52 protein-coding genes and 12 pseudogenes (1 of these 64 only partly in view) are annotated in these 56,751 nt (G+C 59.6%); 33 read left to right on the top strand and 31 right to left on the bottom strand.

Going from position 1 to position 56,751, the window contains the following annotated elements; all coding sequences use genetic code 11:
- Positions 1-155 (bottom strand): annotated as a pseudogene (locus GGD53_RS32255) (response regulator) (its annotated part extends 280 nt beyond the left edge of the window); the annotation flags it as partial.
- A 766-nt stretch (positions 156-921) separates the two neighbouring features.
- Between GGD53_RS32255 and GGD53_RS16460 the strand changes: the two are divergent.
- Positions 922-1,068, top strand: a pseudogene (locus GGD53_RS16460) (hypothetical protein); the annotation flags it as partial.
- A 220-nt stretch (positions 1,069-1,288) separates the two neighbouring features.
- Here GGD53_RS16460 and GGD53_RS16455 read toward each other — a convergent pair.
- The gene (locus GGD53_RS16455) at positions 1,289-2,341 is read right to left on the bottom strand and encodes a type III polyketide synthase (RefSeq protein WP_184457665.1); all 1,053 of its coding nucleotides are present in this window, start codon (positions 2,339-2,341) and stop codon (positions 1,289-1,291) included.
- A gap of 270 nt (positions 2,342-2,611) precedes the next feature.
- Between GGD53_RS16455 and GGD53_RS16450 the strand changes: the two genes are divergently transcribed.
- The 4 genes from GGD53_RS16450 to GGD53_RS31455 all read left to right on the top strand — a co-directional run bounded on the left by GGD53_RS16450 (position 2,612) and on the right by GGD53_RS31455 (position 4,058).
- Entirely contained in the window at positions 2,612-2,821 is a 210-nt protein-coding gene (locus GGD53_RS16450; RefSeq protein ID WP_008534154.1) for a CBS domain-containing protein, read from the top strand.
- 154 nt (positions 2,822-2,975) lie between these two features.
- Positions 2,976-3,233, top strand: coding sequence for a BON domain-containing protein (locus GGD53_RS16445; RefSeq protein WP_029875514.1), 258 nt, complete (start codon positions 2,976-2,978; stop codon positions 3,231-3,233).
- 39 nt (positions 3,234-3,272) lie between these two features.
- A complete protein-coding gene (locus GGD53_RS16440; RefSeq protein ID WP_164517822.1) occupies positions 3,273-3,416 on the top strand; it encodes a hypothetical protein in 144 nt (47 codons plus the stop codon).
- Between the two features lie 321 nt (positions 3,417-3,737).
- A complete protein-coding gene (locus GGD53_RS31455) occupies positions 3,738-4,058 on the top strand; it encodes a hypothetical protein (RefSeq protein WP_008534157.1) in 321 nt (106 codons plus the stop codon).
- Here the strand turns inward: GGD53_RS31455 and GGD53_RS16435 are convergent.
- From GGD53_RS16435 to GGD53_RS32395, 6 genes and pseudogenes are all read right to left on the bottom strand, one after another.
- Positions 4,009-4,397 (bottom strand): annotated as a pseudogene (locus GGD53_RS16435) (transposase); the annotation flags it as partial. The gene GGD53_RS31455 and the pseudogene GGD53_RS16435 sit on opposite strands and share 50 nt — an antisense overlap.
- Positions 4,398-4,545: 148 nt before the next feature.
- On the bottom strand, positions 4,546-4,788 hold the full coding sequence (locus GGD53_RS16430) for a hypothetical protein (RefSeq protein WP_244597457.1): 243 nt from the start codon (positions 4,786-4,788) through the stop codon (positions 4,546-4,548).
- 120 nt (positions 4,789-4,908) lie between these two features.
- The gene (locus GGD53_RS16425; protein ID WP_004674371.1) at positions 4,909-5,670 is read right to left on the bottom strand and encodes an N-acyl homoserine lactonase family protein; all 762 of its coding nucleotides are present in this window, start codon (positions 5,668-5,670) and stop codon (positions 4,909-4,911) included.
- Complete coding sequence (locus tag GGD53_RS32250; RefSeq protein ID WP_184457664.1) at positions 5,667-5,951, bottom strand: 2Fe-2S iron-sulfur cluster-binding protein; 285 nt, start codon at positions 5,949-5,951, stop codon at positions 5,667-5,669. The genes GGD53_RS16425 and GGD53_RS32250 overlap by 4 nt, the downstream gene beginning before the upstream one ends.
- 186 nt (positions 5,952-6,137) lie before the next feature.
- Entirely contained in the window at positions 6,138-6,743 is a 606-nt protein-coding gene (locus tag GGD53_RS16415) for an FAD binding domain-containing protein (RefSeq protein WP_237353339.1), read from the bottom strand.
- 242 nt (positions 6,744-6,985) lie between these two features.
- Positions 6,986-7,159 (bottom strand): annotated as a pseudogene (locus GGD53_RS32395) (transposase domain-containing protein); the annotation flags it as partial.
- A 195-nt stretch (positions 7,160-7,354) separates the two neighbouring features.
- Here GGD53_RS32395 and GGD53_RS16405 point away from each other — a divergent pair.
- The 4 genes and pseudogenes from GGD53_RS16405 to GGD53_RS16385 form a co-directional block, all read left to right on the top strand.
- Entirely contained in the window at positions 7,355-7,822 is a 468-nt protein-coding gene (locus GGD53_RS16405; RefSeq protein WP_004674376.1) for an avidin/streptavidin family protein, read from the top strand.
- A 224-nt stretch (positions 7,823-8,046) separates the two neighbouring features.
- Positions 8,047-8,274: pseudogene (tnpB, locus tag GGD53_RS32390) on the top strand (IS66 family insertion sequence element accessory protein TnpB); the annotation flags it as partial.
- 326 nt (positions 8,275-8,600) lie between these two features.
- On the top strand, positions 8,601-8,888 hold the full coding sequence (locus GGD53_RS16390) for a hypothetical protein (RefSeq protein ID WP_008534161.1): 288 nt from the start codon (positions 8,601-8,603) through the stop codon (positions 8,886-8,888).
- Between the two features lie 47 nt (positions 8,889-8,935).
- Positions 8,936-9,638 (top strand): annotated as a pseudogene (locus tag GGD53_RS16385) (IS66 family transposase zinc-finger binding domain-containing protein); the annotation flags it as partial.
- A 42-nt stretch (positions 9,639-9,680) separates the two neighbouring features.
- Here GGD53_RS16385 and GGD53_RS16380 read toward each other — a convergent pair.
- The 5 genes from GGD53_RS16380 to GGD53_RS16365 all read right to left on the bottom strand — a co-directional run bounded on the left by GGD53_RS16380 (position 9,681) and on the right by GGD53_RS16365 (position 14,259).
- Positions 9,681-10,073 (bottom strand): hypothetical protein, encoded by a 393-nt coding sequence (locus GGD53_RS16380; RefSeq protein WP_004674379.1) that lies wholly within the window; start codon positions 10,071-10,073, stop codon positions 9,681-9,683.
- 26 nt (positions 10,074-10,099) lie between these two features.
- On the bottom strand, positions 10,100-12,049 hold the full coding sequence (locus GGD53_RS16375) for a multicopper oxidase family protein (RefSeq protein WP_018446454.1): 1,950 nt from the start codon (positions 12,047-12,049) through the stop codon (positions 10,100-10,102).
- Positions 12,050-12,529: 480 nt separating this feature from the next.
- Positions 12,530-12,652 (bottom strand): hypothetical protein, encoded by a 123-nt coding sequence (locus tag GGD53_RS32145; protein ID WP_009982859.1) that lies wholly within the window; start codon positions 12,650-12,652, stop codon positions 12,530-12,532.
- Between the two features lie 22 nt (positions 12,653-12,674).
- A complete protein-coding gene (locus tag GGD53_RS16370; RefSeq protein WP_004674381.1) occupies positions 12,675-13,376 on the bottom strand; it encodes a RibD family protein in 702 nt (233 codons plus the stop codon).
- A 31-nt stretch (positions 13,377-13,407) separates the two neighbouring features.
- Entirely contained in the window at positions 13,408-14,259 is an 852-nt protein-coding gene (locus tag GGD53_RS16365; RefSeq protein WP_184457662.1) for an SDR family NAD(P)-dependent oxidoreductase, read from the bottom strand.
- Positions 14,260-14,726: 467 nt separating this feature from the next.
- Between GGD53_RS16365 and GGD53_RS16360 the strand changes: the two genes are divergently transcribed.
- The 5 genes and pseudogenes from GGD53_RS16360 (at position 14,727) to GGD53_RS16345 (ending at position 18,658) form a co-directional block, all read left to right on the top strand.
- Positions 14,727-15,509: an SDR family NAD(P)-dependent oxidoreductase gene (locus GGD53_RS16360; RefSeq protein ID WP_011053310.1), complete on the top strand. Its 783-nt coding sequence runs from the start codon at positions 14,727-14,729 to the stop codon at positions 15,507-15,509.
- An 11-nt stretch (positions 15,510-15,520) separates the two neighbouring features.
- The gene (locus GGD53_RS16355; RefSeq protein WP_004674385.1) at positions 15,521-16,468 is read left to right on the top strand and encodes an SDR family oxidoreductase; all 948 of its coding nucleotides are present in this window, start codon (positions 15,521-15,523) and stop codon (positions 16,466-16,468) included.
- A 131-nt stretch (positions 16,469-16,599) separates the two neighbouring features.
- A pseudogene (locus GGD53_RS31760) lies at positions 16,600-16,788 on the top strand (LysR family transcriptional regulator); the annotation flags it as partial.
- 12 nt (positions 16,789-16,800) lie between these two features.
- Positions 16,801-17,505, top strand: coding sequence for a LysR substrate-binding domain-containing protein (locus GGD53_RS16350; protein ID WP_244414416.1), 705 nt, complete (start codon positions 16,801-16,803; stop codon positions 17,503-17,505).
- 286 nt (positions 17,506-17,791) lie between these two features.
- Complete coding sequence (locus GGD53_RS16345) at positions 17,792-18,658, top strand: ISAs1 family transposase (RefSeq protein ID WP_237358368.1); 867 nt, start codon at positions 17,792-17,794, stop codon at positions 18,656-18,658.
- Between the two features lie 409 nt (positions 18,659-19,067).
- Here GGD53_RS16345 and GGD53_RS31755 read toward each other — a convergent pair.
- A pseudogene (locus GGD53_RS31755) lies at positions 19,068-19,248 on the bottom strand (hypothetical protein); the annotation flags it as partial.
- A gap of 468 nt (positions 19,249-19,716) precedes the next feature.
- On the opposite strand from GGD53_RS31755, the gene GGD53_RS16340 reads away from it, so the two are divergent.
- Positions 19,717-22,161, top strand: coding sequence for a beta-glucosidase (locus tag GGD53_RS16340; RefSeq protein WP_004674391.1), 2,445 nt, complete (start codon positions 19,717-19,719; stop codon positions 22,159-22,161).
- A gap of 297 nt (positions 22,162-22,458) precedes the next feature.
- Here the strand turns inward: GGD53_RS16340 and GGD53_RS16335 are convergent, their stop codons facing one another.
- The 7 genes and pseudogenes from GGD53_RS16335 to GGD53_RS16310 all read right to left on the bottom strand — a co-directional run bounded on the left by GGD53_RS16335 (position 22,459) and on the right by GGD53_RS16310 (position 30,042).
- On the bottom strand, positions 22,459-23,427 hold the full coding sequence (locus tag GGD53_RS16335; RefSeq protein WP_004673777.1) for an IS481-like element ISRel2 family transposase: 969 nt from the start codon (positions 23,425-23,427) through the stop codon (positions 22,459-22,461).
- Positions 23,428-24,020: 593 nt separating this feature from the next.
- Positions 24,021-24,914, bottom strand: coding sequence for an IS21-like element ISRel5 family helper ATPase IstB (gene istB / locus GGD53_RS16330; protein ID WP_004672573.1), 894 nt, complete (start codon positions 24,912-24,914; stop codon positions 24,021-24,023).
- Positions 24,911-26,416, bottom strand: a complete 1,506-nt coding sequence (gene istA / locus GGD53_RS16325) for an IS21-like element ISRel5 family transposase (RefSeq protein ID WP_040111705.1) — start codon at positions 26,414-26,416, stop codon at positions 24,911-24,913. The genes istB and istA overlap by 4 nt, the downstream gene beginning before the upstream one ends.
- 1,477 nt (positions 26,417-27,893) lie before the next feature.
- Positions 27,894-28,019 carry a hypothetical protein gene (locus GGD53_RS32140; protein WP_257784634.1) on the bottom strand — a complete coding sequence of 42 codons (126 nt, stop codon included), beginning with the start codon at positions 28,017-28,019 and terminating at the stop codon, positions 27,894-27,896.
- Between the two features lie 94 nt (positions 28,020-28,113).
- Positions 28,114-29,127 (bottom strand): annotated as a pseudogene (locus tag GGD53_RS16320) (nucleotidyl transferase AbiEii/AbiGii toxin family protein).
- Positions 29,120-29,687: pseudogene (locus tag GGD53_RS16315) on the bottom strand (DUF6088 family protein). Before GGD53_RS16315 ends, GGD53_RS16320 begins: the two co-directional pseudogenes overlap by 8 nt.
- Positions 29,688-29,832: 145 nt before the next feature.
- The gene (locus GGD53_RS16310) at positions 29,833-30,042 is read right to left on the bottom strand and encodes a hypothetical protein (protein ID WP_004672578.1); all 210 of its coding nucleotides are present in this window, start codon (positions 30,040-30,042) and stop codon (positions 29,833-29,835) included.
- A 323-nt stretch (positions 30,043-30,365) separates the two neighbouring features.
- Here GGD53_RS16310 and GGD53_RS16305 point away from each other — a divergent pair, with 323 nt between their 5' ends.
- Positions 30,366-32,975, top strand: a complete 2,610-nt coding sequence (locus GGD53_RS16305; protein ID WP_011053319.1) for a hypothetical protein — start codon at positions 30,366-30,368, stop codon at positions 32,973-32,975.
- Between the two features lie 207 nt (positions 32,976-33,182).
- Here the strand turns inward: GGD53_RS16305 and GGD53_RS31750 are convergent, their stop codons facing one another.
- On the bottom strand, positions 33,183-33,473 hold the full coding sequence (locus GGD53_RS31750; protein ID WP_004672580.1) for a hypothetical protein: 291 nt from the start codon (positions 33,471-33,473) through the stop codon (positions 33,183-33,185).
- A gap of 25 nt (positions 33,474-33,498) precedes the next feature.
- Here GGD53_RS31750 and GGD53_RS16300 point away from each other — a divergent pair, with 25 nt between their 5' ends.
- From GGD53_RS16300 to GGD53_RS16245, 12 genes are all read left to right on the top strand, one after another.
- The gene (locus tag GGD53_RS16300; protein WP_004672581.1) at positions 33,499-36,039 is read left to right on the top strand and encodes a hypothetical protein; all 2,541 of its coding nucleotides are present in this window, start codon (positions 33,499-33,501) and stop codon (positions 36,037-36,039) included.
- Between the two features lie 303 nt (positions 36,040-36,342).
- Entirely contained in the window at positions 36,343-36,600 is a 258-nt protein-coding gene (locus tag GGD53_RS16295; protein WP_004672582.1) for a hypothetical protein, read from the top strand.
- 50 nt (positions 36,601-36,650) lie between these two features.
- The gene (locus GGD53_RS16290; RefSeq protein WP_064823762.1) at positions 36,651-37,127 is read left to right on the top strand and encodes a hypothetical protein; all 477 of its coding nucleotides are present in this window, start codon (positions 36,651-36,653) and stop codon (positions 37,125-37,127) included.
- Positions 37,124-37,954 (top strand): type III secretion system inner membrane ring lipoprotein SctJ, encoded by an 831-nt coding sequence (gene sctJ / locus GGD53_RS16285; protein WP_008534240.1) that lies wholly within the window; start codon positions 37,124-37,126, stop codon positions 37,952-37,954. Before GGD53_RS16290 ends, sctJ begins: the two co-directional genes overlap by 4 nt.
- A 2-nt stretch (positions 37,955-37,956) precedes the next feature.
- Positions 37,957-38,586, top strand: coding sequence for a hypothetical protein (locus GGD53_RS16280; protein ID WP_008534242.1), 630 nt, complete (start codon positions 37,957-37,959; stop codon positions 38,584-38,586).
- Entirely contained in the window at positions 38,583-39,146 is a 564-nt protein-coding gene (gene sctL / locus GGD53_RS16275; RefSeq protein ID WP_004672586.1) for a type III secretion system stator protein SctL, read from the top strand. Before GGD53_RS16280 ends, sctL begins: the two co-directional genes overlap by 4 nt.
- Positions 39,139-40,458, top strand: coding sequence for a FliI/YscN family ATPase (locus tag GGD53_RS16270; RefSeq protein WP_029875511.1), 1,320 nt, complete (start codon positions 39,139-39,141; stop codon positions 40,456-40,458). Before sctL ends, GGD53_RS16270 begins: the two co-directional genes overlap by 8 nt.
- Positions 40,455-41,474 (top strand): FliM/FliN family flagellar motor switch protein, encoded by a 1,020-nt coding sequence (locus GGD53_RS16265; protein WP_008534260.1) that lies wholly within the window; start codon positions 40,455-40,457, stop codon positions 41,472-41,474. The genes GGD53_RS16270 and GGD53_RS16265 overlap by 4 nt, the downstream gene beginning before the upstream one ends.
- Positions 41,474-42,127: a type III secretion system export apparatus subunit SctR gene (sctR, locus tag GGD53_RS16260; protein ID WP_008534263.1), complete on the top strand. Its 654-nt coding sequence runs from the start codon at positions 41,474-41,476 to the stop codon at positions 42,125-42,127. The genes GGD53_RS16265 and sctR overlap by 1 nt, the downstream gene beginning before the upstream one ends.
- A 65-nt stretch (positions 42,128-42,192) precedes the next feature.
- A complete protein-coding gene (locus GGD53_RS16255) occupies positions 42,193-42,462 on the top strand; it encodes a flagellar biosynthetic protein FliQ (protein ID WP_004672590.1) in 270 nt (89 codons plus the stop codon).
- A gap of 10 nt (positions 42,463-42,472) precedes the next feature.
- Positions 42,473-43,282, top strand: coding sequence for an EscT/YscT/HrcT family type III secretion system export apparatus protein (locus GGD53_RS16250; protein ID WP_008534267.1), 810 nt, complete (start codon positions 42,473-42,475; stop codon positions 43,280-43,282).
- Entirely contained in the window at positions 43,269-44,066 is a 798-nt protein-coding gene (locus tag GGD53_RS16245; protein WP_064823763.1) for an EscU/YscU/HrcU family type III secretion system export apparatus switch protein, read from the top strand. The genes GGD53_RS16250 and GGD53_RS16245 overlap by 14 nt, the downstream gene beginning before the upstream one ends.
- A gap of 60 nt (positions 44,067-44,126) precedes the next feature.
- On the opposite strand, the gene GGD53_RS16240 is transcribed toward GGD53_RS16245, so the two are convergent.
- The 4 genes from GGD53_RS16240 to GGD53_RS16225 all read right to left on the bottom strand — a co-directional run bounded on the left by GGD53_RS16240 (position 44,127) and on the right by GGD53_RS16225 (position 48,254).
- A complete protein-coding gene (locus GGD53_RS16240) occupies positions 44,127-45,041 on the bottom strand; it encodes a pectate lyase (RefSeq protein ID WP_008534276.1) in 915 nt (304 codons plus the stop codon).
- Between the two features lie 42 nt (positions 45,042-45,083).
- A complete protein-coding gene (locus tag GGD53_RS16235; RefSeq protein WP_008534277.1) occupies positions 45,084-47,015 on the bottom strand; it encodes a flagellar biosynthesis protein FlhA in 1,932 nt (643 codons plus the stop codon).
- Positions 47,016-47,038: 23 nt separating this feature from the next.
- Positions 47,039-47,926: a SctD/MshK family protein gene (locus GGD53_RS16230; protein ID WP_246717805.1), complete on the bottom strand. Its 888-nt coding sequence runs from the start codon at positions 47,924-47,926 to the stop codon at positions 47,039-47,041.
- 169 nt (positions 47,927-48,095) lie between these two features.
- A complete protein-coding gene (locus GGD53_RS16225) occupies positions 48,096-48,254 on the bottom strand; it encodes a hypothetical protein (protein WP_004672595.1) in 159 nt (52 codons plus the stop codon).
- Between the two features lie 253 nt (positions 48,255-48,507).
- Between GGD53_RS16225 and GGD53_RS16220 the strand changes: the two genes are divergently transcribed.
- A complete protein-coding gene (locus GGD53_RS16220) occupies positions 48,508-49,056 on the top strand; it encodes a hypothetical protein (protein WP_008534289.1) in 549 nt (182 codons plus the stop codon).
- 9 nt (positions 49,057-49,065) lie between these two features.
- Positions 49,066-49,479, top strand: a complete 414-nt coding sequence (locus tag GGD53_RS16215; protein WP_008534291.1) for a hypothetical protein — start codon at positions 49,066-49,068, stop codon at positions 49,477-49,479.
- A 4-nt stretch (positions 49,480-49,483) separates the two neighbouring features.
- On the opposite strand, the gene GGD53_RS16210 is transcribed toward GGD53_RS16215, so the two are convergent.
- Positions 49,484-49,981 (bottom strand): helix-turn-helix domain-containing protein, encoded by a 498-nt coding sequence (locus tag GGD53_RS16210; RefSeq protein WP_064823764.1) that lies wholly within the window; start codon positions 49,979-49,981, stop codon positions 49,484-49,486.
- Positions 49,982-50,443: 462 nt separating this feature from the next.
- On the opposite strand from GGD53_RS16210, the gene GGD53_RS31450 reads away from it, so the two are divergent.
- Positions 50,444-50,827, top strand: a complete 384-nt coding sequence (locus GGD53_RS31450) for a hypothetical protein (protein ID WP_008534295.1) — start codon at positions 50,444-50,446, stop codon at positions 50,825-50,827.
- Between the two features lie 458 nt (positions 50,828-51,285).
- On the opposite strand, the pseudogene GGD53_RS31745 reads toward GGD53_RS31450, so the two are convergent.
- Positions 51,286-51,403, bottom strand: a pseudogene (locus tag GGD53_RS31745) (DNA polymerase IV); the annotation flags it as partial.
- Between the two features lie 5 nt (positions 51,404-51,408).
- On the opposite strand from GGD53_RS31745, the pseudogene GGD53_RS32245 reads away from it, so the two are divergent.
- Positions 51,409-51,756 (top strand): annotated as a pseudogene (locus GGD53_RS32245) (DUF4334 domain-containing protein); the annotation flags it as partial.
- 270 nt (positions 51,757-52,026) lie between these two features.
- Here GGD53_RS32245 and GGD53_RS16200 read toward each other — a convergent pair.
- The 3 genes from GGD53_RS16200 to GGD53_RS31740 all read right to left on the bottom strand — a co-directional run bounded on the left by GGD53_RS16200 (position 52,027) and on the right by GGD53_RS31740 (position 55,283).
- A complete protein-coding gene (locus tag GGD53_RS16200) occupies positions 52,027-52,776 on the bottom strand; it encodes a hypothetical protein (RefSeq protein WP_004675991.1) in 750 nt (249 codons plus the stop codon).
- 158 nt (positions 52,777-52,934) lie between these two features.
- Positions 52,935-54,035, bottom strand: coding sequence for a cysteine protease StiP domain-containing protein (locus GGD53_RS16195; protein WP_004675992.1), 1,101 nt, complete (start codon positions 54,033-54,035; stop codon positions 52,935-52,937).
- Positions 54,036-54,149: 114 nt separating this feature from the next.
- Positions 54,150-55,283, bottom strand: coding sequence for a phosphoribosyltransferase domain-containing protein (locus tag GGD53_RS31740; protein ID WP_011053330.1), 1,134 nt, complete (start codon positions 55,281-55,283; stop codon positions 54,150-54,152).
- Positions 55,284-56,536: 1,253 nt separating this feature from the next.
- Here GGD53_RS31740 and GGD53_RS16185 point away from each other — a divergent pair.
- Positions 56,537-56,751 (top strand): transposase (locus GGD53_RS16185; protein WP_184457658.1); only part of this gene is annotated, 215 nt, incomplete at its 3' end.

Raw genomic sequence — 56,751 nt, 5'->3', positions numbered from 1 at the left:
CCCCGAGGCGGGGCTTCCTCAGCCCGCTGCTCGTTCGGATGAGAATCCTTTCCGGCGTCGGCGCGTGGAAGAAAGAGGCGCACCGTCGTCCCTTCGCCAAGTTCGCTGTAGAGCTGCAGGTGCCCTGCGGATTGCTTTGCGAAACCGTAGACCATGCTCAGCCCAAGCCCCGTTCCCGAGCCCGTCGGTTTCGCGGTGAAGAACGGTCGAAAGCCCTCTCCATCACATCGGACGTCATTCCGGTGCCGGTGTCGGTCACGGAAATGAGGACGTAGCTGCCGGGGCGGATCGCCGGGGTACATCCCGACATAGTCGAAGTCGATCTTGCAACAGAGCCCTTGCAGGCGGGCACCTCAAAGCAGACAGGAGCTGCGATGGAGGACAAGGCTTCGCAGGTTCTATCGAGCACGAAATACAGCACTGCTATCAAGCAGTTGGCAGGATCCGTGCTCTCACAATCCAACAAAAAGCGCTGATGAACGAACAAAAACTTTCGAACCAGTTTCTGTTGTTTTTCCCGGGCTTCTCGTCAACCAGTCTTATTCCGTTTCCTGCCACCTTAACTCATCATCTTCCGGAAAAGCGGCAGTTGGTTGCGAACATCCAGTGCCTCGGTCGGTGGACTCCGCTGAAGCGCCTATTTGAAGTCACTCTGCCCCAGATACGCTTCAATGCAGCTAGGAATGGGAAGCGATGAGCAAAGTGCGTAGGAGATCAAAGTTTCCCACTCCTTGTGGCCTGCCGAGGTCGGCGATCGATGACAGGCGTAATCGAGAGACACTGGCCTCCGAGACATCAATGCCGCTTGGGGGAGACGTATCTGACAACGTTGGTTGTAAATCCGCTTTTGTTTGCCGATGCACATTCAGTGCCATGGCTGGATCGCATGGTTCAGATACACGCAGATAGACATCGCGACCGATCGCGCGCGTGCCCGGCCTCGCCGAAAAGGTGCCAGATGTGACGGCAGCCTTGCATGCAAAGCTCGACGAGCACCGGGCGTTCGTGCGGGAGCGTGGAGAAGACTTGCCGGAAATCCAGAATTGGCGCTGGGCACGCTCCTCCTAGTGCGACAGAGGACCGGATTGGGTAGCGACTACCACCAGCCATACTGCCGCAGCTACGCCGGCACGCAGGAGAAAGGATTCGAGTGCGAGGTGGCAACCTCGCCTTCGACTTGGGGTGTCCCACGGCAATCGCAGCCTTTGCAGCGTCAGCTACCTGTTTCGAGTCCTGTTCGTTCTGCAAACGATGCGATCTTAAAACGTCCTGGAGAATGATCGCCGGGTCATGCTGCAGCCGTCAACGAGAGGCAGCTAAGGGTGAAGCCCGGTCCCATCGCCGTCAGGACAGTTCTCCTGGGTAGTCCTTGCGCAAGAAGCTTCTCGAGTACGAACAGCGCGGTTGGCGAGGACATGTTCCCATAGTCCGAGAGAACCTCACGTTCCTGGTCGAGGGTTCCCTGGCTTAGTTTAAGCGCCGATTCCAAGGCGGTGATAACCTTTGATCCACCGGGGTGGCACGCAAACCGGTCAACGTCGGCAGGAGCAAGATCTGATCGGGCGAGTATGGACGTTACGCCCTTCAGCACATGAGTTTCGGCGAACGGTGGTATCGCACGATCGAAGATCACGCCCAGACCCTCCGGATCGACGCTCCATCCCATGATGTCTAGCGTGTCGGGCCACGTATGCTGGCCTGCAAGTTCGACCTCGGCCAGACCGGTCTCACTAGCACGCACCACGCAGGCGGCGGCCCCGTCGCCGAAGAGGGCGGTCGCCACGATGTTCGCCTTCGTAAGCTTGTCCATGCGAAATGCCAACGTGCAGGTCTCGACGGCGACCACCAGCACGACTGAGCCTGGCCGGGATGCCGCCAGCCGTGACCCGATTGAAAGCCCAGAGACTCCGCCGGCACAGCCGAGGCCAAACACGGGAACCCGTTCGACATCGTCCCGGAAGCCCAGTTCTCGGCTTACCCTCGCTTCCAGACTAGGTGTCGCAATACCAGTCGAGGAGACGGTTACGATCGTGTCGACATCGCCTGCTGCAATGCGCGCCGACACGAGAGCCTTGCTGGCGGCGGCGACGAACATTGCACCCGCGCCCTCGATATGAGCGAGGTTTCGTTCGGGCCATCCCGACGTCTCGAGATACCACTCGATCGGCCGGACGGCATAGCGGCGCCGAATTCCCGAGGTTTCGAACACCCTTGCCAGCTTTTCGAAATCGCCAAATCGCGATGAGAACGCGGTGTGCGAGGCTCGCGCCGCGTCACGCTGGTCGATGACATGTGGCGGAACGGCGGTGCCGACGGATACCAGCTTGACGGGTTGCTGCATAAGACTCCTTGCGACGGCGCGGGAAGAATTTGGTACGCCGCGCGAGGACGAGACCGAACCGTAACGCCTCGATCCTCAATAAGTTGCAATGCGGGCGAGCCTGACGCCGCACTTCGTCGGAAGGCTTCAGAGACGACGACGCGTGAAGAATGCCTCCCGCGGCTTCGTGTCTGCCTTGATCCACGTCAATGCGCTCAACAAGTTGGCTCCGTAATTGTCCGATCGAAAAGGAGACAGCGCGATGCTTGCTAGAGACATCATGACGACCCCGTGACGACGCTCGACGAGGGACACAACGTCAGGGAAGCCGTCGAGATCGTCAACGCCAGCAAGATCGGCGCGGTGCCCGTCATCGATGGCGAAGGGCGGCTCACCGGCATCGTCACCGGGGAGACCTGCTGCGCCGGGTGGCGTCATCCTGGGCGAGACGGGCGGTACCGCATACGCGCGACCGCGAAGATGCACTGGCGGACTATGTGAAGGCCCGAAGCTGGCGCGTCAAGGACGTGATGTCGACGCCCGTCGTCAGCGCCGCCCCGAGCGCAACCGCGAGCCAGCTCGCAGAACTCCTGCAGGCCCACGACATCAAACACCGAACGGCAGACTCGCCGGCATAATCAGCCGTCACGACTTGATGCGAGCGCTTCTCGATGTTCGACGGCAGTGTACTGCTTCCGGCGACGAGGCCCTAGGGACGGCCGTTCGTGGCCGCCTGGAAACCGAGTTCGAAATAAGGTTCCCCATCGTCAATGCGACCGTCTCCGACGGGGCAGTGACCCTGAGGGGAGAGGTCGAGACGGAGCTGGAATGCTCGGCGGCCAGGGTGGCGGCGGAAAGCATCCGCGGCGTCGGCGGCGTGGTAAACAACATCACCCTGGCTACCGCATGGTGAGCTCTCTCAAACTATGAAATCGTCCCTGGAGTTTCCGTCATGTTTGTCAGGGTCATCGCAGACGCCGTCGCGTCGAGGTTTCTCCTCGTCATCCTGATCCTCATGGTGGGGACGGTCGTGAGCGTCCTACTGGTGAGGCCATCCGACGACTCCCGAACCGGGCGCGTCGAGCGCTCTCTCTGACCCGTGAGTGCGCGATGAACATCTGGCCCTCCAGGATTTAATTGTCCGGCCGCGTCCCGCAAATGGCGCGACGGATTCGATGCTCTCCGAACTATTCGGCTTCATCTGGCTGATGGGAAGGCGTCATCAGGCGTTGGTCGCAGGGCTGTCCCTGGCTCTTTTCGTTATCGGCGCGGCGCCTCTCGAACTCCAGCGCCGGATCGTCAATGAGGCGACCGAGCAAGCGTCATACCGGTCTCTTCTCTTTCTCGTCTCCCTCTATCTCGCGGTCGCAGTGTTGAAGGGCGCGATAAATTCACCTCCAACCTCTAAAGAAGCTGGGTGGGCGAAAAAAGCACGCTTTGGCTCGGGGCGCGCGTTCTGCATCGGGCCGAGACGCCGCCATCGGAATCCACGCTCGAGGGGGTTGAGCTGTCGATCGTCTTTGCGGAAGCGGAACCGGTGGGCAGTTTCGTTGGGACCAGCATCTCCGAGCCGCTACTCCAGATCGGCATCCTTGTCACCGTGGGCGGTTATCTGATCTATCTCCAGCCGCTGATGAGGATGGCCGTCGCAGCCACCTTCGCCCCGCAGATTGCGTTCGTCCCGATGTTAGGCTGCTCACCTGGCTTTTGGAGATGCCGCTCATACCCATGGCCTTGACCAAGTCGTCGACAGAACGAGTCGAGATTCCCTGGATATACGCTTCCTGGATAACGGCCGTCAGAGCTTTCTCTGCCATGCGGCGCGGTTCAAGGAAGCTCGGAAAGTAGCTGCCTTTGCGCAGCTTCGGAATGCGAAGCTCGACGGTGCCAGCCCGCGTCTCCCGATGTCACGGTAGCCATTGCGTTGTGCGAGCCGCATCGAGTTCTTCACACCGAAGTCTGCACCCGTAGCCGAGCCTACTTCCAGCTCCATCAGCCGCTCGGCAGCAAGACCGATCATCTCACGCAACAAATCTGCATCGGCACTCTTCTCAACAAGGGAGCGCACGTTCATCATGTCATTGGTCCTCGGTGATCTTTCCGTCAGGTTGGTCTTGAACAACCCGACCCTAGCGGAAAAACACTGATGGCCGCCCGCAAAGCCGATCACCCGCTACAGCGCAACGAGAAGCGCGCGGGCGCTCGGCTTTACTCCCTACCGTCACCTACGCCACGTACTGGGACACGATCCGATAGAACGGCCACCTTTTCCCGCGTGCAAGTGGCCATATGGGGGTGGCGTAATAACCAGGCATACGCGAGGTCGGTATGGCAGGTTTGATCTCTCCTTCCAGGTCGCTCGCGTTATAGATCGCGACGACGCCGGGCACCGAGAACGCATCGCCGACATCGATGTTCAGGATTCGGGCATGTGGCTGGTCGGAGCGTCGCAATGCGATATGCAACATACCGCGGCGCCATGTCATCGACATACTGACCAACACCCGTCAGCAGACGTGGATCTTCGGTGCGCTTGTCCCGCTTGCCGACAAGTTTGAGCCGCAGCTCGACGGAATGGTCCTGCTGGCTCATTCGTAGAACTCCACACCCTTTCGCAACTCTTGCCATTGCGCGTCGTCGTGGCCGAAAATGATAGAAGCTCCCCGCTCCCGAAGAGCTTTCAGGCGAGCGAGTGCCTCTGCGGCGAGTTCGATGTTCCAAGTATTTCTCGGAGCGATACCGGTGTCGACGCTCGCCTGGAGCGGGGCAGCATCTGAAGCGAGTATAAATGAACCATCTTTTTCCAGCTCGACACGGGCGACGGTCATTCCGGGGGTATGACCCGGCATGGGCAGCAAGACGATGCGCCCGTCGCCAAAGACGTCATGCTCGGCATTGAAGGTCTGGAAACCCTGGGGCTGGTCCCATTCTCCTCGAAGATAGCCTTGATTTTCTGCACCGCTTGCCGTGGCGGCCTGCGCCTCCGCTTCGTGGCAGAGGATCGTTGCGCGCCGAAAGTACGCGTTGCAGCCGCAATGATCGGGATGCAGATGTGAACAGATCACAACATCTATGTCCTCGGGATCGAGAGCAAGAGTCTTCAACTGATGAACGACCGTCCGCTCTGGCGAAAAGATCGGGGTCATAACCTTGCTTAACCCACCCCATCGCGCGCCTGGATCGATGGCGGCCTCTGGATTGCATCCGCTATCGAACAGCGCGTTGCCTTGGGGATGGCGCATCAGGGTGGCGTGAACCGGCAATTCAATCGCTTCTTCCTTCAGCGCCCCAGGGACGTAGATGGACCGGCGCATACGAAGGCGGCCGGCCTCGAGAAAATGCATCTTCATCTTAAAGGTCCTCTCTTGCTAGCCAGTTCGCGGACGGCGTTGACGATGTTTTCATAGCCCGTACAACGACAGATGTTTCCTGAGAGCGCTTCCCTGATCTTATCATCGGTTTCCAGCGGATGGTGGCGAAGAAGGTCGATGATCGCCAACGATGAAACTGGGCCTACAAATTGGCATTGCAGGCCATGATGCTGGCGGAACGCTTCTTGGATTCGTCCGAGTATCGACGCTTCCCTGGCCATGGTTTCGATTTCGCTTCCGTCTGTCTGCACTGCAAGCATCAGACAGGAGCGTGCGCTCCTTCCATCGAGAATGACGGTGCAGGCACCGCAAACGCCATGTTCGCACCCGACATGGGTTCCGGTCAGGCAAAGGATCCTGGCGCAGGAAGTGGCTCAGCAGCGTTCGTGCTTCGATCGTGCGCGTCATATACGCTTCGTTGACGCTGACGGTGATCGTCTTCTCACTCATCTTGCTTGAAGCCTTTCGTGGTTCGCGCGGCTCCAGGCGGCGCGACGGGCCCGTTTGGCAAGGACGCCTGAGAGATGCCTGCGGTAATCTGCAGAGGCATGGATATCCGTGTTGGGCGTGAGGATTCCAGCCAGGCGATCCGCCACCGTATCGAGAGCCGGCTCGGAAACATCCGTCCCCTCGATGATGCCCTCGATCTCTTCAAGCCGCAGCGGGGTTTCACCAACGCCCATCATGCCAACGCGAACGTCAGACGCCCTGCCATCTACACAATGCAGCGTCGTCGCAAAGCAAGCGAGTGCGAAGTCCCCGTGGCGTTTTGCAAACTCCTCAAATCCCCATCCGGCATCCGGTCTCATCGCGTCGAGCTCGACGCGAATTACAAACTCGTCCGGTTCCAACGAGTTGACCAGCGATCCGACAAAAAAATCGGCTGCAGGTATTTCGCGTCTGCCGCGCTGAGAGGAGGCGATGACCGTCCCACCGAGGAACCGTGTCATCATCGGCATCTCGGTCGCTGGATCCGCATGCGCGACGCTGCCGCCGAAGGTGCCGCGGTTGCGCACGGTCATATGGGTGACGTGATGCATCGCCTCATGCACGATCGGCAAGTGTTGGCGGATGATCGGGTCTGTCGCGGTCAAGTGATGGCGTACCGTCGGCGCCGATTCTCACCCGATCTCCGTGCAGTTCGATCCGATCTCCATGAACCGACGTTACTACGCGCGGCGCCCAAAATCCCGCGGCCCTGCTCGGATGGATACGATCTCTCTGAGCAGTTCGAGGTTCTCGCCGGTCATGGTGGCCACGTCTTCGATCGTGCAGATATGCATCGAACGAGCCATCAGGCGGCCTTTTGCGCAGTGGAGACCGTCGGAAGCATATTCCACGGCAACAGGTCTTCAAGCCTATCTACCGGTTAATCTTTGATCTGGGTTAGGACGTCCGTGAGGTAGCTCTCGGGGTTGCGGCCATGCAGTTTGTCCGTTCCAATGATGGTCAAGATATTAGCGTTGCGCTATCCCGTTCGTAATTTGCATCGTGTAAGTCTTCACTCCTGATGCTCGTTCTCGGGCCGCGCCACGCAACGCGCGGCCCGTCTTTCGGTTTTCTCAACCCGGGAAATTGCTACTCGGATTGATTGATTATTACGAGTTTATATGCAACCTTCGGTACGATCGCCGACGGTCGGCGCACATCAGGAGGAAAAACCATGATCCGTACTAATGCAGTTGCAGCACTTGTGTTTGCTGTAGCAACCTCAGCTCTTGCTTTCGATGCAAGCAACTTCAAGGATTTTTCAAGCATCGCATCGGCTTCCAGCAGTTGGCAGAACCAGTCCGGCTCGACGATGATCATTCAAGTCGACTCGTTCGGAAATGTCTCCGGCCAATATGTAAACAGAGCCCAGGGCACCGGATGCCAGAACTCGCCCTATCCGCTAACAGGAAGGGTAAACGGGACGTTCATCGCATTTTCGGTCGGCTGGAACAATTCGACGGAGAACTGCAATTCCGCAACCGGATGGACCGGCTACGCACAGGTCAACGGCAACAACACTGAGATAGTCACGAGCTGGAACCTCGCTTACGAAGGCGGCTCCGGTCCGGCCATTGAGCAAGGACAAGACACTTTCCAGTACGTGCCGACGACTGAGAACAAAAGCCTCTTGAAGGATTAATCTCCTCTGCCCTGCCGGCGCTGGCCCGTCAGAGATTGTGGAGCAAGAATTCATCGAATATGGCCAAAGGCTTAGACGAAGCTGCTTTCCCTGCCGAATAAAAGCGCCGCGTGCTCGTCCGCGCGGCGCAAATCCTTATTTGATGAGTTCAATGCGGCCAAAACGGCAAGCTTTCCGGACAAAAGTAAGCATCCGAGGATGCGCCGCCTTGGGGCAAACGCGGCGATCTGATCAAGGTCGTTTGGCACGATGGCCAGGGGGCCTGCCTGTTCACGAAAAAATTGGAGCGAGGAAGGTTTATCTAGCGTGACGGCCAGGGCGCTTGTCTGTTCACGAAGAAGCTGGAGCGCGGCCGCTTCATCTGGCCGTCAGCCGCTGACGGCACGGTGGTGATCACACCGGCGCAGCTCGGTTATCTGCTCGAAGGTCTACAGAAATATCCCTGCTTGTGAGTCTGACGAATCATCACCGGACAAGATCGGGGTGCTGGATCCGAGCCATCCGTTATTTGGACGCTCCTTTAATGTGATGCGTGAGGTGGGACGTAGAGGCGGCAACTTCGCGCCGTCGTATGAGGTTGAACATCGTGGTGGATCGACCTTGCTGATACCCGTGTCTGCGACACAGGGATATGTCGAAGCCTGAAATACTGACGCGCGAAGGACACCATTCGCCCAATTGTGAGGAGAAGGTTTTGCCAATCACTGTGCAACGCCTCCGCCTTGCAGCGGGCATCTAGGTAAAGGCACAGCGCAACAGATGGACACACGAACCTAGTTTGCTCAGCGCCGTACAACTTGCCGCCAGGCTCGATATTCCCGTCAATTGGATTTACGTTCAAATCAGGCGGAAGCGCCTGCTCATCGACCAGCAATCAACCGGAGCATATTTGTTCCAAAATTCCCCAGCGGTCGTCAACGCGGTTCGCGACCTTCGCAACCGTACCATTCATCAACTCGATCTGAGAATCATTCAGCCTCACCAGGAGGGGCATCAACATGCGTTGTCGCTGGAGGGAATTGACTGGCGCGCACGGCAGGAAACCTGGCGCCCCAGCCGGGTTTGACTCAATTTTTGCATTGAGATTGTTGAGAAATCTGATTCAATGTCGTTATGACATTGCCGCCGCTTACCCTGCCATCGGACCTTGCCAGCGCTCATCCGGCGCTGCTGGCCGAACGTGTTGCGCGGCTGCAAGCTGAGGCGGACGCGGCCAACGCGAAGGCGCGGCTGTCGAGCATTGAGGCGCTCAACGTGCATTTGCAGTTGCTGATCGGCAAGCTGGAGCGCGAGAAGCACGGGCCGCGCCGCGAGCGCACGCAGCGGCTGATCGATCAGTTGGAATTTGCAGCTCGAAGAGCTCGTGGCGTAGGCCGCCGAGGACGAACTGAGCGTCCAAGAGGCCGCGGCCAGAACGCAGTCCGTGCGCGCCTTCGCCCGCAAGCGTCCAGTGCGCAAGGCGTCGCCCAAAGACGTCGAGCGCGCACGCATCGTCATCGAAGCGCCGACGGCATGTGCCTGCTGTGGCGGCTCGCGGCTGTCGAAGCTGGGCGAGGATGTGACGGAAACGCTGGAGGATATCCCGCGGCGATTCAAGGTGATCGAGACGGTGCGCGAGAAATTTACCTGCCGCGATTGCGAGGCGATCAGTCAGGCTCCCGCACCGTTCCATGCGACGCCCGCGCGGCTTCATCGGCCCTCAGTTGCTGGCGACGATCGTGTTCGACAAGTTCGGGCAGCACATCCCGCTGAACCGCCAGAGCACGCGGTTCAAATGTGAGGCATCGGTCCGTCGACCCAGACCCTGGCCGGTGAATGTTGATCCGAATGTCTTCGAGCTGCGGCAAATGCTGGAGCATCACTGTCGCACGGCATACCAGGAGGCAACGTAGCCGGCTGCGGCGACCCCATGCGAATGCGGGACGTCGCGGACGATGCTACCGACAATGGCGTCCCTTTGATCGACGCCATTCGGCCAGTTCGGCACGATGTAGCCGCGATAGCTGTAGATCCAGGTCTCGCCGGCCACATCGCCCTTTCCAGTGAATTGCAGCTCGACAGGGTCTCCCGGACGCACCGTACCGGTCAATTCCAGCGACCACCCGGGCCCACCAATGGTTCCGCCGACCTTGCGCCGAGCCAACTCGGTCAGCACCAGCGTTCCCTGGCCAAATTCCAGTGCATTGAAATCAACCGATAAATCGGGATTGTTGATCAGGCTGCGATAACTCCAAGTGCCAGTGAAGCTCATAGTTCCTCCCAATGGCGATCGACGCCCTAATGATGGCCGGAAACGGTGCCACCCTGGCCGTCCGGCAGGGTGATCCTGATGTTCTGCATCATGCCCTGGTCCTCATGATCGAGGATGTGGCAATGCAGAACGAACTCGCCGATATAGCGCTGGTAGTGCGTCCGCACGGTGATCGTGTAGCGCGCCGACGGATCGGTGCCGGGATTCTTGATCCACAGCGTGTCCTTCCAGACATTTTTCAAGCCTGGATATTGCGGATCGCCGTCGTCATCGGCGCCAAGCGCGCTGACATCGTTGCCGGCCGCATCGACAATTTTGATGATCTGAAACGGATTGACATGGATATGGAATGGGTGGCTGACGAAATCCGAGCGGAGCGTCCATTCGTCGACTCCGCTCAGCGGCAACGTCCGGTCGATGCGGTTGGGATCATAAGGTTTGCCGTCAACCTCGAAGAAGGTGGCACCCGGCTGTTTCACATCGATGTTAAACACCAGTTGCTGCTCGCCAGTGACCTCGCCCGCGTCGATGTCCGGATGGGGAATAAAGCTTGAGAGCGACATCTCGTTCTTGAGGTCATCGATAACCTTGCCGGCGACATTCTGTGACATCGTGCGCTCAGCCGCCGAAATCAGCCAATCCTGCAGATAGGTGCCGATCTCGCCATTGACGGCATGGCCGCCTACTGCAGTGACTATGCCGAGAAGCCGTCGGCTTGGAGCCTCCTGGTTGACGCTGGCCGCTGCCGGTGCGGCGCCATCGATGATGCAGTAGTCACCCGCTCCTGGCAACACCACCAGCGCGTCAACGCGGTAGCCCGGTTGCAGGATCGCTTGCTGCCGCATCTGCACCTGCGCCATTGTCAGCCCGTCCTGGGCCACCACCCCATACGGAATAGTATCCTTGCCGCAATTCTGATCGATCCATCTGTCGGTGTCCGCTGCCGCAAGCGTGCGGAACGCGGTCGTCCCGGTCTTGCGCCGGATTTCGAAATTGATGGTGTCGCGAACCCCGGCGTGTATCATCCGCCACCGCTCGACCGAGCCAGCCTCCGCTAATGCCAACTGACCAAGCACCTGGCCGTTGACGCTGGTGAAGCGGCCCGAAGCCGGCCAACTGCCAGGTCCGAACTGATCGTAGCTTTCGATGCCGCCCACCTGTCCTGGCTGGCAATCATAAGTGATGTCGCCATTGTTATCGGTGCAAGCATATTGAATCTGCTGTAGCACCAAAACCCGTTCGGCGATATCGGAGCCGCCCGGCTGCTTCAATAGGCGGTCGATATCGCCAGTCTCGGTCGGTGTCGGCATGCGATCGCCACGGATGATCAACGCCCCGGACATGCCACTCGACACCTGCAATGCGGTTGATCCGTGTAGGTGTGGGTGATACCAGAAGGTGCCGGCGGGATGCTCAACGGCGATGTTGTATTCATATTGGAACGAAACGCCGGGACGGATTGAGATCAGCACATTATCGCCATTGCCAGACGGATTTACCCAGAGACCGTGCGAATGCAGGTTGGTACCGTTGAAGCAATGGGGGGTATTGGCACTGCCACCGCCGATGCCGCAGGTGGAATCCTGAGGGAACAGGTTGTGAAGCGTTACCCGCACCGTCTGACCGGGCCGTAGATCGATGGTCGGTCCAACCAATGGCGTGTCGGCACCGGATAAGCCGGTCTGGCGGGCGTCTTGATAGCCGCGCAGTTTAACGTGGTCGTAGCGCGCCGTGGCCGGATTGTAGATCTGTCGGTCGAGATAGGTAGCGTTCATATCGAGCAGAACCTCGCCCGGAAATGTCTCCCGGCTTTGTTCGAAGGTTTTCAGCATCCCCTGGGATTTTGTGATAGGTTGCAGCATATAGGCCAGGGGGTTAGTCACGGCCCTGGCCTCTTGAGCGACTGCGAATAGCGCATGGGTGACCGAAAAAACGCTCGCCATACCGAAGATCGCAATTTTGTCAGACACAGACAAACAACCCTCCCAAACCTCTGCCCGGAGTTTTGTTCTCCCCGGGTCGAACCGCATCCACAAAGTTCTACTGCGTCACCATGCGTTCACCTGCAATTCGACTTTGACTCGCGCGCTTTCTCGGGAGAAGACAGCTGCCGCCGCGCGACGAGAAAGTTTCAAGACTCATGCCACTCTGGCCGGATCGAGCCTCAGAAGGAATCTTGTGCCTATGCTTCAAGGACTTCCACGAGAGCGCGGTAGGAAGTCGGGCGGAACAGCACCATGGCGCGCACCTGACAAACCTGACAGCAGGTGTAGTAGGCCCGACATTTTTGTGGGGAGCATCGTTACGTGCGGCAATACGCGTCTCACCTTGTTTGTTTGTCGAGCTGCACTCGAGCAACGCCTTGACGCTCATATCGCGGTCACCGCCGCGGGCATTAATGTCGGCGTCACATACCGTTCATCACACCGCCTAATCGGAGAGACACCACGGGCAGACTACGCCAGTTCTTCCGGCTCTCTGCGCTGCGCGATGATCTCGAAACAAGGTTGCTTGCTCAGGAGTATCGCGCCCTGCTCCTCGACGATCATTTCGACGACGGCAGGAGGGAGCCCTTCCACAATCTTCTCCTATGGACGTCTCTTATGGACGTCCAACGCGATATCTCAGATGCACGGAGCCGAGGCCAGCGGCTTCGGCGCTGATAAACGTGAGCCTCGCCCTGCCGGCAAGCCCATCCTCGCCGCCCTCGAATATGGCCGGTGTATTCGACTTGCCTCCGATCGCAGGGAAGATGACCAGGCTGACCTCGTCAACAAGACCCGCCTTCAAGAAATGGCCATTGGTTTGCGCCCCGCCTTCCAGCATCAAGCGCTTCACACCGAACTCGGTTCCAAGAAGGTCAAGCGCGTTTTTCAGATCGACGCCATCTTTCTCCGAGACGATATAGGAAACGCCAGCCTGGGTGAGGCCCGCCAGGTAAGCATCATCCACGTCAGATCCTGTCAGGACCACAAGGTGAGCTCCCTCAATGTCGCTCTTGTCCCAGCGTAGCCGACCGTCCTTATCCACGATGACAGCGAACTCGCCGGCGTCCGGGTTGGCGATATGGATCGGTCGCGCGGCTGTGCCGGTTGCTTGATAGGGGCGGTCGACGGCGTCCGCGAACTCTTCTCCCGTCGCTCTTCCCGAAAGCCAGGCGTCGGCACCGATCTTCTCATGCAGGCCGTCATAGATCTTCACGAGCTCATCGACCGAATGGCCGGTTGCCTCGGCCCAATCATTGACGATCAATCGGCCATCCAGCGGCGACATCATGTGACAGATTACATAGGGTCTGGGCATTGGATTACTCTCCTCTACAAACATTCCACCGTCAGTGACCTGACTTCAACCAGGCTGCGAATTTATCCATCCAGTCGGGGTGCCAGCGTGAAAACGCCGGCCGGTTCAGGATCATGTCGTCGGCCGCCCAGCGGATCCTTCTGGCATCGATCGCAGACGTAACCGCGTTATCCGGACAGATGATGTAAAAATTCTCGTCGAGCAGACGGACCAGGAAGTATTCCACCAGTTGCTCTGCGGTCCATGCCTCATCGGGTTTCGCAATGCCCTGCGGCTTGAGTGCGATGTTCATGGGTGTCCACGTGTAGCCAGGGACGAGGAGATGAGCCGAAACACGACCTCCCGTCTCCTTCAGAAGCTCGTGCGACAGCTGTTCGGTCAGGACTTTGACAGCTGCCTTTGCCACCGAATATGCGGCGTTACCTGGAGGAGTCGTAATACCTTCCTTGGAGCCGAGGTTGACAACGGCCGACTGGCGACCGGCTTCGATCATGTAGGGCACGAAGACGTGTTGCGCGGCCAGAACACCTCCGAAGTTTACATCGATCTGGCGTCGCCACTTTGCAGGATTGTCCCAAGGGCCGGCTCCTTGCGTTATGCCCGCGTTGTTTACTAGGACGGCCACGTCGCCAAACCGCGAAATCGTTTCGTCCCGCAACCTGGTCAGTGCCGACAAATCTGATACGTCGCCGCTCACGATCAGGATGTCCGTGTCGAGTGTCGAAGTAACATCCTCAAGTGCGTCGGCGTCGAGATCCAGCAGCGCGAGCTTCATGCCGCGGGCCGCGAGAGCCCTCGCGATTGCCAAGCCGATGCCCTTCGCAGCTCCCGTGATGACCGCAACGCGGCCAGGAGCAACGACGCTGTTCATTCTCTCGCTCATTTTTTGTCTTTCCCGTCATTGGACCGTCACCGCTGGAAGGTGTGCCGGACAAGCCGTCGCCGTGGAATTTTTCTCCGAGAAGCGTGCCGGCCGATGGCACCAGCGCAGAGAAGTCCATCAACGCTACTCGGGCGCTTGGGTCGTCGGATCATATCCGCGGGCTGCGAACGACCGTTCGATCGCACTATAAGAATAGGGTAGCGCGACGGCTACTTGAAGTGAGCGGGATCGCACGCACCGATGAGCCGTGTTCACTCAAGGGCCTTCGTGACGTAGGGAATGCCTGGCCAGTTCGACCGCGGACGGGACCAAAAAGGTAACGCACTCCTGGTCCCTGCCAGATCGGTGGATGATTTTCACTCGCCGCCCGGATCAATTTTGCTCATGTAACCAATCGGCTCCACGGGCATTTGGTCACCAGCGCCTCGAGACGATCGTGGTGCTGACCAAACCAAAGGAGTGAAATCATGACAGGGAATAAACCACTCGCAATGATCACGGGCGGCTCATCTGGAATAGGCTTCGAGCTTGCCAAACAATTCGCCAAGAATGGATTCGATGTCGCCATTTCAGGCTCAAGCGACAAGGTGAACGAGGCCGCCGATGCGCTACGAAGCCTTGATGCCGAAGCATATCCGTTCAAAGCGGATGCCTCGACGTACGATGGCGTCGAGAGGTTCTGGACCTTTACGCAGGGGCTGGGGCGCCCCTTGGAAGCCGCGGCTCTGAACGTCGGTATCGGTATTGGCGGCGCCTTTGTCGATAACGATCTCGAGGATGAGCTTCGCCTGCTTGCGATCAATGTAACCGGGACCGTCCATATGGCCAAACGCGTCGTCCAACATATGGTCAAGAACGGCCGCGGCAGGATTCTCATCACCTCCTCGGTTTCGGCGACCCTGCCCACGCCATACGAAACCGTTTACGGCCCGTCGAAGGCATTCGGTTACATGTTCGCGGAATCTCTGCGCGAGGAGTTGCGCTCGACCGGGGTCACGGTGACGGCACTCCTTCCGGGCGCCACCAACAGCGACTTCCACGCGAACGCTGGAATGGGCGGTACGAAGCTCGGTGGCCAACAAAAAAACGACAAGACGCTCGTCGCCAAGCAGGGCTTCGAGGCCCTCATGAACGGCATCGACCATATCGTCGGCGGAGATCAGAAAACCAAGCGGCAGGTGTTGGAAAACCGGACGACCCCCGAGCCCGTCAAAGCCGCGCGGCAAGCCGAATTGACCCAACCGCAGTGAAGGAGCACGTCATGTCACATCTGAAAAACAAGGTCGCCATCGTCACAGGGGCTTCCTCGGGCATTGGAGCGGCGACCGCCAGAGGATTGGCGGAAAAAGGTGCGCGCGTCGTCCTTGCCGGCCGCAATGAGGAACGCCTCAGTCAGATCGTCGAAGACATCACCGGTTCGGGAGGTATTGCCAGCTACAAGGTTGCTGATGCCACGGATTTTGAGAGTACCAAGGCCCTCGTCGCGTTCGCCACAACGACGTACGGCCCGGTCGATATATTGGTCAACAATGCCGGCCTCATGCTCTTTTCCTATTGGAAGGATGCCGCCGTCGGCGATTGGAACAAGATGATCGATACCAACCTGCGTGGCTATCTGCATGCGATCGCCGCGGTGCTGCCGTCGATGTTGGAGCGCCGGTCCGGCCGCATCCTGAATATGAGCTCTATCGCCGGCGTTCATGTCGGCGAGGCGGCAGGGGTTTACGGAGCCACGAAGTTCTTCATACGCGGTATTACCGAAAGCCTCAGGAAGGAGGTGGGCGTGGGTAGCGGGATCCAAGTGTCTATGATCAGCCCTGGCGTGATCGATACCGGCTGGGCCGACAAGGTTCATGACGAGACGGGCAGAAAGATCGCCGGAGAGCTCAACAAGCAGGGTATTCCGCCGTCGTCGGTGGCTGAAGCCGTGGTCTATGCACTAGACCAGCCCCCGGAGATCACGATCAACGACATTTCGTCCATCCAACCCGGCAGGACTGGTAGCCCGCGTTTTCGAGAGCTCAGAACTAGAACCTCCGGGACTGTTAGACCGCCTCGCGGAACCAACCGGTGCCGTCTCTCGTGGCTGTGGACACGAAGATCTTCATTGCATGACGATCTAATCCCGGACGTTTTCGTTTTTCAGCGACCGGGCCATCTCCGCCGTCCTTCGCAGGATCCAACATGGATCACTAGGTCAAATTTTTGACTGCTTCCTCGGCCATCACATACCAAATACAGGGCCAGTTAAATAAGGATTGAAGGTGCCGGCCGGCCTGAAGCAAGGTCGGCGCCGGCAAGGGCGATCTTTTTCAGTACAAGTGCGAGTATCCATAACTCATGGTATCAACGCGGGCCGATCTGGCCGACCTTGAAACTTTCGTCGCGATCGCGCGTGCGGGGGGGTTCCGAAAGGCCGCCGCGCTTCGCGGCGTTTCCGGGTCTGCCCTCAGCCACTCGATCAGGGGTTTGGAGGCCCGTCTGGGCGTCCGTCTGTTTCATCGGACAAGCAGGAGCATCAGTCTCACCGCCGCCGGCGAAGTGCTGCTTGCCGAACTGGAGCCCCGTTTCCTCGGCATTCAAGCTGCGATGGATCTCCTAGACAGTTTCAGGAGCGGGCCTACGGGCAGAGTGAGAGTGACCACCCTGCGTGACGCCGCCGAGCTGCTGATCGCTCCTCGACTGCACAGTTTTCGCAAGAGCTACCCAGATGTCGAGGTCGAAGTCAGCGTCGAGGATCGCTTCATCGATATGGTCGCCGAAGGTTTTGACGCGGGCATCCGTTATGGGGGAACGGTTCCCGAGGGGATGATCGCGTCGCGTCTGACATCCGAACTCGAATGGATCGTAGTCGGTTCTCCGGCCTATCTCAACGAACGAGGGCGGCCCGCGCGGCCGGAAGATCTCTTGACGCACGAGTGCATCCGGATCCGAACCGGTACGGATCACCTCTGCAAATGGGAACTTGGCGACGGCGATCGCATGGTTTCTCTCGACGTTCCGGGACTTCTCACGCTCGGAGATTCGGAACTATCTATCCGCATGGCGGAGGAGGGAGGCGGTCTCTTTTATTGCCTGCAGGCCCGGGTCGAGGACAAACTTGCGGCCGGTTCACTCGAAGTCGTGCTGCCGGACTGGACCTCTACCGGGCCGGGTTTTCATGCATACTACGTTTCGCATCGACAGGTGCCGTCCGCTCTCCGGACGTTTCTCGACTACCTTAAGGCGCCGGTTGCGGGCGATTGAAGTGACGGCCAGACGAGACAGCTTCACCAGGCAGGAGAATCGCATATGGATGGTAAGGAGTTGTTTTGCTGAGGCAAATCGACTCAAGAACTCTCCGATAATTTGGAGGTACGGATGAATCGATTTGCCACCTGTTTTAAAGATCTGCCCGACCCTCGGGGCGCAACACACGTCATCCGCTGATGTCGATCCTGTTCATTGCCATTGCCGCGATCGTTTGCGGCGCCGAAAGCTGCGCCGACATGGCCGATTCGGCGTTTCCAAAAAGAAGTGGCTCAAGACGATCGTGCCGCTGCCCTATGGCATCGCCGGCCATGGCACCTTCTCCACCGTTTTCCGCTGCCTCAATCAGGTTGCCTTCGAAGCCGCTTTACCGAAGCCTTTGCAAGGGGCATGGAAGGCGTGGTGGCGGTCGACGGCAAGGCGGTACGAGGCGACGCCGCTGCCCCTCGTCAAGGTCTGGGCTGCCGGTTGCGGCCTGGTCATCGGCCAACAGACCGCGCCGGGCCGCAACGAGGTCCAAGGGGCGCTCGATGCGCTTGCGCTTTTGTCGCTGGAAGGTGCCATCGTCACCGCCGATGCCCTGCATTGCCGCGCCGATACCGCTCATGCCATCCTTTCCGCCGGCGGCGACTATGCCCTGGCGTTGAAGGCCAATCAGCCCGGCCTCCTGGCACAGACGATTGCTCGTCTGGACGACGTCGAGCCACTCGGCGTCCAGACCGCCGCCGAGAATGACCATGACCGCTGCGAAAGACGCCGTGCCTGCATCGTCGCCGTCAATGACATCGACTTCCCCGGCCTGCAGGCCATCGGCTCCGTCGAGGCCACAAGCCGTCATGCCGATGGCCGTCTGACCAGCCATGTCCGCTACTTCCTGCTCTCCACCGTCATGTCGGCTGCCGCCCTGATCGAGGTAACCAGAACTCATTGGCAGATCGAAAACAAACTGCACTGGGTGCTCGACGTCCAGTTCCGCGAGGATGCCGCCAGAAACCGTAAGGATCACGGACCGGCAAACATTGCTCTGTTACGAAAGATTGCCCTCAACCTCATCCGGGCCCATCCAGATAAGGCCTCCATTCGTCGAAAGATCAAGAAGGCAGGGTGGGACGATCAGTTCCTCATCTCTATCATCGCTCATATGCGATAGCCCTGCTTCACCAGGGGAATTTGAGTGCCGGCAGAAAGCGGTCGCTCGCAGCCAGAAAAATAATTGGCAGCAAGATCGCCTGGCATCCTTTAACATGCCGAAAGCGGAAAAAAATACGTGACAGCCTCCGATCCCTCTCTGAGCCGAGGCCATCCATGATGGTAGAGAATCCGCAAGTCTTCGGCTGTCTGACACGACCAGCCGGTACGAATGCGGTACTGCCACGGCTCTCCTCCAGGCGCCCGTTTTTGATCTCTCGATATCTAAATTTGTGCAGACGAGCAGGCAAAGCTATAACGGCAGGATCAACGAATACTGGTAGCTCTCAGACAATCTGGATCGATATCAACCGGGAATGCCTGCATATGTAGGGAGGATTCAAGCACGGCGTGAGGGCGATGCAGACGGACGAGGCGGAGACGTCACGGAAACCCGAGAGCACCTGCATCACCTCGCTCGAGGTTTCCAGGCGGCCTTGTAGGAGACCCGCGGCGTAGTGCCCCGAAAACCCCACCGCGCAAATGCTGATTATGAAAGACAGTACGAAAATGATTACTCTGTAGCCGGAAACGGGACAACAGCCTGTCCATTGTGGTCGATCCTTGTCCATAGGCGGTGAAGAAACTTCATCAATCGGGATCCGCCTCCGAGGGAAGCATCGAATCATCAATGACGACACGAAAGCTGCGCGACCGAGGTTGTCTGTCAACAGATTGTCTGATAAAGCTTGCTAAGGTTCGAACTGTCTCACAAACTTGCGGAGGAATAACTCCGTAACAGAACCGGCGCTGCCGCAGCCGGCACAACTTTCACTGCTGAAATCGATTGCCGCGATGTTCCTTGTTTTCAATGGAAAGCGGTGACCGCATCTCGGCTATGTGAAGGCTTCGAACATGTCGTCGTCCTCGCGACGGCGGGACGCGACGCCTTGATGAACAAACGGGCGTCCTTTTTATGGATGGACGGCTCCATGGCGCCGAGATCACCAGCTTCCCCGATATGCATCTTGAGATGTTGATCTGGGACAGGTAAGTATTGAGATTCAAGAAGCAGAGAAGATGATTGATAAGAAAGCATTGCTCGATAATATGACCTTGGCGGAGCAGGTCTCGCTACTTTCCGGCGATACGTTCTGGTCTTTACCGCCCATCGACCGCCTAGGGATAGGGAGATTGCGCTTGACCGACGGCCCCAACGGCGCCCGCGGGGCGGGGTCTTTTGTCGGAGGTGTGACTGCAGCGGCTTTCCCGGTGGGCATCGCCATCGGAGCGAGTTGGAACCCGGATCTAGCCAAGGAAATCGGCAGTGCCCTAGGTGACGAGGTTCTTTCAAAAGGTGCCCACGTCTCGTTAGCCCCCACCGTTAACATCCAGCGTAGCGTCACAAACGGCCGCAACTTTGAGTGCTTCTCTGAGGATCCGATCCTGACGGCGGAACTTGCAGTCGGCTATATCGAAGGTCTGCAGTCCACGAAAGTCGGTGCCACGATAAAACATTTCGTCGGCAACGAGTCCGAGATTGAACGTACAACCATCTCTTCAGATATCGATGAACGCACGCTGCGCGAAGTCTACCTGATACCCTTTGAGACGGCGGTGAAGCGGGCAAAGGTCTGGGCCGTGATGTCTTCGTATAACAAGCTAAACGGTACTTACACGGCGGAAAGCCATTGGCTGTTGAACGAGGTTCTGCGCGGTGACTGGGGTTTTAACGGCGTGGTGATGTCGGACTGGTTCGGCTCGCGTTCGACCGCACCCACCGTGAATGCCGGGCTGGATCTGGAGATGCCGGGCCCGACTCGCGATCGCGGCTCCAAGCTACTGGCTGCGGTCGAAGGCGGCGAGGTTAGTGTCGAGACGATCCGCGCCTGTGTGCGCAATATCCTGACTTTGATGGAACGCACCGGCGCTATCAACGATCATCGCGAGTTTAAGGAGTACGCCATTGATCAACCGAAACATAGGGCATTGATCAGGCGCGCGGGAGCGGAAAGCGCAGTTCTGCTACAGAATGACGGGATCCTGCCATTGGCTCAGCAAGGTATGGTCGCCATCATTGGACCCAATGCCAAGGTCGCGCAGGTGATGGGAGGCGGCTCGGCGCAGTTGAACCCTCACTATGTCATCAGTCCGTGGCAGGGGCTGGTGGACGCGCTGGGTGAGGAGAATCTGTGCTACGCTCAGGGCTGCAACAATTATCGGTTTCAGCCGCTAATCGAAAACCCCACAACCTTCGAGTTTTTCCAAGGAAGGGAGCTAGCTGGCGAACCGGTGAAGGTCGTCGAGGAACCGTCGAGCCTTGGTGTATGGTTGCCCCCCGTGGCCGAGGGCTTTGTCGATCCCCTTCGCTTTTCGGCTAGAATGCGCACCATCTTCACAGCCTCGGAAGCCGGCGTCTATCGCGTCGGACTAACCTCGGCCGGGCTTGGCCGGGTCTATGTGGACGGCAGACTTGTGGTGGACGCTTGGGCTTCCTGGATACGTGGTACCACATTCTTTGAAGAAGGCTGCGAAGAGGTCGTGGGTGAAATCACGCTCGAAGCCGGCCGTACATACGAGGTCGTCGCCGAGTACGCCCGGCACGACCACGTCAACCTCTATATCGCCGCAATTCGGGTAGGAATAGGCAGATTTTCGGCCGAAGCGGAGATTGCCGAGGCAGCAGCCGTCGCGGCAAAGGCTGATCATGCGGTAGTCTTCGTGGGCAGAACGGGCGACTGGGATACCGAGGGCTCCGATCTTCGCGGTATTGCACTTCCCGGTCTGCAGAACCAGCTTGTTGAGGCGGTAATTGCGGCCAATCCGAACACGATCGTCGTACTACAAACCGGTGGACCGGTGGAAATGCCCTGGCTTTCCGGTGCTCGTGCAGTACTGCAATGCTGGTATCCCGGACAGGAGGCTGGCAACGCGATCGCCGATGTGCTCCTCGGCAAGGCCGAGCCCTCGGGCCGACTGGCACAGACCTTCCCCGTGCGCTGGGCTGACAACCCCACACATACTGAGGATGACGCCGTCTATCCAGGTAAGGACGGCCATGTGCGATATGACGAAGGTGTGTTCGTCGGTTATCGGCACTACGACCGCCACGGCATTAAGCCGCTGTTCCCGTTCGGTCATGGTCTCGGTTATTCAAGCTTTGCGATGTCGGACCTGACGGTAGGGCTACCAGACGCTGCCGGCGCGGTGACAGTGACACTGGAATTGACCAACATCAGCGAGCGGCCAGGTTCGGCAGTGGTGCAAATCTATGTCGGCGATGTTGAAGCATCTATACCCAGACCGGTTAAAGAGCTGAAAGCCTTCTCGAAAATTGCCCTGGAACCCGGTGAGAAACGAAGGTTGCGTTTCATACTTGACGCCCGAACATTTGCCTTCTTCGACACGACCGAGCGGCGTTGGCGGATAGAGGCGGGGGAATTTGCAGTGATGGCTGGGTTCTCGGCCACCGACATCCGTTTGAGTTTAACTGTCACGCAAAAGGGCGCTGTCTTGGCGCTCTGAATGGGCCGCAAATCAATGACCACATTGGGCAGTGGTCGAGTTCCAACGTATGCAGTTTTGGCGGTGAAGCTGGGTGAGTTGAGTGAGAGAATGCTTCAAAACCGGTACTTGGTTAATGGCATGGCGAAACACCGCCTGCGCCTCCAAAAACAGGCAATGTTTTCTGAACGATCGTAAGCGCGATTTTCCCCGCACCTTCTGCAATTGAGTGAGCTTTGGCATGAGGTGTCCACCAAAATAGGTGGACACCAAGGGATGGAAGAAGTGACCTGCCACTGAATTTTCATCCGGCGGCGATTAGATGTGGAGCCTCAACAGGTTGTCCTGGGTAAGAGCGAGCCTAGTGATTGGTGGTTTTGAGTTTAGACTTCCGTGAGGCCTGTGCCAATTGTAGCGATGAAGCCATCGTGGCAGTTCGGCGGCGCGCATGTCCGAGTTGGGATAGGCGACGGCGTAGGCCCACTCTCTGAGGGCGGTCTGGATGAAGCGTTCGGCCTTTCCGTTGGTTTTAGGCGTATATGGTCTGGTGCGAACGTGCTTGAGGCCGTTGTCGCGACAAGCTTGGCCGAATGGCTTTGATGTGTAGCAGGGACCATTGTCGGTCATGACGCGCTCGACCGCGATCCCGAGGCTGGCATAATAGGCCAATGCCGCCTTCAAGAAGGCCACGGCGCTTTCTTTCGTCTCGTCCGGCAATATCTGTGAGAAAGCGATGCGAGAGGCATCGTCGATGGCCACATGAACGCATTCCCAACCGGCGCCCCAACTCTTGCCTCTGCGCGAACTCTGGCGAGTGCGATCGCCGGTGATGCGGTGGCCGACCTCATGAAACCGGCCGAGCTTCTTGATGTCGATATGAATCATCTCGCCGGGAGCCTGGCGTTCATAACGACGCACAGGCTCGGCCGGCTCGATATCCTTGAGGCGGGAGTGGCCTGCGCGCTTGAGAACCCGGCTCACCGTCGCTGCAGATACACCGGTTTCGATCGCGATGTGCTTGCCAGTCAGGCGCTGGCGGCGAAGCGTGATGATGCGCTCCGCCAGCGCCTGACTGGTCTGCCGGGGCATGGCATGAGGTCGGGAGGAACGATCGAGCATCGCCTCTCGACCACCGGCCTTGAAACGCTCGACCCAACGGGCGACGATCTTGGCCGCGACGCCATAGGCCTGTGCTGCCTGAGCCTGGGTCAGATGCCCTTCGATAACAGCAAGCGCCATTTGTTCCCGGCGCAACGGCGTCAGTCGGGCATTCTTATGAATGTTCATTCGCGGCGATCCTTCCGACTCGAGGTGTGATAGCTCCAGTCTCCTAAATCCGCTTTGAATGGACAACCTCCCGAAAGCTCACAATTAGAGCCTCGGCCGGGGTCTGGTATCCGAGCGATGAGTGCGGCCGGAAATGGTTGTACAACACGACGACAGAACACCCACGGGACCGAGGTTCGCGAGCTTTTGTATCCGTGGCATCCCTGGTCCGGGCAACCCGTTCACGTGCATGAGGCGGTGTCCAAAGGGAAGCATATTTCCGCTGCAGCCTTTCTGGTTCTTCTTCTGGTCGACTTCTTGAGGTCCCATCGTGGATGTTCGACCGATCAATGAGTGGTTGTTGGCGCAGCCTGGCGGTTCCGCACGTCGATCTCGCAAGCCTGCATTCTTTGGCAAGATTGCTGAAGGACGCTGATGCCTCATCGCAATCTTCGGTAATGGGCGCAGCACTTTGGTCGACTCAGCCTATTCAACGCCATGGTGAGGCAGCTAAATGCTGACTTCCAAGAGAACCTTGAGCCTGCCCATCGATGCAAAATAGCTAATAGCGCGGCAATCAGGATGAGACGCTTGCGACAATCTGGATGAGATTCTTAGGTCGCGGTCGGGATCAAATTATCATGCTGATTGCCGCTGACAAGTTCTTCGTCGTTTTCTGATTGCCGCTCCGCGACAGACAGCGTTGATGTCCTGATTGTCGCAAACGAGGCCGGTCGGCCGCGCTGGCGTTTTTCCTCAAGCGCAGTTCTGCGGCGATAGCTTTCGACGTTCATCTCGAAGATCGTGGCATGGTGCACGAGCCGGTCGACTGCTGCGAGTGTCATGGCAGGGTCGGGAAAGACCCGGTTCCACTCTCCGAACGGCTGGTTGGCGGTGATCAGGATCGACCGGTGCTCGTATCGTGCCGAGATCAGCTCGAATAGCACGCTTGTTTCCGCCTGGTCCTTGGTGACGTAGGCGAGGTCATCGAGGATGAGCAAGTCGTACCTGTTGAGTTTGTCGATGGCAGACTCAAGCTGCAGTTCCCTTCGGGCGACCTGAAGCTTCTGCACAAGATCGGTGGTCCGGGTGAACAGGACCCGCCATCCGTTCTCGATCAGCGCAAGGCCGATGGCAGCAGCAAGATGGCTCTTTCCTCCGCCGGGCGGACCGAACATGAGGATGTTAGCTCCCTTGGCAAGCCAGCTGTCGCCGGCGGTGATTGCCATGACCTGCGCCTTCGAGATCATGGGTACAGCGTCAAAGGCGAAGCTGTCTAAGGTCTTTCCGGGCGGCAGGTGCGCTTCGGCGAGATGCCGTTCAATCCTGCGATTGGCACGCTCTGCCAGCTCGTGCTCGGCAATAGCCGACAGGAAGCGAGCTGCCGGCCATCCTTCCCGGTCCGCCTCTTCGGCAAATCGTGGCCACAGCATTTTGATCGTCGGCAGCCGGAGCTCGTTGAGCATGATGCCGAGGCGTGCTTCATCGATAACGTGGGCGTTCTTCATGCCGCTTCTCCCGTCCCGATCAGGGCCTCATAACCGTTGAGCGATGCGAGTTGCACATGAACGGTCGGCAGCTTGGCTGGATCCGGACCGAAGAGCGCTCGCATGGTAGCCAGATTGGGTAAGTCACCAGCATCGAGTATCCTGGCCAATTCTTCGGCAAGTTCGCGTTCGCAACCACGGTCATGCGCGAGCGCCAGGAGTTCGACGGTGATCTTGCAAGCCTGCTTGTCGGGAAGATGCTCGATGAGGGCTTCGAAGGCCTTGCGATATTCCTGACGCGGGAAGAGCTTGTCGCGATAAACGAGGCCGCGGAGCGCCATCGGCTTTTTGCGCAGGGAATGGATGACGTGGTGGTAGTTGACGACCTGGTCGTGTCGGCCGTCGGGATGGCCGCGTCCTCGGCGCAACGTCATCAGATGCGTACCGCCGACAAAGACATCCAGCCGATCGTCGAACAGGCGAACTCTTAACCTGTGGCCGATCAGGCGGGATGGCACGGTGTAGAAGACCTTGCGCAAGGTGAAGCCGCCCGTCCGGGACACCGTAACGACAATCTCTTCGAAGTCCGTGGTCCGGCGCTCGGGCGGCGCCTGCAGATGGGATCGCTCAGCATCAATGCGCTTGCCATGGGCAGCGTTGCGACGGCTGACGATGTCATCGACAAAGGCGCGGTAAGAACTGAGGTCGTCGAATTCCTTGGCCCCCCGCATCAGCAGGGCGTCATGAACAGAGTTCTTGAGATGGCCATGGGAGCTTTCGATAGAGCCGTTCTCATGCGCGACGCCTTTGTTGTTGCGCGTCGGCGTCATTCGATAATGGGAGCAAAGCTGATCGTATCGGTGGGTGAGATCGACCTTGGCATCGGCGTCGAGGTTGCGGAATGCCGCCGACAGGCTGTCGCTTCGATGATAAAGCGGCGTACCTCCCACGGACCACAGGGCATTTTGAAGCCCTTCAGCCAGCGCGACAAAGCTTTCGCCGCCGAGAATGACATGGGCATGTTCGAAGCCCGACCAGACAAGCCGGAAGTGATAGAACAGGTGATCAAGCGGCTGGCCGGCGATGGTCACACCAAGACCGCTGGCGTCGGTAAAATCCGAAAGGCCCAACCGGCCTGGCTCGTGCGTTTGGCGGAAGATGACCCCCTGCGCTTCGCCATGGACAGCACGCCACGACCGAATGCGTCGTTCAAGCGTGCGGCGGATACCTTCAGAGAGTTCTGGATGTCGGCGCAGCATCTCGTTGTAGACAGCGACGGCACGGATACCGGGTGCGGCCTTCAGGAGCGGGACGACTTCGGTCTCGAATATCAGCTCTAAGGGATCAGGGCGGCGGCGTCCGCGCGGCGCTTTGCTCTGAGAAGGCAGTTGTACCTCCTTGTCGAGGCGGTATGCCGTGGCTCGGCTGATCGACGCTTTTGACGCGGCGACCTCTACGGAATGCGTTTGTCGGTACTTCATGAAGAGTCTCATCTGATGATCGGTTAAATGGCGACCCGGCACAAACTGGTTCTCCAATCCAGAAAACCGCAAATGTACCGGACCGACCGCGATCATGAGACGCCGAAAATCTGCGCCACGCCGGGGTATGACTACGATCGGGCTACGCCCTCACTCCGTCACACCCCGGCGCGAGTCTCATCCTGATTGACGCTGAATCTCATCGAGATCGCCGCTACGCATAAAAGAGCCAGCCTGCCCGTCTAACCAATGCGAGCAGAACTCTCGGGACATTGTCACCCAACTTGTAGAGGGCCATCTTCGGCGTCAAGGCGCAGACCTCAACCGCTTCCGAGCAGAGAACTACGTCGGGTGCTGGACATATTTGTGAAGAACCCAACACGGCACAATACTTTTATCATCACGGAATGGGCGCGGCAGTCGGCCAGCAGCCAGGCGCCTGTAAAATCCAAGTGTCGAGCCGACAGGGCCTTGAAGGCATGCCTGAAACCAGGATGAGGGAACATATCGCCGGATTGGGCCGAGTTGAAGAACGTTGTGGGCAAGAATCTGTGCCCTCACCTCATCAGTCCAATTCCGCCGCCGCCGCCGACAGGTGATCTTTGAGCTCATTTGGGGATCGTTAGCGTTCAGCTTCGGTAGGCGGACGTGCATTTTTGCGATGGTGGAAGTTGTCGGCAGGTGGGCAACACGTGAAATATGGTTCTTCACTGAAATCGAGGGCATCAGACACGTCCCGCGCTCGCCGCGACAGAGCGTCCGACGAGACCTCGAACCATCTTCCGCGAACACTTCATAGCACTGCCTGCAACGTGCTTCGTGTAGACTGCAATCTTCAGTACATCGTTAAGCGAGGTCGTGTCTGAACAACACCGTAGGCATGCCGGATCCTCCGTATTCGAGATGGAATAGAGCGCCTCAGGAATGGTCCCATTTCATCCCGAGGAGGAGAAGTGAAATTGCCATAGTGGCGTGGCGGCGTTTGTTCGCGAGGCTCATGCTACGTGAGTGTCGAGAAGATTGCGACGGATTTAAGTTTCGATCGCCGTGGTTTACCGGAATGCACCTTCCGCTATTTCGCCGCCGAGACGTTGGTCGAGTTCCTCGTGCTGGCCGTTGCGGCAACTTGGCGATTCACGCCGCCACCGCGCGCCTATCGCTGCGGCAGCACAGCCGGCTTCGATGCATCTTCATTCAGACAAGGCGATGGCAAAAATCATCGTCACGCCCGCGCGCGCTGGCCCTGTCGAGATTGCGGCCTTCCTGATGAAAGGCGACGTCGATCCGCTGGACGCCAAGAAGTGACCTTCGTCTTGTCGACCCCCCCTGCGGGAATAGAGCCAATCAAGCGTGCGGCGCGCCAGTGGGAGGACGGCACTTGGCGCGAGAACGTGCCGTTGCGGCAAGTGGAACATCCGTGTCGATTCTCGCGTCAGCGATTTTGAGCTTGCTCGGGCTTCCGGCGAGATTGAAATTGGGAATTTGAATGCCTTCACTGCAAACACACCGGATCTTCATTTTACGTGGCGCAACTTTCCTCAAACGAACCCGCACCCGTGCGGTATTTGGCCACATCCTCGCCGAGGCCGGAGCCGGAATAACCGGGTCCGAGCTTCACTCTCATCACATCAAGGGTGCCTGCCACGAGCAAACGCCTTATAATTGGCGCGAAGCCAAACCGCGTCGGTGACAGGGCACTCACAGTAATGGGCAGGGTGCGGCTGTGGGCCGGCAATTGCTTATTTTGACGCGTCGCTTTTGTTGGCATGCGCCTGAATTTGCGTGCATCGCTCGATCAGGTGCTCGAACGGCTCGGAATCGCCGAGCAGCAGGCCGTCGTCGACCATGCGCGCGTAATCCTCGCCGAGCGCACGCAGACCTTCTCCGGATGGCGTCAGAACCAGATTGCCGTTGACGGCTGCGGCGTAGTCGATGGGCGAGCGGTCGGCCGCCTTTTCCGCAAAAAACATGGATTTGTGTTTCGCCACGGCATTGGCGAGTTGCCGATCCGCGGATGCTTTGTCGGCGAAACCAGCATCGTCCAGCCGGACGACATCATGCCAGTGGCGGGCAAAACGATCGCCGCGAAGGCGCTCCTGCAGGCAGAAGACATGGATGGCGGTCGCTTTCTCCCACAACGTCCGCTCCGCGTGCATGACGCGGGGACTCGCTTTCGGAAATTCGACACCATCAACCTGGCCCGACGCGTCACAGTCGACGGATACTGGCCGGCTCGCCGGTCGACCGCGCTCCGAATTCGAGCATGACGCTCGGGGCGACATAGCCGGATCCGCTGCTCACCGCTTCATAGTCGAGGTAGAGCGTATCGTCCTCGAGGCGGATTGCCGCCGGAAGAGATTGAACGCGCAACGCGCCATAACCGGCTCCACCGAGCCCGCCACCCAGACCGGAAGCCGCTTTCGCACCTCGCTGGTCCAGTGTTTCTCCTCGCTGCGGGTTTTCGGCAGTGCTTCGTCATTGTCGCCAACCAAGTCCGGCGCCAGGGCGCGGATATCGTAGGTCAGGTCGACATCCTCGGAGAACCTTTTGATGACACCGTAGGCTTTCGAAAGCGAGGTGCCGCCCTTGAAGACGAGATGCTCACCGAGCTTGGACGAAAAGAGCGTCTGCAGCGTCCAGACGACCCAGACATCCTTTTCGAGGAGATGAATGGGCCGTCCGGTGCGGTCGGCCGCCACCGCCAAGGCTTCGCGTCGGTTATCCTTTGACAAGGTCAGAAACAGATCAGCGATGCGCAGCCTTTCCTACGCTTCTTGCAAGCCAGGTCGGAAACTGCGGAGCCGCCGCCACCAGCTCGCCGAACGCGTTTGGCGGCAGCTTTCGCTTGATCCGCGACAGTGCTTCATCGGCCCTTTCCGGCCCAAGCCATGCAAGTGCGCGGACCGCCACGCCAGCAGGTCGATCGGCCAAGGCCAATTGCCAGCGCGGCACGTGCTTGAGCTCGACCGTCTGCTGTCCAAGGGTCATCGTCCGGCTACGGCCGGATGTCAGGTAGACGGAGCGGACCGGGACCTGGGAGGTCAGGCCCAGGGCATTTGCCGCGGCGGCGCCATCGAGACGATGACCTCACCGCGCTGCTGCGCCACCGCCTCTACGGCCTGTTCGACCGTCGGCGGCCGACTGCCAAAGCGACTTTTGACGGGCCGCATATAGATACCACGGCCCGCCCGGACGAGCTCGCCACGCTCGGCCAGGCGCGACAGAGCCTGATCCAGGGCGGCTCGATTTCCGAGATGCAAAAAACTCTTTGCCGAAAGCGCGGTCCTTCCGGCAGTCGTTCAGCATGTCCCATGATTTGCTATGTCAGCTTTTGCATGGCATTTCTCTTGTCAGAATTATATGCAAGTTTCTGACAGTTTGCAATGAGAGGGGAAGACGGCGAGCCCGGACGGTGCTGACCAATTTTTATCGGTCAGTGACCCGCTGTCTCTTCACAATCACGATTCATCTATCAGGCCGTCAAACACTTCCACCATCGCATCGCTGATGGCCTTGCCTAGCGCGGCTGCAGCGTTTGCAAGCGCCTCGTCGTCCATATCGCGAGCGGCCATCGCAAAAGCAGTTCCCTCGGACGTTACGATTTCCCGCGCCCGCTCAATTGCCCAAAGGCCGAAGTCGCTGCGGCTGCTGATTTCCACGGTTTCCATGTTGTCCCCTGATTTGTTCGAGAGGACGGCTTATACCGATTTGCCGGACAATGCAGTCTGAAAACCGAGCCCGAGGACCGACTTTGATCTGTCTCGTGAGCGCATTCCCTACGGTAGCGTGCTCTATTGCGCCGCACCTTGGCGACTGCGGTGTCACCAGCATTTGTACTGCGGTATAATTTGGAAGCGCTATGTGGGGGTCAATGGTTCAATTTTGCCGCTCCGATAGCACCCATTTGTCATATCACTGAAAAACTTCTGACCTAACGAGGCTTTCCGGGCCTCCGTTCAGGGTGCGGCCGTCGATCAGGAGTGACGAAATCATGTTGGAACGTGTTGGCAGCGGATCGAAAGAGGTCGAAACCCTGGTCGTGGACCTCGACCAGAAAGACGTGACTGGCCGTTCTGCATCGACAAAAACCATCGACGCCGGCGAAATACGCAAGATCGCGCCGAGCGGCAACGGGCAGGCACTCGACATCTCCGCTGCGCGGGGCTTCGTCGGGTTTACCCAGAGCAAAAGCGGCGCCACCGCGATCCTGGTCGATGCAAAGGTGAGCACGCCCGAAACCGACCCGGGCAACGATCTCAAGATCGACCTGGACGGTTTGAAAAAGGTTGCCGCTTCCGAATTCGGCAGCACCGTTCCCAACAACATCACCCACCTGTTCAACCCGACCATCCAGGCGATGGCCAAGCAGTTTTACGGGGGAGACAGCCCCGCGGTGCGCGATCAGTTCAAGGCCGACGTCAAGGCGCTTCTCGGTCCGCTGCTCGACAAGGTAGGCGCCGGAGAGGTCAGTCAGGCTGATCTTGGCGGCCTTCTGGAGCGCCTGACCTCGCGTCTGAGCGCTCCCGGCGGCAAGGAAGTCTGGGGTTACCGCCACGCGGTACAGACCGCGCTCGAAGGGCTCGTCATGGGCGCCAGCCTGGTCTCGAAGCTCCCGGCCAATGCCGAGTGGGACAAGAGCGTCTCGCCGCTACCCTCCAGCAATCTCGCCAGCTATTCGTTCAACGACGTCATGGCGGCAATCATGATCGGCACCGGGCTGGCCGGCAAGGGCATTGCGGCCAACGGCTCAGATCGCGGGCGCTTCTTCGCCGGCAGCGGCGGTGACGCCTGGATCGCCGAGCGTATGTTCGCCACCACGGACAATGGCTGGAGCAAGACCGTCCAAAATCTCGATCTGCCCTATATCGACAGCGACTATCTGACATCGAGCCTCAAGAAGATGGACCTTGTCATGTCGGGCTCGGATGCCATCGAGCCGGTCGTGGAGCGCCCGATCGACGAGAACGACATCCTGGAAAGCAAGGTGCTGCGCGGCTACGCTCCGTCGACCGCCTATGAGCCGACGCTGAAGAAGCTCGACGAACTCAAATACGGCATTCTCGGCGACGCCGTGAAGGACGTGAACCGGAATTTCGTCGCGCCCGACAACATGGACCACCTCGACCAGCTGACGCCGGAACAGAAGGCGACGGTGCTCTACGATCTCATCGAGATCAAACAGCAGTTCAATGGCTATATGAACCAGTATGGCGACAGCGTGCCCGATGGCGAGCGCGTCGGCAAGGACCTCGATGCGCGGATCGAAAAGCTGACGGCCGATCCGGCGACGCAGCAGCATCTCTCGGATATCTTCGCGAGCGGCATGAAGGAATATCTGCAAAGCCCGGAGAATTCCGATCTGCTCACCAACATCGAAGACGCCTATCTGATCGATATCGGCGGCGGCAAGGCGATCGACCGGGCGCTGAGCGCCGGCAAGAGCTTCGAAGATGCCCTGAAGGATTATTATTCCGAACTCAACACGCTCGTCGATCTCCTGCCCCAGGATTATATCGACGCGCATCTCGACGCCGCGAACGTCACCTTCTCGAACATCGTCAAGGAACATTATATCGGCGACGGCCAGGGTGTCGATCTCGAGCCGCTGCTGTCGGGTCCGGATGACACATTTGTGCCCGGCGCAACGAATGACGCCATCAGCCAGTTGGCAAACACCTTCGCCGAGGATTTCATCAGCAAAAACGGCCCGGCAGATGGCGGCGAGACGCTGAAGCAGAACCTGGCGCAGGATATAGCGCGCGACGTCGACGGCGTTCTGCGCATGGTGCGCGGCGGTATGAAGCTCGACGACGCGCTTGCCTCCTTCAAGGATTCGCTCGACCTGCCGCGCCAGACCCGTACACCTGCCGGCATCGATGCCGAAGTGTACAAGGCCGGTCTGATGCACGCCGTGCAGATGCTGACGATGTCGAGCGTGCTGGTGGCGCACGGCCTCGGTGTCGGCGGCAAGTGGACGCCGGCCGATATCGCCGCTGCGGTCGGCTCGGCGACACAGATCGTCGGCATGACGATGGAGGGGCTCGGCAAGAACCTCGACGTTGCCGGCAAACCGTTCAGCGCCTTCGGCAATCAGCCTGGCAGCTGGGGCAAGGGGATCTCGATGAACTTCTCGCCGAAGACGATGGAAGCGGCAGGCAAGATCCTCGGCGCGGCCGGCGGCCTCGCCATGGCCGGCCTCGGCTTCTATTCGGCGTCGCGGTCGATGAAGGCCGGCGACCGCGCCAAGGGCGCGCTCGAAATAATCGGCGGCATTGCCGGTACCGGCAACGCGCTGATCGGTTTCTCCGAGGCGATGCTTTATCTGACCAATGCCATGTCCCGTGCCTTTTCCGGACTCGGAACGGTGGCGCCGGAAGTCGTGACCATCTTCAGCAGCGCCGCCAAAACCGGCCTTGCCGCGGCCGGACTGGTCACCGGCCTCGTTGCCTCGGCCGTCGGGCTGGCGCTTGGTCTGTGGGATATGGCCAATGGCGTGAAGAAGCTCGACAAAATGGAAAAGCAGCTGAACGAGAAGCTTGAACGCTACACCGGCGAGTCCGTGCATCTCGAATTTGGGCCAGACCCGTCATTCATCTGGTAGAGGCAGAGGGGCGGCAACGATGACCGCCACAGCCTGGGAAATACCCTGCGACCCCTCGGTAAAAATGTGATTTTTGATCTCCAGGCGCGAGGCCGCTGCATTTTATGCAACCGCGATGTCCGATCGGGCTTGAATTATCACGCAAAGGTCGATCTTATGCCTAACGTAAGGTAAACGACGTCATCCGCGAAAAGCGGAAAAAGAAAATCAAAGGGAACGCATGTCATCGATCGCACCAGCATCTTCGGATATCGATACGGTTTCATTTCTCCGGCTAAACGCCAATTCCGATCCAAAGTCCGAAAATTCCACGAGCCAGGGCAAAACCACGAGCACCACGGTCAAGAAGGCATCGCCTTTTGCCTCTGACGGGACCACGACGGCAGCCCTGACGATTTTCTCCTCTATATCGGCGCAGACGAGCAGTCCGAAGTTCGTTTCGCTGGCCGCCACGTCGAATGGCACGTCCCGCCCTACCGCGCCGATCCAGCCGGTCATCGATCTCCTGTTCAATTCCGATTTCATGAGCGAGATCAATCAGGGCTTCATGGAAGGGCTGAAGGACAAGGACAAATCCTTCGAGAGCATCGACGTCGTCAAAAACCCTCACAATTACACTGCCGAGCAGAAACTGATCATGTATCTCGATCTGCTTCAGACCAAGGCGACCTTCGGCCAATACAAGGACAGCCTCGGCGACAACCAGCGCGGCATCTACAACGACCAGGAGATCCTGAAGGATCTCGACAAGTCGATCGCCATCCTGGGCTCGGACCCCGACGTCAACTCGCTGATGACGGAGAAGGCGCTGAAGGCCTTCAAGCTGATCTTCTCCGGTTATCGCGTGGCGCCGGCCGATACGAACAAGGACGCTTCCGAGATCATCAACGACACGATAACGCGTGACGAGAAGATGAAGGACCTGCGTACGAAGGTCGAGGATGCCTTTGAGCGCGACATCGTCAATGGCGGCCTGCTGAATGACGGTCTCAAATCCGGCAAGGACGTCACCACCATTCTCAAGGAATATAATGCCGCCCTCGGCTTCTATTCCATGGTGCTTCCCGACGATTTCGTAAAGCAGCGCTCGGCGATTGCCGACAAGACCTATGCCGAATTCTTCGACAAGAACGTGCTGCCGACGATCTCCGATCCGACGACGGCGCTCGATGGCCTGATCCGCATGGGACTGGCCGGCAACAAGACCGAGCGGGAACTGAAGGGGCTCGGCTCCATCCTGCCGGTTGTGGATTTCGACCAGTCGCTCGGGCTCGGCGGGAGCCTGTTCCCCGATCTCAAGATCGACCTCGACGGTTTGAAAAAGGTTGCCGCTTCCGAATTCGGCAGCACCGTTCCCAACAATATCACCCACCTGTTCAACCCGACCATCCAGGCGATGGCCAACCAGTTTTACGGGTCAGACAGCCCCGAGGTGCGCGATCAGTTCAAGGCCGACGTCAAGGCGCTTCTCGGTCCGCTGCTCGACAAGGTAGGCGCCGGAGAAATCGGCATCGGCGATCTCGCCGGCAATCTGGAGCGCCTGACGTCGCGCCTGAGCGCACCCGGCGGCAAGGAGGTCTTGGGCTACCGCCATGCGGTGCAGACCGCGCTGGAAGGGCTCGTCATGGGCGCCAGCCTGGTCTCGAAGTTGCCGGCCAATGCCGAGTGGGACAAGAGCGTCTCGCCGCTGCCCTCCAGCAATCTCGCCAGCTATTCGTTCAACGACGTCATGGCGGCAATCATGATCGGCACCGGGCTGGCCGGCAAGGGCATTGCCGCCAACGGCTCAGACGGCGGGCGCTTCTTCGCCGGCAGCGGGGGCGACGCCTGGATCGCCGAGCGCATGTTCGCCACCAAGGACAATGGCTGGAGCAAGACCATCCAAAGTCTCGATCTGCCCTATATCGACAGCGAATATCTGACATCGAGCCTCAAGGACATGGGACTTTCCATGTCAGGCCTGATGAAGACGCTGATGCCCGGCACGGATGTGATCGATCCAATCATCGTCGACGGCAAGACCGCCGAAGAGGCGATCAAGAGGATCATCGCCCCGAGCCTCGACGCGCTGGCGGAAACCCTGTTCAAGGGCAATGCCGATGCCATGGCGCAATACAAGACCAATTTCACGACGATCTTCACCGCGCTTTGGGCGACGATGCGACCGGGCGGCAGCGTCGAAACGATCAAGGCCGACCTTGCCAAGCTGATCGACAAGACCGCGACGGCGGCGCCGGCAGGGGTCGATCCTGTCAAATACAAGGCGGCGCTCTCTTCCGGCGTGATGTCGGTGCTTACCGCATCCCGCTCCATCTATGCCGGCCTCAACATGACGAGCCCGACCTGGGACAGCATCGGCATCGTGGTTCTGCACGCCCTTGGCGCTCTCGCGCACATGGGCAGTGCGCTCGGCTCGGCGATCAAAGCCTCGAATTTTTCGCTGCTGGATGGGATCAGTTCACTCGTCGGCGTTTCCGACGAGCTGGCGCGGGCGCAGCGCAGCGTGCTCTCCGCCTTTTTCAAGAATACCGGGACGACGGTTGGCGCCGTTGCCGGCGTCGCTTGGCTGCCGGTGGAATATTACCAGTTCCTGCAGGGGCTCACCAGTGGCAAGGGCGATCCGGTCGATCTCATCTTCATGGGTATCGGAACCGCGGCGGACACGGTCGGCGCGATCGAGGGCATCGCAGGCGTTGCCAATATGCTGGTGAATTCCACCTTCCTCGGGCGCACGGGCGCAACGGTAGCGCTCGTCTCCGGCGGCTTCTCGCTCGCCTTCGCAATCGCCGGCGCGGTGTCCTGGGCGGCCTGGGCGGGCTTTGCCATCTACCAGAGCATCAAGCAGGAAAAAGCCTTCCACAAGCAGACCGACATGATGAACGACATGCTTAAGCGCACTGTCAACGACACGGTCGGCATCTACGCCAAAACAGGTCAGCGCGTCGGCGCCAAGGGCGGCGTCGCCCCCGCGCCCCGCGACCCGGAACAGCGCGAGCTGACCCCTGAGAACTGGGACGCGATCATCGCCGATATCGAGAAGCGCCGCGGTACGGCGGTGGGCTGATCCGGGACGCTTTCGCAACACCAAATATCTGGGTACTCACAGGCCCGGTTGGCGTAGAGGCGGTCGGGCCTGTGAATATTTGATAGCAATAAATTTAAGTATGAATTTCATGCGCAATCTGGATATCTGCTGCGCTTTATGGATAAAAACGTTCAATTTTAATATAAAGGTCGAGAAAGTTGTCAAAGCGATTGTAATTTCCGAAAATTAACCATCGGTTAAGTTTAAACAATTGACCGGCCGTTTTTTTATCCATATCAAATCATGCATTCATTTTGATAACTCCTTGATGGAAGTGCTCATATGGCCGTAGATGCAGTGAATTCCGACCTGAACCTGGCGCCTGCAAACCCTGTCTCGGTGGAGCTGACGACTGATAAGACAGATTCCAAGGACACCACCGGCAGCACGACGAAAAAGGTCGATCCGAACAGCGAGAGCGAGATACTCTCCGCTGCCGTGGACGCGTTTCTGCCAGGCATGATTTCCAACACCCTGATGCTGAACAATTCGCTTTTCAATTTCGCCAAGGAGGCGATCGACGAAGGCAGCGACGAGTAGCGTTCCCGTTCATCGTTTGCAGTTGACGTGTACCGAGTTGAGGAATTGCAATGAGCGGAGAAGAACTTACCGGCCGCGCCTTTACGCCGCCCGTTGATGGCGTATCGACAGGCAATGTGCTGGAGACCTCGGAGATCGTGGCGGAGCGGATCGGGCTGCAGCCGGCGGATTTCGCCGGCCTTCGGCCAACCGAACTCACCTCCATTCCCAACATCCAGGGCCGCAAGATCGCGCCTGAGTCCGACGCCGTCCCGCCCTCCTATTCACCGGAAGGCAATACCAGGCCCTCCAGCATTCTCGACCGGCTGTCGGCATTCTTCATGCCGGTGGCCGGGAACGGCCAGCCGGAGACGCCGCTGGTGCGATTTGCCGCGGACAAGGATCACAGCGGCCCGAAGATCGAAGACATCACGACATCGATCGACCGGCTGGAGAAATCACAGCAATTCGCGACCGGCACGACGCTGCTGTCGTCACTCACCCAGTCGGTGATGTCGTCGTCCAAACGGCTGACGCAGGGCCAGTGAATATCATGATCACATCGGCCCTTGCGAGATCACCGATCACTTCGCCCGCGCGCAAAGTCCTTCCGAAGGCCGCCATGCTCGCCCTCTGCCTGTTCCTCGCCGCCTGCAGCCAGGACGTGCTGACGGGACTCGATCAGCGCGATGCGTTGGATGCTCAGGTCCTGCTCGAACGCGCCGGCATCTCCGTCACCATGAAGAGCGAAAAGGGCGGGACCTATGCGATCGCCGCTGAATCAGCCGATCATGCCCGGGCGATCGAGTTGCTGGCGGGCGCCGGTCTGCCGCGTCAGTCGTTCGGAAATGTCGCCGAACTCTTTCCCGGCAACGGCTTCCTTGTGACGCCTTACGAACAAAAAGCCCGGATGAGCTACGCCATCGAGCAGCAGCTTGCCGAAACGCTTTCGGGGCTTGACGGCGTGGCGACGGCGCGCGTCCATGTGGTGCTGCCGGAGGAAAACGGCCGCGGGCTCATCAAGGAAAAGGCGAGGGCGGCGGCCGTGTTGCAATATCGCCCCGGCGCCAATCTCAACGAGATCGACATGAAAAGCCGGTCCGTTCTGGTCAACAGCATCCGTGATCTCTCTTACGAAGATGTCTCGGTGGTGGTCAGCCCCTGGTCGGAGGTCGGCGCGCCGGCGGCCCCGCCGGCAACGGCAGCATCGGCCCCGGCGGCAACCGTGACGCCGGCACCCGCCGCAGCGCCATTCTCGATGGTGCAAAGCGCTCTCTCGGCTTTCAAGGCCCCCAATCTGGCCGTGATCGGCGCAATTATCCTCGCCATCGGGGCATGCCTGCTGCTGCTGTTGCCGCAGCGGAAGGAGCGCTGAGCATGCGCACGCCGCGTTCGGACGGCGAGGCGATCTCGGATGCGGCGAGGATCCGCAGGGCAGCGCTGCTTTCCGCGGATATGCTGACGGCCGCCCGATGGGATGGGACCGCGCCGCTCCTTGCCGATGGGTCTACCCTGTCGCGGCGGCTGCACCGGCGGCTTTTCACGGAGATCGCAGAAGCCCATGGCGACCCCGCCACATTTGCCGACGGCGCCCGCCGCCTGATTTCCATGGACGCGGACGGACTCGCAAAGGCCGCGTTCCGGGCGGGCTTCGCCTATCATCTCGCAGCCTTCTGCCCCGCGGTCGATCGCCCGACCCTTGCGAGGCTCAGGGCCGCCTACGGCGAGGAAGCGGTCGCATTCGCCCTCGGCCACATCAATCTTTCCACGGCAACGCCGCCGCTTGATCTGTTGAGCGAGCAGGCAAGGCATGTCGTCGAGGCCGATGGCTGGTCGATGCTGACGCTTCTGGCAGACGAATATCGGATCTCTGCGGCATGGCGGTGGGCGGGCTGGCGCGACATGGCCGAAAACGGCTCGGCTTCCCTGTTGAAGAGCCCGGCGCTCGTTCTGGCGACGGCCGCCGTCGACGAGGTCGCCTCCACACAGGAAGGCGCCGGACGATGAGCTCGGGATTTGCACGCCACGACCGCATCATTCCGGCGGAAAACTTCGGCCAGATCAGGGAGGCGGCGCAAATTCTGGCGGCTGCCCGCCAGGACGCCGCCCAATCCCAGGCCACACTTGCAGCCGCCAGCGAGCAGGCCGCCCAAAACGGCTATCGCGACGGGTTCGAACAGGGCGTTCGTGATGCCGCCGCACGGCTTGCCGCCTCGCTCGGAAAAGCCGAACAGGAGATTGCCAATCTCGACAGCTGGGTCGAGGCGGTGGTTCTGAAATCGGTCGGATTGATCCTCGGATCAATGGAGGCCGACGAACGCACCAGGCGATTGGTCCGCCACGCCATATCCCAGACCGCAGAGGCCCAGGAGATCGCCCTCCATGTCGCCCCCGAGGATGCCGCCATGATCGCCCAGGCAATTGCGGATATCGATCATCGCATCACTATCGAAACGGATCCGCTGATGTCTGCCGGCGAGATCGTCCTGGAGACATCGGCGGGACGAAGCCAGATCGGCTTGAAAGACCAGCTCGCCACCGTGATCGAGGCCCTCGTCCATGGCTGACGCATTGCTTCGCATGGAGCGGACGCTCGAACAGACGGACGTGCGACGGCAGAGCGGCCGCGTGACGAGTGTTTCGGGCCTGCTGGTGCGGGCGCTCATCCCCTCGGTTCGGATCGGCGAGCTCTGCGAACTGCATGAGCCGGGCAGGGGCCGCATCGGCCTCGCCGATGTCGTCGGTATCGACGGCGAGACGGCACTTCTCTCGCTTCACGGCGAAACCCGCGGCATCTCCCAGCGCACGGAAATCGTCCCGACCGGCCGGGAGCCGGCGATCTCTGTCGGCAACTTCCTGCTCGGCGCGATCGTCGATGCGCACGGCAACGTCCTGCGTCCCTCCGCCAATCCGGCCGGCGAGGACGCGCGTTTCCTGCAGCCGCTCTACGGCCAGCCGGTCAACCCCTTGTCGCGCCGTCCCATCCGCCAGCCGTTCACCTCGGGAATTGCCGCCCTGGACGGATTGCTGACCTGCGGGCAGGGCCAGCGCATCGGTATTTTCGGCGCGCCTGGCGCCGGCAAGTCGACGCTGGTGTCCCAGATCGTCGCCAACAACAAGGCCGATGTGATCGTCTGCGCCCTGGTGGGCGAACGCGGACGCGAGGTCGGCGAATTCGTTGCCGGCAACATGCCGGAAGGCGTCCCCTCGAATGTGACGCTGGTTGTCGCCACATCCGACCGCCCGGCGCTGGAGCGGTTCAAGGCGGTGATGACGGCAACGGCGATCGCCGAATATTTTCGCGAGCAGGGAAAACACGTGCTGCTCGTCATCGACAGCGTCACCCGCATGGCCCGCGCCTTGCGCGAAGTGGGGCTTGCCGCCGGCGAACCGCCGGTGCGGCGCGGCTTTCCGCCTTCCGTATTCGCCGTCCTGCCGCAAATCTTCGAGCGTGCCGGCAACAGCGCAAACGGCATGATGACGGCTTTCTATACGGTGCTCGTCGAAGGCGAAGAGCAAGACGATCCGATTGCCGAAGAAACCAGATCGCTGCTGGACGGCCATATCGTGCTCTCCGACAAGATTGCCAAGGCAGGCAATTTTCCGGCGATCGATGTGCTGGCCAGCCGAAGCCGGACGATGAGCGCAGTGGTGAGCGAGAGCCATCGCCAGGCAGCCGACAGGCTGCGCGCCCTGCTTGCCCTCTATGACGAGGTGGAACTGCTGATCCGCGTCGGCGAATATCGCCAGGGGCGCGACGCAGCCGTCGACGAGGCCGTCGCCAAACACGGGCTCATCCAGCGCTTCCTGTTTGACGGCCAGGGCAAGCCGCAGCCGTTCGGCGCGATCGTCGAAGCGCTCGAGGAGCTTGTCCGATGAATATCGCCGCGCCCGCATGGCCCCGCTCATCGATGGCCGGGAGCTTCTTTTCCCGTTCCGGCACGACGATGCGCGCCGCCTGGCAAATTCCGGTCCGGGAGCAGACGCTTTCCGTTCGCCCGCTGTCCCCCGATATCGCAGCCGCGCGGATTGCCGATCCAGTCGGCATTCTCTGCCGCGTCGGCGAACGGGAGCAGACGCTGATTGCGTCGGCCGGCGCATTGTGGTTGCTGGCCGAAAGGCTTGAACCGCTGCTCCTCTGGGAAAAACTGTCACCGCACGAACAGGCGGCGGTGGTCGAACATCAGTTCGTCGAGGCCTTCGAGGAAATCGAGAACAAGATCGGCATCAGCCTGTCGCTGCTGCAGATCGGTGCAGAGCCGCAGCCGGATTTCAGCGGCAATTTCGGCTTCGAAATCGGCTGGAGCGGCATGAGCCTGCCCTTGAGCGGCCGTTTCGATGAAACCTTCCTTGCCGGCCTCGTCGGCTGGGCAAGCCGCCTACCGCGCCGCACGCTCAATGCCCTGACGACGGCGGTCAACATCCGGCGCGGTTATGCCGTGCTGTCGGTCGGTCAGATCAAATCCCTGCGATTGGGGGACGGCATCGTCATCGATGGGGGGGCAGCGGAGACCGTGGTCGCGATCACGGGTGAACGTTACCTCGCAACCTGCATGCGCTCGGACAAAGGCGCGGTCCTCACCGAGCCGCTCCTGTCGACGCCAACCGGACCAATGAGGCATTTCATGACGAATGACACCGTCGATCAGGAATTGCAGGGCGAGCCGCGTCCGTCGCCTGTCGATAGCATCCCGATCAAGCTGGTCTTCGATGCCGGACGGCTGGAGTTGCCGCTGCGCGCACTCGAGACGATCGGCGAGGGCTATGTGTTCAACCTCGACAGGCCATTGTCGGACGCCGTCGATATCATCGCCCAGGGCCGCATTATCGGACGGGGCGAAATCATTTCCGTGGATGGGTTGAGCGCCGTTCGCGTCACGGCGCTGCACGACTGATGGAACAGAGCTTTCCTCTTGCCCAGAGCCTCGCGGCAATGGCGGCGATCTCGATGCTGCCGGTCATTGCCGTGATCGCAACCTCCTTCACCAAGATTTCAGTCGTCCTGCTGATCGTGCGCAATGCGATCGGCATCCAGCAGACGCCGCCGAATCTCCTGGTCTTTGCGATTGCCATCGTGCTCTCGGCCTTCGTGATGAACCCGGTGCTGCAAAACAGCTGGCAATTGCTGCTCGCCCATAGCGGCGATTTCGGCACGGTCAGTGGCATGGCGGACGGCATGATCAAAGTGGCAGCGCCGCTGAAGGATTTCATGCTGAAATTTTCCGACGCCGAGGTGCGCGACTTTTTCGTGCAGGCGTCGCAGAAGATCTGGGCAAACGCGCCGGCAACCCCCATTGCCTCCGACGATATCACCGTGCTGACGCCGAGCTTCCTCGTTTCGGAACTGACGCGGGCCTTTGAAATCGGATTTCTGATCTATCTGCCCTTCCTGATGATCGACTTCGCCGTCTCCGCCATTCTGGTGGCGCTCGGCATGCAGATGATGTCCCCGACCGTGGTGTCGACACCGCTGAAGCTGCTGCTGTTCGTCTCGATCGACGGCTGGCGGCGATTGCTGGAAGGTCTGGTGCTGTCCTATGCGCAGTGAGCATCGCGCCTTGACGAAAGCCCCGGTTCGAGCGCCTGCCGCGCCCACGCGAAAGGCCTGCCGTCATGGGTGAAGACCAGGTCGCAGCCGAAATCGGCATGTCCGTCATGGCGACCTTCGCCTTGGCCGGCCCCATTCTAGGCCTGGCCGCGCTTCTCGGGCTGATCATCGCCATTTTCCAGGCGGCAACGCAAATCCAGGAGCAGACCATCGCGCAGATCGTCAAGATTTTCGTGATCTCCATCACCCTGCTGCTGTTCGGCCGGGTGCTGGCAACGCCGCTGATCGAACATTCCGTTCATATCCTGAACGACTTCCCGACCATGGTTCAGTGAGGCGGGGCGGATGGGGCCGGATCATCTTCCGCTCGTCGGCATCGAGGTCGCGGCACCGGCCGCGGCGATGCTCGGCGCCGCCCGCGCGCTCGGGATCCTGCTGATCTTCCCGATCTTCTCGCTGTTCAGCATCGTCGGCATTCTGCGTTTCGGCCTGGCAATCGGCCTTTCGGCGCCCTCCGTCGCCTTCGCCTATTCGGTGCTGGCTCTCGGAGATACGTCCTGGTTCGATCTGGCCGCCCTTTCGATGAAGGAACTTTGCTTCGGGGCGCTTATCGGCATGGGGCTCGGCATTCCCTTTTGGGCGGCCCAGGCGGCGGGTGATATGACCGATGTCTATCGCGGCGCCAATGCCGCCAATCTCTTCGACCAGATCAACGCGCTGGAAACCGCGCCGCTCGGTTCGCTGATGATGTCGATCGCCCTGGTGCTTTTCGTCAGCGCCGGCGGCATCATCGATCTGGTCGCGATTTTCTACAAGTCGTTCGAGTTCTGGCCGCTCTTCAAGCTCATGCCCGCCATGCCCGACGATCCGCTCGACATGATCCTCGGTGTATTCGGCCGGCTGTTCAAAGCGGCCGGATTGCTTGCCGCCCCGTTCATGATCGTCACCTGCGCGCTCGAATTGTCGCTGGCCTTCGTTGGCCGCTCGTCGAAACAATTCCCGCTGAACGATAGCCTGCCGGCCATCAAGAACTTCGCGGTCGTGGTCATTCTCGTCATCTACACGGCCTTTATCTCCAGCTATTTCCACGATCTCTGGATCGACGGATTCAACGAGGTGAAAGCCATGCTGGAGGTGACCCATGGCCAAAAATGACGATACCGAGGAAAAAACCCTGCCGCCGAGCCGGGTGAAGCTCGATCGGCTCCGGCGCGAGGGCCAGGTTCCCCGCTCGAAGGAAATCCCGGTTGCGATCTCCGTCCTTGCCATCGCCGTCTACGTCACCTGGGGCTTGCCTGCTATCCTCGAGGATTTCACCCGCAGTTTCGATAGCGGCCTGCAGTCCGCCGGACGGGCCGACCTCTCCGACGCCGTCACTGTCGGCTTGAGCGAAACCGGCGTGGCGCTGCTCGATCTCATCTGGCTGCCGCTTGCCACGGGTCTTGCCGCGACCATCCTGGTGTCGATCCTCGACGGGCAGGGGTTTCCCGTATCGTTCAAACATATGAGCTTCGATTTCACCCGGCTCAATCCGTTCGAGGGCATCAAGAGGCTTTTTTCGCTCGCGAGCATCGCCGAGTTCGTCAAGGGGCTCGTCAAGTTTGTCCTGCTCGCCACCGCCGGCGGCGGTGCGATCCTCTATTTCCTCAACAGCATCTTCTGGTCGCCTCTTTGCGGAGAAGCATGCACGCTCTCCGCGACAGCCCATCTCCTCGGCTCGATCCTCGTCATTGCCGCCGGCATCATGGTGGCCGCGGCGTTTTTCGATATCCGCATTTCGCGCGCGTTGTTCAGGCACGAACACCGCATGACCAAGACCGAGGCGCGGCGCGAATACAAGGATATCCAGGGCGACCCGAAGCTGAAATCGGCGCGCCGGCAAATCGGCGCGGAAATGCGCAGCAGCCCGCCGCGCAGGCAAGGACCAGGCCGGCAATGAAAAGCGGGAGCCTAAGCCGCCCGCTTGATCTTCGCTTTGCGGTTCCGGTGGTCGGGCGTCTCAGACGCCCGATTGGTTGTCACCTACACGCGTCCAGTTCTTCACATCGTCCAGCGTGATATCGGAGAGGAACGTCACGCTGGCAAGTGAGCTGTCGGTGCGGAAGACGTTGCTGCCGTGGGAGAACGCCCCGCCGTCGATGGTGACGTCGGCGTCGATCTGCTTGCCGCCGTTGGTGCGCACGAGCGTGGTAAAGCCGTCAGCGACGAAATCCTTCAGATAGAACCTCGTGTCGGCATTGATCTGGAAGATCTTGTCGGTCGCGCCCTTGGCGGAGCCACCGACAATAGTGACGTCGCCGGCGCTTTTTACCGTCAGCGCATCCTCGCCGACATTCTGCCAATTGACGTTTTCGAGCGTCGCGCCGCCATAGACGTGGATTCCGTCGGCGCCATTCTCGCCGAGATTGACATTCTTGAGCGTCGCGCCGTTCTTGAGAATGAACAGCGGCGATTGGGTTTCGGACTGGCCGCCATCGCCGAGCTTGGACGAGGCCGTATAGGTCGCGCCCTTGCCGTCGAACACGCCGCCATCCACGACGATCGGCTCGTTGACGACGATGACGCTGCCCTCTTTCGAGAGGTCGGGTTTTTCCGTCGTGGTCTGCAAAGTCGTGGCCTGTTTCTCGTCGGATGGATCCACCTTCTTGGAGTGGGATTGCCAGTTGATGTGCTTGCGCAGCAGATCCTTGGGGTCGGAATCCATGCCGTTTTCCGACGTTTCCCGCGACTTCGGCACATAGGAGGTCAGCGTCGGCGGGTTGCCGGAGAAATCTTCGAAGGGCGAGACCTTGCGGGTTCGGATGGCGGTGAAATCCGTGTCGGCCCTATTGCTGCCGCCAAGGCAATCGGACTCAAGGTCGAAACGGGAGGTTCTGTCGAAGTCTATGGGCCTTTGTCCATCTACGCCACACATTGCATTCATCCCCAGTTGGTCTCGTCTACTTCACTTGCTCTATCAGCCCGGCCTTTGTTTGGAGCCGGCAGCGTTCCGGATTTGCCCGATCTCTCCGATGGTTTCGATCGTTATATCCCTGTCGATCTCCTCCGCCGCCAGCACCGGAATGCGGCAGTTGTGGTGGATCATCAGCGTCTGGGTGAGCAGGCGCCACTCGCCCGGCACGATGATGATGGGATCGTATCCCCGCTCGTTGGCGTCCTCGAGAGCCTGCCTGGCTTTCTCGGCCAGCAGGCGCAGCCTTTCGGCTATCTCGATCTTCTCGGTCGCTCCAGCGGCGTCATAGGAGCGGATGAAGTGGTCCCATTCGGCGGGAAGCACCAGCGCCGGCAGCAATCCGCGCCGGTCGAGAAGCCCGAAGGCGATCTGCTTGACCAGCGCGGCGCGCGCCATTTCGGCCAGGGCATCCGGCGCGTGATCGGTGCCGGCGTGCAGCATCACTTCCAGCAGTCCGCGCGGCTGGGAAAGCGTCACGCCGGAATCCAGCAGGCGTCTGACGACCGCGACCGTCAGCATCAGCGGCACCTGGGTGGCGACGTCGATCGCCAGTTTGCCGAGACGCGGTTCGAGGCTGCCCAGCCATTGTGCCGCGTCGTCGACGCTGAACAGGGCGCCGATATGGCGGCGGACGATGCGCACGATGTCGTCGGCAATCTGTTCGGCCGTCCGTTCGGGACCGCAGCTGACGAGACCGGCGGGCACGTTTTCGACCTGAAGGTGGATCAGATCCTCGGCCATGCGGGGATCGGCGTTGAACGTCGGCACCGTCACGGAGACGCCGACGGCGCGCGCCGCCATGCGGATCCGCCCGTCCAGCATTTCGCCGAGTCGCATCGCCTCAAGCCGCGCCAGCGTTTCCACCGCGACGGTGGCGATGACGGGATCGCCATATTTCGTCCTGTCGAGCGGATAGGAATTGGCGCTTTCCACGGCATTTGCCGATCCGGCCGCGGCTGGGCCGGCGCGCCGGCGATGCACCATGAAGGCAAGGCCCGCCAGACACAGGCCGATCGCGCCGAGCACGCCTGTGGGAAATCCCGGCACGAAGCCCGCGCAGATCGTCAGCGCCGCCGCAATCGCCAATGCACGGGGCTCCCGGAAGAGTTCGCGGCCGATATCGCTGCCGAGACTGCCGTTGCCGTCATCGGACACGCGGGTCACGACGATACCGGCCGAGACTGCCATCAGAATGGACGGAATCTGCGACACCAGACCGTCGCCGATCGACAGCAGCGTATAGAGATGGGCGGCCTCGGCGAAGCTCAGGCCCTTCTGGAAGATACCGATCGCCAGGCCGCCGATGAGATTGACGGCGACGATCACCAATCCTGCGACCGCATCGCCCTTGACGAAGCGCATCGCGCCGTCCATCGCCCCGAAGAACTGGCTCTCCTGTTCGAGGCGCGACCGGCGCTTCTGCGCGGCTTCCGTGGTGATATGGCCGTTACGCAGGTCGCTGTCGATGGCGAGCTGCTTGCCGGGCATGGCGTCGAGCGTGAAACGCGCGCCGACCTCGGCGATGCGCTCGGCGCCCTTCGTCACCACGATGAACTGCACCAGCGCCACGATCAGGAAAATGATCAGCCCGACGACGACATTTCCCGCAACGACGAAATCGCCGAAGGCCATGATGATCTCGCCGGCATCGGCGTCCGCCAGCACGAGCCGGGTCGAGGAAATCGTCAAGGCCAGGCGGAACAGCGTGCCGATCAGAATGACCGCGGGAAAGGTCGAGATTTCAAGCACGCTCTTCAGATAGGTCGTGGTGATCAGCACCACGAAAGCGAAGGAGAGATTGAAAGCGATCAGCACGTCCAGAACGATTGTCGGAAGCGGCAGCACCAGCATCGTCACGACGGAGGCGAAAAACACCGCAAGCAGCATATCGGTGCGTTGCGCAAGCATGGCGATGGCGGATGACCTTACCTTCATGATCCGGCTTCCGACGCCATCGCCTATTCTTGTTCGCTGCTGGAAATTTCGGCGAGCTTCGGCTCGGCACTGCCGGCGGGGGCGAAATTGACCGTATCGTCCTCACTGTCGCGGGAAACGGTCATCTGGTCTTTGCCGATCTCCTTGATCCGCCAGCCGCTCGAAACGACATCGCCTTCCTCGTAGCGGCGGCCGTCGGAGCCGATGATGAATCTGACGGGCGTATAGCCGGCGGCGGCAACGAAGCCGTCGAGACCGGAAGAGAGGGCGGTGAGATCGACGATGGAAACGGAACCGCGCCGGCTCATCGAGGCGATGATGCTGCGCAGCTTGGTCTTGTCGGGCAGGCCGAGAGGCCGCGATCCTTCGCCGATGCGAATTTCGTCGGCGGTGGCGACGATGCTCAGATCTTGGGGAAGCTGCGCCATACGAATGGCCTGGCGGATTTCGGCCGCGATCGCCGCCGCCGCCGGCGCCGGTTCGGGTGCGGCGGAAACCCTGACGAGCGGGGCTTCGTGAGCCGGCGCATCGCTGTTGTAAAGGCCGGCCAGCAAAAGCAACGCCGCCAGCCCGAGAAGGCCGGCAGCCGCAATCCGGCGTGGCGCGAACCGCACGCGCCCGGCGCCGAGACCTTCGAGTTCGCAGGCCGTGCCGTCGAAGGAGATGGTCTGCCTCTTCGTAAGGGTCATCGTCCGATCGCGTGGGATGGAACGACCGTTGATCACGACGTCATCCCGCAGCGCGGTCAACGACACCGTGTCGGAGCCGCGGGAGCGCTGCAAACTGATGGCAAAGGCGGGTTCTGGTTTGGCGCCGAGGATGATCAGGTCGCAATCGGCGCTGCCGCCGACCACCTGCCGCTCCGCCGTCAGCGGCAGATTGGAGCTGCGCCCGGCACGCGTGATGCGCAAGACCGGTCCGCCGCTGCCTGACGCAGCGTTGCCGGCGTTACCTCTGAATGTCGGCGAAGAGGAATCTAGATCCATAACCATCTTGTTCCCGAACCGTCCGTCGAGCGGCTTTTATTGTCTTCGAGAGCGGGGAAGCGAGACGGGCGAACCCGTCTCGCCATTGTTTCAATCAGCCTGGGCCGATCTTCTTGATGGCGTTTGCGACGCCGTTGATCTTGGTGATTTCGGTTGCAACCTTCAGGCTCTGCTCGGTCGCTTCGTTCTGGGCCGACTTGAAGGCGGAAATCGCCGAGCCGATGCCCGCATCAAGTGTCGAAGTACTAGCCATGTCTTGAACTCCTTGCATGGTTTTGGCGGCCAGAGCCTTGCAGAATTCAAGATCGAATTCAATAGCTTATGTTAAAAAGTTATTAATTCGCGATATGTACAACAAATGCGCGAAATGGATATCCGTCCTGTTCCCAGCGGACCGATGATCTGCAACAGTAGATCAGATAATTATTAATAGATTGGATTTCGCAGCCCTGCCTTCATTCGTTCATTAGTTGTCGGGCGATATCCGGATCGTGAGGTAAACTCAGATGTTTGCGCGTTTTGTTTACATGGCCGCTATCGGACTGCTGGCCTCCTTTCCTCCACCGGCCGGCGCCAGCGAGCGGGAGGTGCGCCTGGATGTCGTCTCCCTGCCGCTTGGCGATGTCGTCCAGACGCTGTCCTTCATGTCCGGCATCCCGGTCACGACAGTCGGGACGCTGAGCGGCAAGGTCGAGCACTGGTCCGTCCGGGAAAGCGGAGCCAAGGCCTTTGTCAAGCTTGGCGATGCCAGCAATCTCTTCGTCGCCTATGACGGCAGCCGCATCATCATCGCGCCGAAGCAGGAGGTCTCCACCGTTGTCCTCGATCGCGGCGGCCGCAGCTGGAAGACCGAGCAAAACGCCATTCGCGCGCTGTTCCCGCTGCTGCCGGACGATGCGCTGCGTGAAGATCCCGCCAGCGGCTTGGTGCTGGTGCGCGGGCCCGCCGTCTTCACCAAGGCCGTCGAAGACGTGCTGAGCCGGCAGCAAGCCGACAGCATCAAGGTCATCAAGGGCGGCCAGCTGGAAATCCTGACGACGAACAACGGTGCCTGAGCGGCTGATATGAAGGCGTTGAAATCTCTCAGGCAGTTGCTGCAGATCCGCAGCCTGCGGGCGGACAATCTTTCCCGCAGCCTCTCCGAGGCGCGGGCGGATGCCGAAAGCGCGCGGGAGCGGGAAACGAAAGCCTCCGAAGCGCTCGACATCGCGGCAAGCCGGGCCGCCGGCAATCCTGTCGTCGACGTATTGCGCAAGAGTGGTGTCATCGCCGCCGCCGAGCTTCAGGACGCGCTGATGCGACAATCCGTATTGCGCAGCCATGAAGCCGATGCCGGCCTATCGCTTGCGCAACACAAAGCCGCCCGGCGCGCCGCGCAAGAGCGGGCAGAACACGTCGCCGCCGATTTTTCGCGAGCACAGAAGGCGGTATTGCGCGTCGAATTTTCGCTTGAAGCAGCGGAGAAAATCGACCGGTAGGGAGCTAAGAACCAGCAGATGAACCAACCGGCTTCTGTTCTTCCATCTCTTCATCGACAATCGAGCTGACGAGGGCAACGACCCGGCTGCGCACACGCGGAGAAAGGAGCAAAACGTCGTCTATCAGACGCCGTCCCTCCGCCGTGGAAATGTAGGCAATCTTCTCATCGATCTCTGTTATGATTTGCTGGCCCTGAGTGGTTTCGGGATCTGGAAGACCTTCGAAAAACCTCGAAACAGGGATCTTGAGGCAATTGGCAAGCTCGTAGAGCATCGAAGCGCTGACGCGGTTCTTACCGCTTTCATATTTTTGTACCTGCTGCAAACTGACCCCGATGCCGGCGCCGAGATCCCCTAGGGATACATTCGACTGCATTCGGCGCATACGGATCTGCTGTCCGACATGCCGATCGACTGGATGCACCGACTCGCGTGCAACATTCGGCTGTTCGGTTCGCGCAGGCCTCGAAGGTCGGACCTGGGCTGCTGAATAGCGCTTCATGGTGGACACCCCGTGTGGAGAGTTTCACGCGGTGCGCCCCCGCGGAATAACTCGCTCAACCCACTGATCGGGGAGTTAGAACACCGTACGAGACGGCCCTGTGGCCTTTAGTTCCGAGGAACCTGGACATACGCCACAGGCTCCTCGACCGAAGGTCAAGGAGTGTGGTGCCGAATCGGCCGGCACCAACCGCTCGTAGGGGGTTCTAATCCCCAAGGCAGCGCGTACTGCCCTATCGAAAAAGATAGCGGGAATCCGCCCGCTGCGCAACCGAATTCTTTACAAGATTCAATAGCTTCGCTTTACGCTCGGACACTTGCCTCAAAAGCGAGAGGTCACGCTTCGGGCGGTAAAGTGGTCAGAAAACCAAAGGAGGTGCGATCAGCGGAACGCCCATTGCGAGGATTGTCTGCCCACTCTCCCGGAAGAGATGACGATGACACCTGGGAGAGCGCGGACGTCGTGGCGATCGAGGAGACGGACGATACCGTCACCGTACTTCTCTGGCATCTGAAATACTCGCAGGCAGTAATGGGGCGCCGGGCGGACGATCTTTACCTCGTTTGCGGTCAAGCACAGAAGGGGGTGAAGGGGACATGGAGCTTGAAGAACCTCATCAACCACCTGACCGTGAGAGAAACATCACATCTTAAGGGCCGGGCCCGTTTCATTCGAGGCAGCCTGAATGACTTGGCCACGCTTCGAAAGGCTGCCCGACGCAAGTTCATCGAGTACCGGATCGGGATTGTACAGCCGGGTCTTAACGGTGAAAACATACCCGCAGAACATCTTGCGCTTCTGGGAGCGACTGCCACTTCATACTGTCTGTCACCGGGTGTCCCCTAATGACTGTCGCGAACCGCACCGATCCAGCTTAGCTGCCGGCCACCGTCTCCAGCGGCGCTACTTTCCATGACGGCAGGGCCGCCGCGAACTGTCACGGCCTTCTTGGGGCTTTCGATATCGAAATTGACGTTGTAGCGGTTCCACTCTGTAACAGCGGCAGAGCCGCCGACAAAATCAGGGGTAGGAATGCTCGATGTCCTGCCGATTGTTGCGGCGGGTGCATAGCTGCAGTGCAACATAGACGCTGGCTTCATGGCGCTGGCCCGAGTATTGCTATTTTCATCGAAGCGATGCTTCCTCCCGCAACGCTTCGAAGTTTAGACGGCCCACTCCTCCTCCCAAAGGGACGTCTGTGGGAACAGCGGCACTCCTCCTCCCAGGTCGCCGTTCGGTTCTTTTAGGAAAGCCTGCCGCACCTCCTCCCGCGGCAGGCTTTTCTATTTCGGGGCGATGGGCCGTCAGAGCCCGAGATCAAGTTGGGACTGGGGTCGTGCATTGCCGATCGGAGGTCGTCAGCGTTGAAAGCGTGACGCCGAGCAGCCGCACTGGCCGCTTGAATGGATAGACAGTCGCCAATCGACGGGGCATCGTTCGATGGTGTGCTCGAAGATCTTGGCTGGTTCGGCAAACGGTTCACGCCGGACATGCGCGCCGATGTGCTGCTGTTTCGAGCGGGAGACCGGCGGCTGGTTGCCGTGGATCCCAAATGGATCCCGCTTCGGCTAACGTTGCGTTTTTATAAGATCGACAGGACGCGTGTGGCAAGCAACCAAGTTTTCCTATCTCCAGCGCCGGCTGCGGGCGAGGGCCCGGTCGCGTCTTTGAAGGCCATGATGTTCGGCTGCGTCAAGAGCGCGGCCATGGTCTATGACGATCAACCCATCGTCGACCATTTCCGGCGGATCGACGCCGAGAGGATCATGGGCGCGAAATTTCGCTCTGCGCAAGTAAGGCACGAACCGTCGAGACGGCAGTTCCTAATGAGCTCATCGAAAGGTCATATCATGCTGAAATACAAGCTCTACGTACTCGTGGTAAAAGCCGACGGGAATCTCGCGATCCTCGCCGCGCTTGCCATGGTTCTTACCGCGATATGGCGCGGCGTTTTACCCATAGGAAGTTTCTACTGAAAGACTGGAGGTGCAGGATCATTCCTGCACCCTCCTCACATATCACCACGTTCGCAGTACGCGTGTCACCTATCTCTCACGCGCAACAGCGGAAACGACAAGGTCTGTCATTTGAGAGTTACCCGGAGCGCCCCACCAGTCGCAGAGGGACAGGTAGGAGAAGTCGCTCACACTGTCACCGTAGCCGATCACTGGGCGACCTGGATGCTCCGTCCGAAGCTTTTTGAGCAGAAATTGTGAGGCCACCCGTTTTGAGATCGCAGGCGGAACTAGCGCAAGGTTATTGCCGTTGTGGTGTCGAACCCAACCCCGTTTTTCTCGAATGATCGGCACAATCTCTTCAAGGCGTGAGCCGTCTCCGTCAATCTCTTTGAAGACAACATATGTCGCGAGATCAGCTTCCATCACCGACCAGCACCGGATGTGGACGCCAAGTTCCCTCGCCTTGGTCCTGCCCTCATCGAGGAGCTTATCGAAAAAGCCGGCAAGCGGCCGGAGCTCCCTTGCGACGACCTCATGCCATTCGGCGTCAGGCTTGCCGTCCTTTTTGAGGATGACGGCACCGTTCGATACGATTGAGTAGCTTTCAAACGCGATCGTAACGCGCGAAAGAGCCTCAGAGCCGCGCGCCGTAACCGGGATGGCCTCCGTGGAGACGAGCAGCCACTCGACAAAGGCAGCTTGAATCTTCGTCATATAGGAGTTGCTTCCATTAATGGATTTGGACGCCAATACCAGATCGGCTTCCGCAATCTCCGGTATCTTTTTCTTGGTTTGAAACAAGGTGTCGTCGAGGTCCACCAGAGCAATGGGCTTCATATGCGTACTCCAAAATGCGACTGGTTAAATATCTGATCGATTGCCAGATGTGAGCTTTCGCGGATTCTCCATTGGCAATGAATTTTACGATACGGAATTTGTCACATCTCAGTTTCCTTGACCTGCGCGCCGAGCTCGTAAGTAGACATACGTGGAGATTAGGAGACGTGCCGGATCAGCGTGACGGCGCGGTAGGGGGCGATCTTTCTAGGGGAGACGACATACGGGACGCCTTTGTTGTCGATCAGGTACATGAGGGCCGCGAGTTCTGGATCGGTTGGCGACGAGACGTACACCTTTTCCGGCACACGTCGCAGGATGGCTCTGGTCGCCTCCGCAATGCCCGGCTTTACTCGGTTGATGTTCGTTACGGCGTCCTCCCCCATCACCCAGGCGACGGCAGCGGCGGCGGCATCGCGATGCGCCCGGCGGGTCTCGATACTCCAGACGCTCGGGATTTCGGTTGCAATCACAGTGGAGACATCATTCCACATACCATCCACGAATGATCGGGAAATATCGTGTTCCGCGAGATTATCCCACTGGACGCAGGCGTGGAAGTCACCGGGACCGACGAGGGCAGCGTTGAGGATCGAGCGGCTGATAAGCCCGGATACGGTGCATCCTAGCATTCCGGAGGGAATAAGCCAGTCGTCGCCCGATGCGGCGAGCCATGCGCAGCCGCAGGGGTCGGCCAATACAACTAGCCGCGCAGGCCGGTCTGAGTAGTCCTTGAAGCTCTTTTCGAGTTGGTTCGCAATTGCTCCTTTGCCCGTCCAGCTATCTACGAAGACGATGCTCTCGACAGGACGCCTGGCAAGAATGTGGCGCATAGCCTCGTCGTCAACGCCCTTGTCGCGAATGATCGACAACCCGTAGTGTCCGACGTCCCGGCCGAGTAAGGCGATGGCCCTCTTGAGAAGGATGCCGAAGGGCACGCCGGCGCGGACCAAACTGACAAGGGTAATAGGACCCTCGACCGACTGCACGATCGCGAGGGCGAGGCGTGCCGTCTCGGCGCCCATGCGCGGGCCACCAGTGGCCATGGCCTTAGCAAACAGCTCCATGTATTCGCGGGTCGGGGCCATCTCGGCGGAAATCATTTCCGAGTAATGCCGCCGCCCGGATTGGATGGCCTCTTCCCTCGTGGCCGTGTCAGTAGGCTGAATATCCACTCTCTTGAGAAGGAGCGTCACGTCGTATTCGGCGTAGGAGCCTAGTGTGGCAGGGGAGGCGATGCTGTCATAGGTATCCCCCATGGGAGTGATGTCCTTAGGTAACGCGACAGCAGTGTTGTGTCGCTGTGGACTGGCGGAAATGTCCGATCGAGTGAGCCGATTTCGAAGCGGCAGACCGCATGGCCTAAGGCGGCTTCATTCACCTTCTACGTCTGAAAGGACAATGGGATCGCCCAGTGCGGACATCAGGCTGGCACAGACATTTTCCGGGCCTGTCTCCGAGCAGAGTATAATTTTCGAGTACAGCGCTGGATCGACGTTGTAGAGGTAATGTGGAACCGTTCCGCCGTAGTTGTCGGAGAACGAAAGTACTGAACCGATCGCGTGGCCTTTCGACAGGGGAGAACGCGTCACGGATGAATAGAAAACCTCAGCGCCCTCCTTTTCCAAGCGCTCCGCAAGCAGGAAGGGCTGCCACACGTGTTCGCCCGTTCCGAGTACGAGGGTAATCCCGTCATCGGCAGCGTTTGCATTGAGACCCTGCAAGTGATCGACGACGCCGAGACGCGCCCAGTCTCGAGCGACGTCGGGACAGACCTCGGGCCGCTTAGGACGGTCACAGGAAGGGACCTGCGGAGTAGCTGCCGTGAAATCCCCACGCGGAGTCCAACTGTACCGTCCGGAAACGATAGTAGCCTCACTGACTGTTCCCGTGATCTCCGCGCGGGCAGCGCCTTCTGACCAGTCGGTAAGCGTAAGTAGGACTGTGTGCTTCAGCTTCAAACGAATTTTTGCAGGAAGGGCAGCGAAGATGTTGGCAAATGTCTTACCTGTCGAAGCCTCATCGTCAACGAGTACCAAGCCGGTCGCACCATGAACCAAGTCGCGGAGCCTTGCCTCGCATGGTTCGTGCAGGAGGTGCCGCGGGGCATGGCTATGCTCTTCCTCAAATTCGCACAGCAGCGGCAGTTTAAGATCATGGCGAGTGGAGCAGATATATATTGCATCGCCGCGACCAGTGAGTTCGCGGAACCGCCGATGGACACCCGCACCAAGGCCAATGCCCGCTTCGGCTATTCCGATGAACAAAACCGGACCAGGAATATCGGCAGGAATCTGACGTGCAAGGAGGTCGAATGCATTTCCCATGACCGAAGGGCGGATCGGCAGGAATCGACCAAGAACCTTGGAAACAAACAGAAACGAGCGGTTCGGGTTGATTCGCTGCCCGAAGCCGAACATCTCGATGGGGGGTACAAGGCTTCGATCCACGTGAACCGAGATAGTGCCGTCGGCGAGTTGCGCAGAGTATGTTGAAGGATTCACCATTGCCAGCTTTCGAAAGTACGGACGTTTACCGTGGAAAAAATCCGTGCCATATGTTTCCGTGACGCCGCACGCTCATTGGCGTCTCGTTGACGAGCAGGGTAGCACTTACCTCTCGAGGCTCAGAGTGCATCCGCGCCACGATATCGCAGGAGAATTCGCCGGCCCTTGGCGCGAAGGCCAGCACGGCCGAGCGCCTCCCTGGTTTCAGCTTCGTTGGGGCTAAATCCCGATCTGAGGCCTTCCTGCCCCGTCGATGCGGCTCGTGACCCATCTCCGACAAAGCGACTGGGGCGATAGAAATAGAGTTTACGTCAGTTCATCCTCGCTCTCTGCGGTGAATCAGTAGCATGAAGTGAAGCAAGGGACGTGCCACTCGGACATGCAGCACGAATGGGAGCTGAATAGGCACCAGAACTCGAATATTGCATTCCAGGTCTCACGCGGCAGATGTCCAGATTGCCGGGAAATTTCGTATTGCATCCATAACGGCTTTGGGCGACGGATTGCGGGACCTGCCATGGCAAGCGCGTGCGGTCGCGAAACCTCAGATGGCGGCGAAGCGCTGCAGTTAAGAGAGATGCTGGAGCGTATATTCGCCTAAACGCTGCTGACGTGGCGGTTGGGCCTTTGAACGGTGGACGAGATCAGCCGGGAAAAAAGGCGTAGCTTCATTGAAATCGGCAGGGTGTACCCCGCCCACTACCGGGGATCAGAGCAGGCCAGCCTTGGCCCCAACCTGCGATGATAGCAGGTGCCTGGGGCACCTCCAGCACGTCGAGGGTTCTGCATCTTCGTGTCAGCCAATAGCCGACAGTTCGCACCACGTTTGTATTCGCTTTGTCTGCTTTACGACAGACTTAAGTCTTGATGCCTGCACTCAGCCGTCGTTGTTCAGTCCCGGCATTTTCATGGAGCGGATCGAGGGTGAAACGTTCAGGCTGCGAAGTCTATGTCTTGCAGACGAACTCGTAGTGTGAGGCCCTTGAGGGTCTTGAGCCTGCGTGACCTGCCACTGAACTTTCATCCAGCGGCGATTAGAGCCTCGGCGGTTTTGAATACGCCAAGTGGCGCGGTGTGAGCAACCGGCAACGCGGATCGTGTCCCAGCACCTGGTGTAGCTGACGGTAGGGAGTAAAGCCGAGCGCCCGCGCGCTTCTCGTTGCGCTGTAGCGGGTGATCGGCTTTGCGGGCGGCCATCAGTGTTTTCCGCTAGGGTCGGGTTGTTCAAGACCAACCTGACGGAAAGATCACCGATGACCAATGACATGATGAACGTGCGTTCGCTTGTTGAGAAGAGTGCCGATGCAGATTTGTTGCGTGAGATGATTGGCTTTGCCGCCGAGCGGCTGATGGAGTTGGAGGTCGGCTCGGCCACGGGTGCTGACTTCGGTGTGAAGAACCCCATGCGGCTCACTCAACGCAATGGCTACCGTGACCGCGATTGGGAGACGCGGGCTGGCACCGTCGA

It is taken from the genome of Rhizobium aethiopicum, from assembly GCF_014197535.1.
GTDB lineage: Bacteria > Pseudomonadota > Alphaproteobacteria > Rhizobiales > Rhizobiaceae > Rhizobium > Rhizobium aethiopicum_A.
Note: the sequence above shows the minus strand (reverse complement) of the source record. Positions and strands in the feature narration are given on the sequence as shown.

Excerpts from the sequence above, each read along its gene's own strand:
- GGD53_RS16425 (WP_004674371.1), bottom strand. The coding sequence starts at position 5,670 with ATGAAGATGCATTTTCTCGAGGCCGGCCGCCTTCGTATGCGCCGGTCC.
- GGD53_RS16340 (WP_004674391.1), top strand. The coding sequence starts at position 19,717 with ATGATTGATAAGAAAGCATTGCTCGATAATATGACCTTGGCGGAGCAG.
- GGD53_RS16380 (WP_004674379.1), bottom strand. The coding sequence starts at position 10,073 with ATGAGCTTCACTGGCACTTGGAGTTATCGCAGCCTGATCAACAATCCC.
- GGD53_RS16265 (WP_008534260.1), top strand. The coding sequence starts at position 40,455 with ATGAATATCGCCGCGCCCGCATGGCCCCGCTCATCGATGGCCGGGAGC.
- GGD53_RS16295 (WP_004672582.1), top strand. The coding sequence starts at position 36,343 with ATGGCCGTAGATGCAGTGAATTCCGACCTGAACCTGGCGCCTGCAAAC.
- GGD53_RS16405 (WP_004674376.1), top strand. The coding sequence starts at position 7,355 with ATGATCCGTACTAATGCAGTTGCAGCACTTGTGTTTGCTGTAGCAACC.
- GGD53_RS16365 (WP_184457662.1), bottom strand. The coding sequence starts at position 14,259 with ATGAGCGAGAGAATGAACAGCGTCGTTGCTCCTGGCCGCGTTGCGGTC.
- GGD53_RS16255 (WP_004672590.1), top strand. The coding sequence starts at position 42,193 with ATGGGTGAAGACCAGGTCGCAGCCGAAATCGGCATGTCCGTCATGGCG.
- GGD53_RS16310 (WP_004672578.1), bottom strand. The coding sequence starts at position 30,042 with ATGGAAACCGTGGAAATCAGCAGCCGCAGCGACTTCGGCCTTTGGGCA.
- GGD53_RS16235 (WP_008534277.1), bottom strand. The coding sequence starts at position 47,015 with ATGAAGGTAAGGTCATCCGCCATCGCCATGCTTGCGCAACGCACCGAT.
- GGD53_RS16430 (WP_244597457.1), bottom strand. The coding sequence starts at position 4,788 with ATGTTGCATATCGCATTGCGACGCTCCGACCAGCCACATGCCCGAATC.
- GGD53_RS16245 (WP_064823763.1), top strand. The coding sequence starts at position 43,269 with ATGGCCAAAAATGACGATACCGAGGAAAAAACCCTGCCGCCGAGCCGG.
- GGD53_RS16305 (WP_011053319.1), top strand. The coding sequence starts at position 30,366 with ATGTTGGAACGTGTTGGCAGCGGATCGAAAGAGGTCGAAACCCTGGTC.
- GGD53_RS16290 (WP_064823762.1), top strand. The coding sequence starts at position 36,651 with ATGAGCGGAGAAGAACTTACCGGCCGCGCCTTTACGCCGCCCGTTGAT.
- GGD53_RS16210 (WP_064823764.1), bottom strand. The coding sequence starts at position 49,981 with ATGAAGCGCTATTCAGCAGCCCAGGTCCGACCTTCGAGGCCTGCGCGA.
- GGD53_RS16335 (WP_004673777.1), bottom strand. The coding sequence starts at position 23,427 with ATGAACATTCATAAGAATGCCCGACTGACGCCGTTGCGCCGGGAACAA.
- istB (WP_004672573.1), bottom strand. The coding sequence starts at position 24,914 with ATGAAGAACGCCCACGTTATCGATGAAGCACGCCTCGGCATCATGCTC.
- GGD53_RS32250 (WP_184457664.1), bottom strand. The coding sequence starts at position 5,951 with ATGCTTGCAGTGCAGACAGACGGAAGCGAAATCGAAACCATGGCCAGG.
- GGD53_RS31750 (WP_004672580.1), bottom strand. The coding sequence starts at position 33,473 with ATGACCGGCTGGATCGGCGCGGTAGGGCGGGACGTGCCATTCGACGTG.
- GGD53_RS16225 (WP_004672595.1), bottom strand. The coding sequence starts at position 48,254 with ATGGCTAGTACTTCGACACTTGATGCGGGCATCGGCTCGGCGATTTCC.
- GGD53_RS16240 (WP_008534276.1), bottom strand. The coding sequence starts at position 45,041 with ATGTGTGGCGTAGATGGACAAAGGCCCATAGACTTCGACAGAACCTCC.
- GGD53_RS31740 (WP_011053330.1), bottom strand. The coding sequence starts at position 55,283 with ATGGTGAATCCTTCAACATACTCTGCGCAACTCGCCGACGGCACTATC.
- sctR (WP_008534263.1), top strand. The coding sequence starts at position 41,474 with ATGGAACAGAGCTTTCCTCTTGCCCAGAGCCTCGCGGCAATGGCGGCG.
- GGD53_RS16220 (WP_008534289.1), top strand. The coding sequence starts at position 48,508 with ATGTTTGCGCGTTTTGTTTACATGGCCGCTATCGGACTGCTGGCCTCC.
- GGD53_RS16195 (WP_004675992.1), bottom strand. The coding sequence starts at position 54,035 with ATGGGGGATACCTATGACAGCATCGCCTCCCCTGCCACACTAGGCTCC.
- GGD53_RS16280 (WP_008534242.1), top strand. The coding sequence starts at position 37,957 with ATGCGCACGCCGCGTTCGGACGGCGAGGCGATCTCGGATGCGGCGAGG.
- GGD53_RS16355 (WP_004674385.1), top strand. The coding sequence starts at position 15,521 with ATGTCACATCTGAAAAACAAGGTCGCCATCGTCACAGGGGCTTCCTCG.
- GGD53_RS16215 (WP_008534291.1), top strand. The coding sequence starts at position 49,066 with ATGAAGGCGTTGAAATCTCTCAGGCAGTTGCTGCAGATCCGCAGCCTG.
- sctL (WP_004672586.1), top strand. The coding sequence starts at position 38,583 with ATGAGCTCGGGATTTGCACGCCACGACCGCATCATTCCGGCGGAAAAC.
- GGD53_RS16200 (WP_004675991.1), bottom strand. The coding sequence starts at position 52,776 with ATGAAGCCCATTGCTCTGGTGGACCTCGACGACACCTTGTTTCAAACC.
- GGD53_RS16360 (WP_011053310.1), top strand. The coding sequence starts at position 14,727 with ATGACAGGGAATAAACCACTCGCAATGATCACGGGCGGCTCATCTGGA.
- GGD53_RS16270 (WP_029875511.1), top strand. The coding sequence starts at position 39,139 with ATGGCTGACGCATTGCTTCGCATGGAGCGGACGCTCGAACAGACGGAC.
- GGD53_RS16455 (WP_184457665.1), bottom strand. The coding sequence starts at position 2,341 with ATGCAGCAACCCGTCAAGCTGGTATCCGTCGGCACCGCCGTTCCGCCA.
- GGD53_RS16445 (WP_029875514.1), top strand. The coding sequence starts at position 2,976 with ATGCGAGCGCTTCTCGATGTTCGACGGCAGTGTACTGCTTCCGGCGAC.
- GGD53_RS16250 (WP_008534267.1), top strand. The coding sequence starts at position 42,473 with ATGGGGCCGGATCATCTTCCGCTCGTCGGCATCGAGGTCGCGGCACCG.
- GGD53_RS16440 (WP_164517822.1), top strand. The coding sequence starts at position 3,273 with ATGTTTGTCAGGGTCATCGCAGACGCCGTCGCGTCGAGGTTTCTCCTC.
- GGD53_RS16370 (WP_004674381.1), bottom strand. The coding sequence starts at position 13,376 with ATGCCCAGACCCTATGTAATCTGTCACATGATGTCGCCGCTGGATGGC.
- GGD53_RS16300 (WP_004672581.1), top strand. The coding sequence starts at position 33,499 with ATGAGCGAGATCAATCAGGGCTTCATGGAAGGGCTGAAGGACAAGGAC.